Origin of the sequence: Mesorhizobium sp. WSM4989 (genome assembly GCF_029625795.1) — a bacterium.
GTDB lineage: Bacteria > Pseudomonadota > Alphaproteobacteria > Rhizobiales > Rhizobiaceae > Mesorhizobium.
The window spans coordinates 1,024,409-1,081,276 of the sequence record NZ_JARTVN010000002.1 but is presented as its reverse complement, the minus strand read 5'-3'; the positions used below and the strand labels follow the sequence as shown (position 1 = coordinate 1,081,276).

At 63.4% G+C, this 56,868-nt stretch carries 52 protein-coding genes and 1 pseudogene (2 of these 53 only partly in view); 20 read left to right on the top strand and 33 right to left on the bottom strand.

All coding sequences use genetic code 11. The features are described from left to right. From P9217_RS17895 to P9217_RS17885, 3 genes are all read left to right on the top strand, one after another. Positions 1–1,492 carry the 3' portion of a hydantoinase B/oxoprolinase family protein gene (locus P9217_RS17895; protein ID WP_278087860.1) on the top strand. It extends 2,132 nt beyond the left edge of the window, so only the last 1,492 of its 3,624 coding nucleotides appear in the window; its start codon lies off the left edge, out of view; its stop codon occupies positions 1,490–1,492. Between the two features lie 83 nt (positions 1,493–1,575). Then, positions 1,576–2,823: a DUF3419 family protein gene (locus P9217_RS17890; RefSeq protein ID WP_278087861.1), complete on the top strand. Its 1,248-nt coding sequence runs from the start codon at positions 1,576–1,578 to the stop codon at positions 2,821–2,823. Continuing rightward, entirely contained in the window at positions 2,820–3,485 is a 666-nt protein-coding gene (locus tag P9217_RS17885; protein ID WP_278087862.1) for a class I SAM-dependent methyltransferase, read from the top strand. The genes P9217_RS17890 and P9217_RS17885 overlap by 4 nt, the downstream gene beginning before the upstream one ends. A gap of 6 nt (positions 3,486–3,491) precedes the next feature. On the opposite strand, the gene P9217_RS17880 is transcribed toward P9217_RS17885, so the two are convergent. After that, positions 3,492–4,877, bottom strand: a complete 1,386-nt coding sequence (locus P9217_RS17880) for a serine hydrolase (protein ID WP_278087863.1) — start codon at positions 4,875–4,877, stop codon at positions 3,492–3,494. A 230-nt stretch (positions 4,878–5,107) separates the two neighbouring features. Here P9217_RS17880 and P9217_RS17875 point away from each other — a divergent pair, with 230 nt between their 5' ends. Next, complete coding sequence (locus P9217_RS17875; protein ID WP_067329008.1) at positions 5,108–5,899, top strand: GH25 family lysozyme; 792 nt, start codon at positions 5,108–5,110, stop codon at positions 5,897–5,899. A 171-nt stretch (positions 5,900–6,070) separates the two neighbouring features. Continuing rightward, a complete protein-coding gene (locus tag P9217_RS17870) occupies positions 6,071–7,249 on the top strand; it encodes a lytic murein transglycosylase (RefSeq protein WP_278087864.1) in 1,179 nt (392 codons plus the stop codon). Between the two features lie 35 nt (positions 7,250–7,284). On the opposite strand, the gene P9217_RS17865 is transcribed toward P9217_RS17870, so the two are convergent. Further along, entirely contained in the window at positions 7,285–8,505 is a 1,221-nt protein-coding gene (locus P9217_RS17865; protein ID WP_095802435.1) for an alanine racemase, read from the bottom strand. A 213-nt stretch (positions 8,506–8,718) separates the two neighbouring features. Here P9217_RS17865 and P9217_RS17860 point away from each other — a divergent pair, with 213 nt between their 5' ends. Next, positions 8,719–9,639 carry a DMT family transporter gene (locus tag P9217_RS17860; RefSeq protein ID WP_278087865.1) on the top strand — a complete coding sequence of 307 codons (921 nt, stop codon included), beginning with the start codon at positions 8,719–8,721 and terminating at the stop codon, positions 9,637–9,639. Between the two features lie 425 nt (positions 9,640–10,064). On the opposite strand, the gene metF is transcribed toward P9217_RS17860, so the two are convergent. Together metF and P9217_RS17850 are read right to left on the bottom strand one after the other, a co-directional pair. Then, entirely contained in the window at positions 10,065–10,982 is a 918-nt protein-coding gene (gene metF, locus P9217_RS17855) for a methylenetetrahydrofolate reductase [NAD(P)H] (protein ID WP_095828949.1), read from the bottom strand. After that, complete coding sequence (locus P9217_RS17850) at positions 10,982–11,989, bottom strand: metalloregulator ArsR/SmtB family transcription factor (protein ID WP_067328997.1); 1,008 nt, start codon at positions 11,987–11,989, stop codon at positions 10,982–10,984. The genes metF and P9217_RS17850 overlap by 1 nt, the downstream gene beginning before the upstream one ends. 141 nt (positions 11,990–12,130) lie before the next feature. Here P9217_RS17850 and tsaA point away from each other — a divergent pair, with 141 nt between their 5' ends. The 3 genes from tsaA (at position 12,131) to P9217_RS17835 (ending at position 14,005) form a co-directional block, all read left to right on the top strand. Further along, entirely contained in the window at positions 12,131–12,637 is a 507-nt protein-coding gene (tsaA, locus tag P9217_RS17845) for a tRNA (N6-threonylcarbamoyladenosine(37)-N6)-methyltransferase TrmO (protein ID WP_067328995.1), read from the top strand. After that, positions 12,634–12,948 carry a DUF2293 domain-containing protein gene (locus P9217_RS17840; protein WP_066990672.1) on the top strand — a complete coding sequence of 105 codons (315 nt, stop codon included), beginning with the start codon at positions 12,634–12,636 and terminating at the stop codon, positions 12,946–12,948. The genes tsaA and P9217_RS17840 overlap by 4 nt, the downstream gene beginning before the upstream one ends. Before the next feature lie 97 nt (positions 12,949–13,045). Further along, on the top strand, positions 13,046–14,005 hold the full coding sequence (locus P9217_RS17835; RefSeq protein WP_095824936.1) for a D-amino acid aminotransferase: 960 nt from the start codon (positions 13,046–13,048) through the stop codon (positions 14,003–14,005). A 69-nt stretch (positions 14,006–14,074) separates the two neighbouring features. Here the strand turns inward: P9217_RS17835 and P9217_RS17830 are convergent, their stop codons facing one another. Beyond that, positions 14,075–14,704: an MOSC domain-containing protein gene (locus P9217_RS17830; protein ID WP_095802403.1), complete on the bottom strand. Its 630-nt coding sequence runs from the start codon at positions 14,702–14,704 to the stop codon at positions 14,075–14,077. Positions 14,705–14,883: 179 nt separating this feature from the next. Here P9217_RS17830 and P9217_RS17825 point away from each other — a divergent pair, with 179 nt between their 5' ends. Further along, positions 14,884–15,450 carry an isoprenylcysteine carboxylmethyltransferase family protein gene (locus tag P9217_RS17825; RefSeq protein WP_067328990.1) on the top strand — a complete coding sequence of 189 codons (567 nt, stop codon included), beginning with the start codon at positions 14,884–14,886 and terminating at the stop codon, positions 15,448–15,450. A gap of 6 nt (positions 15,451–15,456) precedes the next feature. Here P9217_RS17825 and P9217_RS17820 read toward each other — a convergent pair whose 3' ends face one another. From P9217_RS17820 to P9217_RS17805, 4 genes are all read right to left on the bottom strand, one after another. Then, positions 15,457–16,578 (bottom strand): beta-ketoacyl-ACP synthase III, encoded by a 1,122-nt coding sequence (locus P9217_RS17820; RefSeq protein ID WP_278087390.1) that lies wholly within the window; start codon positions 16,576–16,578, stop codon positions 15,457–15,459. A gap of 118 nt (positions 16,579–16,696) precedes the next feature. Further along, positions 16,697–17,464, bottom strand: a complete 768-nt coding sequence (gene tam, locus P9217_RS17815; protein WP_095824939.1) for a trans-aconitate 2-methyltransferase — start codon at positions 17,462–17,464, stop codon at positions 16,697–16,699. Positions 17,465–17,502: 38 nt separating this feature from the next. Further along, positions 17,503–19,152: an energy-dependent translational throttle protein EttA gene (gene ettA / locus P9217_RS17810; RefSeq protein WP_067328984.1), complete on the bottom strand. Its 1,650-nt coding sequence runs from the start codon at positions 19,150–19,152 to the stop codon at positions 17,503–17,505. Positions 19,153–19,308: 156 nt separating this feature from the next. Then, positions 19,309–20,319, bottom strand: a complete 1,011-nt coding sequence (locus tag P9217_RS17805) for a ribonuclease (RefSeq protein WP_278087389.1) — start codon at positions 20,317–20,319, stop codon at positions 19,309–19,311. Positions 20,320–20,515: 196 nt separating this feature from the next. Here P9217_RS17805 and P9217_RS17800 point away from each other — a divergent pair, with 196 nt between their 5' ends. The 3 genes from P9217_RS17800 to P9217_RS17790 are packed head-to-tail and all read left to right on the top strand — an operon-like array spanning position 20,516 to position 24,350. Continuing rightward, positions 20,516–21,475: an alpha/beta hydrolase gene (locus P9217_RS17800; RefSeq protein ID WP_278087388.1), complete on the top strand. Its 960-nt coding sequence runs from the start codon at positions 20,516–20,518 to the stop codon at positions 21,473–21,475. 53 nt (positions 21,476–21,528) lie between these two features. Then, the gene (locus P9217_RS17795; protein ID WP_278087387.1) at positions 21,529–22,704 is read left to right on the top strand and encodes a CaiB/BaiF CoA-transferase family protein; all 1,176 of its coding nucleotides are present in this window, start codon (positions 21,529–21,531) and stop codon (positions 22,702–22,704) included. After that, positions 22,701–24,350, top strand: a complete 1,650-nt coding sequence (locus P9217_RS17790) for a thiamine pyrophosphate-binding protein (RefSeq protein ID WP_278087386.1) — start codon at positions 22,701–22,703, stop codon at positions 24,348–24,350. The genes P9217_RS17795 and P9217_RS17790 overlap by 4 nt, the downstream gene beginning before the upstream one ends. A gap of 49 nt (positions 24,351–24,399) precedes the next feature. On the opposite strand, the gene P9217_RS17785 is transcribed toward P9217_RS17790, so the two are convergent. The 5 genes from P9217_RS17785 to P9217_RS17765 form a co-directional block, all read right to left on the bottom strand. Beyond that, positions 24,400–24,846 carry a CHRD domain-containing protein gene (locus P9217_RS17785; RefSeq protein ID WP_127243160.1) on the bottom strand — a complete coding sequence of 149 codons (447 nt, stop codon included), beginning with the start codon at positions 24,844–24,846 and terminating at the stop codon, positions 24,400–24,402. Positions 24,847–25,020: 174 nt separating this feature from the next. Next, positions 25,021–25,992, bottom strand: coding sequence for an ABC transporter substrate-binding protein (locus P9217_RS17780; protein ID WP_128370511.1), 972 nt, complete (start codon positions 25,990–25,992; stop codon positions 25,021–25,023). 37 nt (positions 25,993–26,029) lie between these two features. Then, positions 26,030–27,184 (bottom strand): ABC transporter permease, encoded by a 1,155-nt coding sequence (locus tag P9217_RS17775; RefSeq protein WP_278087385.1) that lies wholly within the window; start codon positions 27,182–27,184, stop codon positions 26,030–26,032. After that, on the bottom strand, positions 27,181–28,059 hold the full coding sequence (locus P9217_RS17770; RefSeq protein WP_278087384.1) for an ABC transporter permease: 879 nt from the start codon (positions 28,057–28,059) through the stop codon (positions 27,181–27,183). Before P9217_RS17770 ends, P9217_RS17775 begins: the two co-directional genes overlap by 4 nt. 361 nt (positions 28,060–28,420) lie before the next feature. After that, positions 28,421–29,212 (bottom strand): ABC transporter ATP-binding protein, encoded by a 792-nt coding sequence (locus P9217_RS17765; protein ID WP_066990627.1) that lies wholly within the window; start codon positions 29,210–29,212, stop codon positions 28,421–28,423. A gap of 110 nt (positions 29,213–29,322) precedes the next feature. Here P9217_RS17765 and P9217_RS17760 point away from each other — a divergent pair, with 110 nt between their 5' ends. Then, positions 29,323–29,733 carry a cupin domain-containing protein gene (locus P9217_RS17760; RefSeq protein WP_170950346.1) on the top strand — a complete coding sequence of 137 codons (411 nt, stop codon included), beginning with the start codon at positions 29,323–29,325 and terminating at the stop codon, positions 29,731–29,733. A gap of 17 nt (positions 29,734–29,750) precedes the next feature. Here P9217_RS17760 and P9217_RS17755 read toward each other — a convergent pair whose 3' ends face one another. The 4 genes from P9217_RS17755 to P9217_RS17740 form a co-directional block, all read right to left on the bottom strand. Beyond that, positions 29,751–30,128: a hypothetical protein gene (locus P9217_RS17755; RefSeq protein WP_067328965.1), complete on the bottom strand. Its 378-nt coding sequence runs from the start codon at positions 30,126–30,128 to the stop codon at positions 29,751–29,753. A gap of 2 nt (positions 30,129–30,130) precedes the next feature. Next, positions 30,131–31,582, bottom strand: coding sequence for a dihydropyrimidinase (hydA, locus tag P9217_RS17750; RefSeq protein ID WP_067328963.1), 1,452 nt, complete (start codon positions 31,580–31,582; stop codon positions 30,131–30,133). Positions 31,583–31,646: 64 nt separating this feature from the next. After that, positions 31,647–32,897 (bottom strand): Zn-dependent hydrolase, encoded by a 1,251-nt coding sequence (locus tag P9217_RS17745; RefSeq protein ID WP_278087383.1) that lies wholly within the window; start codon positions 32,895–32,897, stop codon positions 31,647–31,649. A gap of 69 nt (positions 32,898–32,966) precedes the next feature. Continuing rightward, positions 32,967–34,295 (bottom strand): aspartate aminotransferase family protein, encoded by a 1,329-nt coding sequence (locus P9217_RS17740; RefSeq protein WP_278087382.1) that lies wholly within the window; start codon positions 34,293–34,295, stop codon positions 32,967–32,969. A gap of 254 nt (positions 34,296–34,549) precedes the next feature. Here P9217_RS17740 and P9217_RS17735 point away from each other — a divergent pair, with 254 nt between their 5' ends. Next, on the top strand, positions 34,550–35,179 hold the full coding sequence (locus P9217_RS17735; protein WP_095812645.1) for a TetR family transcriptional regulator C-terminal domain-containing protein: 630 nt from the start codon (positions 34,550–34,552) through the stop codon (positions 35,177–35,179). 12 nt (positions 35,180–35,191) lie between these two features. Here the strand turns inward: P9217_RS17735 and P9217_RS17730 are convergent, their stop codons facing one another. After that, positions 35,192–36,064, bottom strand: coding sequence for a helix-turn-helix transcriptional regulator (locus tag P9217_RS17730; RefSeq protein WP_278087381.1), 873 nt, complete (start codon positions 36,062–36,064; stop codon positions 35,192–35,194). Between the two features lie 102 nt (positions 36,065–36,166). Here P9217_RS17730 and P9217_RS17725 point away from each other — a divergent pair, with 102 nt between their 5' ends. Continuing rightward, the gene (locus P9217_RS17725; protein WP_127324034.1) at positions 36,167–37,012 is read left to right on the top strand and encodes an SDR family NAD(P)-dependent oxidoreductase; all 846 of its coding nucleotides are present in this window, start codon (positions 36,167–36,169) and stop codon (positions 37,010–37,012) included. Then, positions 37,009–37,725 carry an SDR family oxidoreductase gene (locus tag P9217_RS17720; RefSeq protein WP_067328956.1) on the top strand — a complete coding sequence of 239 codons (717 nt, stop codon included), beginning with the start codon at positions 37,009–37,011 and terminating at the stop codon, positions 37,723–37,725. Before P9217_RS17725 ends, P9217_RS17720 begins: the two co-directional genes overlap by 4 nt. Positions 37,726–37,730: 5 nt before the next feature. Here the strand turns inward: P9217_RS17720 and P9217_RS17715 are convergent, their stop codons facing one another. The 7 genes and pseudogenes from P9217_RS17715 to P9217_RS17685 form a co-directional block, all read right to left on the bottom strand. After that, a complete protein-coding gene (locus P9217_RS17715; protein WP_278087380.1) occupies positions 37,731–37,871 on the bottom strand; it encodes a hypothetical protein in 141 nt (46 codons plus the stop codon). Continuing rightward, entirely contained in the window at positions 37,868–38,332 is a 465-nt protein-coding gene (locus P9217_RS17710; RefSeq protein WP_278088299.1) for a hypothetical protein, read from the bottom strand. The genes P9217_RS17715 and P9217_RS17710 overlap by 4 nt, the downstream gene beginning before the upstream one ends. A gap of 426 nt (positions 38,333–38,758) precedes the next feature. After that, on the bottom strand, positions 38,759–39,217 hold the full coding sequence (locus tag P9217_RS17705) for a carboxymuconolactone decarboxylase family protein (protein ID WP_278057309.1): 459 nt from the start codon (positions 39,215–39,217) through the stop codon (positions 38,759–38,761). A gap of 11 nt (positions 39,218–39,228) precedes the next feature. Further along, positions 39,229–39,747, bottom strand: a complete 519-nt coding sequence (locus P9217_RS17700) for an Rrf2 family transcriptional regulator (RefSeq protein WP_127325849.1) — start codon at positions 39,745–39,747, stop codon at positions 39,229–39,231. A gap of 110 nt (positions 39,748–39,857) precedes the next feature. After that, the gene (preA, locus tag P9217_RS17695; protein ID WP_067329150.1) at positions 39,858–41,171 is read right to left on the bottom strand and encodes an NAD-dependent dihydropyrimidine dehydrogenase subunit PreA; all 1,314 of its coding nucleotides are present in this window, start codon (positions 41,169–41,171) and stop codon (positions 39,858–39,860) included. Positions 41,172–41,173: 2 nt separating this feature from the next. Beyond that, entirely contained in the window at positions 41,174–42,538 is a 1,365-nt protein-coding gene (locus P9217_RS17690) for an NAD(P)-dependent oxidoreductase (protein WP_278087378.1), read from the bottom strand. 111 nt (positions 42,539–42,649) lie between these two features. Next, positions 42,650–43,376, bottom strand: a pseudogene (locus P9217_RS17685) (gamma-glutamylcyclotransferase). Positions 43,377–43,655: 279 nt separating this feature from the next. Between P9217_RS17685 and P9217_RS17680 the strand changes: the two are divergent. Next, positions 43,656–44,432, top strand: coding sequence for a VOC family protein (locus tag P9217_RS17680; protein WP_278087377.1), 777 nt, complete (start codon positions 43,656–43,658; stop codon positions 44,430–44,432). 123 nt (positions 44,433–44,555) lie between these two features. On the opposite strand, the gene P9217_RS17675 is transcribed toward P9217_RS17680, so the two are convergent. Beyond that, complete coding sequence (locus tag P9217_RS17675; RefSeq protein ID WP_336618903.1) at positions 44,556–45,176, bottom strand: hypothetical protein; 621 nt, start codon at positions 45,174–45,176, stop codon at positions 44,556–44,558. Positions 45,177–45,243: 67 nt separating this feature from the next. Here P9217_RS17675 and P9217_RS17670 point away from each other — a divergent pair, with 67 nt between their 5' ends. Next, entirely contained in the window at positions 45,244–45,636 is a 393-nt protein-coding gene (locus tag P9217_RS17670; RefSeq protein ID WP_278087376.1) for a DoxX family protein, read from the top strand. A 27-nt stretch (positions 45,637–45,663) separates the two neighbouring features. Here P9217_RS17670 and P9217_RS17665 read toward each other — a convergent pair whose 3' ends face one another. Both P9217_RS17665 and P9217_RS17660 read right to left on the bottom strand, forming a co-directional pair. Further along, positions 45,664–48,090, bottom strand: a complete 2,427-nt coding sequence (locus P9217_RS17665; RefSeq protein ID WP_278087375.1) for an FAD-dependent oxidoreductase — start codon at positions 48,088–48,090, stop codon at positions 45,664–45,666. A 215-nt stretch (positions 48,091–48,305) separates the two neighbouring features. Then, positions 48,306–49,844, bottom strand: a complete 1,539-nt coding sequence (locus P9217_RS17660; RefSeq protein ID WP_278087374.1) for a trimethylamine methyltransferase family protein — start codon at positions 49,842–49,844, stop codon at positions 48,306–48,308. A gap of 211 nt (positions 49,845–50,055) precedes the next feature. Between P9217_RS17660 and P9217_RS17655 the strand changes: the two genes are divergently transcribed. Then, entirely contained in the window at positions 50,056–50,646 is a 591-nt protein-coding gene (locus P9217_RS17655; RefSeq protein WP_278087373.1) for a transglycosylase SLT domain-containing protein, read from the top strand. Between the two features lie 20 nt (positions 50,647–50,666). On the opposite strand, the gene P9217_RS17650 is transcribed toward P9217_RS17655, so the two are convergent. The 4 genes from P9217_RS17650 to P9217_RS17635 form a co-directional block, all read right to left on the bottom strand. Further along, complete coding sequence (locus P9217_RS17650) at positions 50,667–52,877, bottom strand: ABC transporter ATP-binding protein (RefSeq protein WP_066990565.1); 2,211 nt, start codon at positions 52,875–52,877, stop codon at positions 50,667–50,669. Positions 52,878–52,927: 50 nt separating this feature from the next. Continuing rightward, positions 52,928–54,085 (bottom strand): ABC transporter permease, encoded by a 1,158-nt coding sequence (locus tag P9217_RS17645; protein ID WP_278087372.1) that lies wholly within the window; start codon positions 54,083–54,085, stop codon positions 52,928–52,930. Between the two features lie 12 nt (positions 54,086–54,097). Beyond that, positions 54,098–55,132, bottom strand: coding sequence for an ABC transporter permease (locus P9217_RS17640; protein ID WP_067328931.1), 1,035 nt, complete (start codon positions 55,130–55,132; stop codon positions 54,098–54,100). 149 nt (positions 55,133–55,281) lie between these two features. Further along, positions 55,282–56,868: the 3' portion of an ABC transporter substrate-binding protein gene (locus P9217_RS17635; protein ID WP_278087371.1), read on the bottom strand. The gene runs 72 nt beyond the window's last position; the window shows 1,587 of its 1,659 coding nt (coding positions 73–1,659); its start codon lies beyond the right edge, outside the window; the stop codon is at positions 55,282–55,284.

Below are 56,868 nucleotides of genomic sequence, written 5' to 3'. Positions count from 1 at the left end.
GATGGGCGTCACGCTGCAGAACACCGCCTATTCCGTCAACATCAAGGAGCGGCTCGATTTTTCCTGCGCCGTGTTCGACCGCCATGGCGCGCTGGTCGCCAACGCGCCGCACATGCCGGTGCATCTCGGGTCCATGGACCGCTCGGTCGAAACCGTCATCCGCCTGAATTCGGGCGATATCCATCCCGGCGACGTTTTTGCTCTCAACGCGCCCTACAATGGCGGCACGCATCTGCCCGACATCACCGTGGTGACGCCGGTGTTCGACGACGCGCGCACGGAAATCCTGTTCTGGGCGGCCTCGCGCGGCCACCATGCCGATGTCGGCGGCACCGCGCCGGGCTCGATGACGCCTTTGGCCACAACCGTCGACGAGGAAGGCGTGCTGTTCGACAATTTCCGCATCGTCGATCGCGGCCGCTTCCGCGAGGAGGAGCTCGAGGCGCTCCTCACCGACCATCCCTATCCTGCCCGCAATCCCGCCCAGAACATCGCCGACCTCAAGGCGCAGATCGCCGCCAACGAAAAGGGCGTGGCGGAGTTGCGCAAGATGGTCGCGCATTTTGGCCTCGCTGTCGTCGAGGCCTATATGGGCCATGTTCAGGACAATGCCGCCGAGAGCGTGCGCCGCGTGCTGGAAAGGCTGCCCGACAGTTCCGACTACGAGTATGCCACCGACACCGGCCAGGTGATCAAAGTGAAGATCACCGTCGATCGGCAAAGGCGCGACGCGACGGTCGATTTCACCGGCACCTCGAAGGTCATGAAGAACAATTTCAATGCGCCGGAGCCGGTGGCGCGAGCCGCTGTGCTCTATGTCTTCCGCGTCATGGTCGAGGACATGATCCCGATGAACGCCGGATGTCTCAGGCCGATCAACATCGTCATCCCCGACGGTTGCATGCTCAAACCCTCCTACCCTGCCGCCGTCGTCGCCGGCAATGTCGAGACCTCGCAGCATGTCACCAACGCGCTGTTCGGCGCCATGGGCGCGATGGCCAACGCGCAAGGCACAATGAACAATCTCACCTTCGGCAACCGGCAATACCAATATTATGAGACGATCTGCTCCGGCTCGCCGGCCGGCCAAATGAATTCGGGCCGCGGCTTTGCCGGCACCTCCGGCGTCCACACGCATATGACCAATTCGCGACTTACCGATCCCGAAGTGCTGGAACTGCGCTTCCCGGTCGTGCTGGAAGACTTCCACATCCGCGACGGTTCCGGCGGCAAGGGCAAATGGAACGCCGGCAACGGCACCAAACGCACGATCCGCTTCCTCGAAAAAATGGAATGCGCCATCCTCTCCTCACACCGCAACCGCCCGCCGCAGGGTCTGAACGGCGGCGGCGACGGCGAGGCCGGCTCGACCAAGGTCAGACGCAACGACGGCTCGATCGAGGTGCTGAAGGCCTGCGACCAGACCACGCTCGACGCCGGCGAGGCCGTCATCGTCGTCACGCCGACGCCCGGCGGATTCGGCAATGCCTAAGACTCAGCGTCAGCAGCCTGTCACCCGCCTGTCACAACGCTGCGCTACCCGCTTGCGCAATGCAAACGGGAAATCAGCTTGCCATGTCGGATGTATCGGGAGAACTCGTTTTTCGACGCGGCAAGGAGGTTGGAAAAGCCGTCTACCAGAACCGCGCCCTGTCGAAGGACGGCATTTCCGAGCGGCTTTTCGCCTTCCTGTTTTCCGGCCTCGTCTATCCCCAGATCTGGGAAGACCCGGAGGTCGACATAGACGCCATGCAGCTTGGCGCCGGCCACCGCGTCGTCACAATCGCATCGGGCGGCTGCAACATTCTGGCTTACCTCACCCGTTCGCCGGCCCGGATCGACGCCGTCGACCTCAACGCCGCGCACATCGCGTTGAACCGCATGAAGCTGGAGGCGGTGCGCCATCTGCCCTCGCAGGGCGATCTGTTCCGTTTCTTCGGCGCAGCCGACACCAGCCACAACTCGGAAGCTTACGACCGCTTCATCGCGCCGCATCTCGACCCGGTCAGCCGTCACTACTGGGAGCGCAGGAACTGGCGCGGCCGCCGCCGCATCGCGGTTTTCGACCGCAACTTCTACCAGACCGGCCTGCTTGGCCTCTTCATCGCCATGGGCCATCGTGTGGCAAAACTGTTCGGTGTCGATCCGGCCGGCATCATGAAGGCCGAGAACATCGGCGAGCAGCGCCGTTTCTTTAACGAGGAGCTGGCGCCGGTCTTCGACAAAAAGCTGCTACGCTGGGCGACATCGCGCAAGGCCTCGCTTTTCGGTCTGGGTATCCCGCCGGCACAGTACGACTCGCTGATCACGTCCGGCGACGGTTCGATGGCGAGCGTCTTGAAGGCGCGGCTGGAGAAGCTCGCCTGCGATTTCCCGCTGAAGAACAACTATTTCGCCTGGCAGGCCTTTGCCCGCCGCTATCCGCAGCCCGGCGAGGCAGCCCTGCCCGCCTATTTGGAACAGCGCAACTACAGGACGATCCGCGCCAACACCGAACGCGTCGCCATCCATCATGCCAACTTGATCAAATTCCTCGCCGGCAAGGATGCGGGCTCGGTCGATCGCTTCGTCCTGCTCGATGCCCAGGACTGGATGACCGACGACCTGCTCAACGATCTGTGGACCGAGATCACCCGCACGGCCTCGGTTGGCGCGCGCGTGATCTTCCGCACCGCGGCCGAGCCCAGCCTGCTGCCGGGCCGCGTCTCCAGTTCCCTGCTCGACCAGTGGCGCTACGAAGCCGAGGCCTCGCGCGAATTCTCGGCCAGGGATCGCTCGGCGATCTATGGCGGCTTCCATCTCTATGTGAAGCGCGCCGCATGAGCACGACGGAGCTGCCGGTCCGCCATGCCGATCTGATGGATGGCGTCTATCGCTGGCAGCGCCATATCTACGACATTAGCCGCAAATACTACCTGCTCGGCCGCGACCGGCTGATAGCGGGGCTCGACGTGCCGCAAGGCGGCACCGTGCTCGAGCTCGGCTGCGGTACCGGCCGCAACATCGTTCTTGCCGCCCGGCGCTATCCAGACGCCCGCTTCTTCGGTTTGGATATCTCGGCCGAGATGCTGGAGACGGCAAACGCGGCTATCGCTCGCGAAGGTCTCTCCGACAGGGTCGAACTGGCGCGCGGCGACGCCACGGATTTCGATCCGGCGGCGCTCTTCGGCATCGAGCGCTTCGACCGTGTCTTCATATCCTATTCGTTGTCGATGATCCCCGGCTGGGAGAAGACCGTGTCGGCCGCGCTTGCCGCGCTCGCACCCGGCGGCTCGCTGCATGTCGTCGATTTCGGCCAGCAGGAAGGTCTGCCAAACTGGTTCCGGGCCTTGCTGCGCGGCTGGCTGCGGAAATTCCATGTCACGCCGCGCGCCTCGCTGCGCGACGTCCTTGACTCGGAGTCGAAACGGACCGGCGCAACCTTCCGTTTCAGAACGCTTTATCGCGGCTATGCCTGGCTCGGCGTCATCGGAGCTCGAATGTAGAGAGCCTTACTGGTGTAAAGCTTTCACCAGCGCGGCCACCATCGCCTGCGGCCGATAGCCGAGCTTGGCAGGTGTCAGCCCGAGCCGTACCACCACCAATTGCTCCGACGGAATGATGGCCACCGTCTGGCCGTCATGGCCTTCCATCCAGTAGGTGTCCTTGGGCAGGCCGGCGGCAGCGCCCGCGCCCGGATTCTCCTCATCGCCCGGACCCTCGATCCACACCTGGCCGTTGCCGTAGACCTTCGAGGCCGGCGCCGGCTGCCGCATCCAATCGACGAATCCGGCGGGCAGGATCTGCGCGCCGTTCCAGACACCGCCCTGCAGCAAAAACTGGCCGAAGCGAGCCCAGTCGTGCGCCGTGGCGTAGAGATAGGACGAGCCGACGAAAGTGCCTCGCTCGTCGGTTTCGAGCACCGCGCTGTGCATACCGAGCGGCTCAAACAGCGCCGTGCGCGGCCAGCTCAGCGCCTTCACCTTGTCGCCGATTGCCTCCTGCCACAGCCGAGACAGCATGACAGCCGTGCCGCTCGAATAGGAAAATGCCTTGCCCACCTCGCCGCCGAGCGGCTTGGCCTCGGCAAAGCCCGCCATGTCCGGCTCGAGATAGAGCATGCGCGTCACGTCGGCGACGTCGCCATAATCCTCGTTGAACTCCAGCCCGCTCGACATCGCCATCATGTCGGCAAGGCTGATCGCCGCCCGACCGTCGGCCTTCCACGGCGAGAACAGGCCCTTCTTGTCGAGCGCCATCTTGCCGTCCTTGACCAGCGTGCCGACAATCGCGGCATTCACCGTCTTGGTCATCGACCAGCCGAGCAGCGGCGTCTTGGCCGAAAAACCCTCGCCATAGCGTTCCGCGACGATGCGGCCGTTCTTCACCACCACGACCGCGCGCATGCCAGTCCCGACCATCGCGGCATCATCGACGATCTTCGTGACCGCGGGGTTTTGCAGGGCGTCCACCCTTTCGCCCTCCGGCCAGAGCGCATCCTGCGAGGCCACCGCCAAAGGCTCTATATGGACGGAGGTCTGCCGCGCCCTGCCGGTGTCGCCATCCGGAACCGACGCGCAGCCGACCCCGTCGCGCTCTACGGCGACGCTCTTGCCCAGCGTCCAAAGCAGGCCCGCCGAAACAAGGCCCCTTTCCTTGTCGACGGATACCTTCATCAGCTTGAGCAGCGGATGGCTCGGCGCCTGCACGTCGACGGCCAGCACTTCATTCGGGTCGCGGCCGGCGATGAACACGTTGGAGCAGACGATCTTGGCCGCATAGCCCGAGCCGACACGGATCAGTTCGGGCGGCGCAAAGTAGAGCCAGGCGAAGAGCGCGATCACCGCCAGCACAATGAGGCCGAACAGCCATTTGATGAACTTCACGACAGCCCGCATCTTTCCGCCCTTGGGTTTTCCGGTTCGCTTTATGTCATTGATTTGCCGCCATTGCTTCTCCAAAATCATGGTCGATGTCGAGCGCCGTCAATGGATTATCAACCATGTTCGGCGATGAACGGAGAGACTGGGCGGTCCTGTGGGGCGACCGTCCGGAGGGGGCCCGCGGAAGCGACCACCATCAGTGAAGGACCCATCAGCGGCCGGCTGATCCCGGCTCGGGGGATATCATGCGCCGTCTTGCGGCCATCCTGATGCTGACGCTGTTGAGCGCCTGCTCGACCGTGGACGATCTATCGCCGCTGGCGCCGTCATCCCAGACGGTCGCCCTGCGCGCGCCCCGTTTCGAAGATTCCAAACCGCATGAATGGGACAGCGGCGCGCCGTGGAATTATGCGATCCACGGCACCGACGTCTCAAAATACCAGACCTCTGTCGACTGGCCGACGGCCAAGGCCAGCGGCATCTCCTTCGCCTTCATCAAGGCGACCGAGGGCGGCGATCGCTTCGACGATTATTTCAACGAGCATTGGGCACGCACCAAGGCCGTCGGACTCCCGCGCGCGGCCTATCATTTCTTCTATTTCTGCACCCCGGCCGCCACCCAGGCGCGCTGGTTCATCGCCAATGTTCCGAAAGATCCGTCGGCGATGCCGCCGGTGCTCGACATGGAATGGAACCCGAAGTCCCCGACCTGCCGACTGCGCCCCGATCCCGCGACGGTGCGCAGCGAGATGACCACCTTTCTCGAGATCGTCGAGCGCCATTATGGCAAGAAGCCGATCATCTATACGTCGCTCGACTTCTTCGATGACAATAACCTAGCGACGTTCCGCGGCTATCCTTACTGGCTGCGCTCGGTCGCCGGCCATCCGCGCCAGAAGTATGGCAGCCATCCTTTCACCTTTTGGCAGTACACCGGAACCGGCATCGTGCCCGGCATGACCGGCAAGTCCGACATCAATGTTTTCAACGGCTCGGAAGCCGCCTGGAACAAGTGGCTGCGGCAGAACACCCGTTGACATCGGCCCCCTTGCCTGCTTTCGACATGGCGGGCGGTGATAGTTGCAACCGCTGGCGATGCGGAGCGGCGCACCCCACCGGGGTGCCGCACGGCGCTCCTGAATTTTGAAATCTACGCATGATGCGTCCGCATCCGGCCGTGATCATGCCCCGGTCTCGTAAGGGAAGCGATGCGATTGCGCGTTGAAATCCTGGCGGCGCTGCTGGTCGGCGCTTTCGCTTGGCCTGCGGCGGCGCAGGAATGCGGCGGCGATTTCGAAGCGTGGAAACAGGGCGTGGCCGCGGAAGCCAAGGCAGCCGGCGTCGGCGCCGTTGGCCTGAAGGCGCTGGAAAATGCCGCGATCGATGAAAAGGTGCTGGCGCGCGACCGCGCTCAAGGGGTGTTCGCCCAGACCTTCACCCAATTCTCGAACCGCATGATCTCGGCCTATCGCCTGAAGCAGGGCGCGGCCAACCTCAAGAAATATGCCGACGTCTTCGCGCGCGCCGACAAGGAATTCGGTGTGCAGCCGGCCGTCATCACAGCGTTCTGGGGACTGGAGACGGATTTCGGCGCCGTGCAGGGCGATTTCCACACGCTGGACGCGCTGGTCACCCTCGCGCATGACTGCCGCCGCCCTCAGTTGTTCCGGCCGCAATTGGTGCCGTTGCTGACCTTGATCGACCGCGGCGTGCTGCCGGCCGACGTCAAGGGCGCCTGGGCCGGCGAGATCGGCCAGACGCAGATTCTGCCGACCGACTATCTCGCCCGCGGCGTCGACGGCGACGGCGACGGCAAGGTCGATCTCCGGAACAGCGTGGCGGACGTGATCATGACCACGGCCGACAAAATCCTGTCGCGCGGCTGGAAGCGCGACCAGCCCTGGGTCGAGGAGGTGCGTGTTCCCGACGACATGCCTTGGGACCAGACCGGCCGCACCAACAAGCTGTCGCTGTCGCAATGGGCCCAATGGGGCGTGACCAATCCGGACGGCACGCCGCTCGTCGACAACGGCCTGAAGGCCGGGCTCGCCTTGCCCATGGGTCGCAAGGGTCCAGCCTTCCTGACCTACGACAATTTCGACGTTTATCTGGAATGGAACCAGTCCTTCACTTACGCGCTCACCGCTGCGGTGCTGGCGACCCGTCTGGCCGGGGCGCCGCAATTCGATCCGCGCACGCCCGAGCCCGGCCTCAACGGTGACCAGATGAAGGCCCTGCAGACCAAGCTTGAGGCCAAGGGCTACGATGTCGGCACGGTCGACGGTATCCTCGGCACGAATACCCGCGAAGCGATCCGCAAGGAGCAGATGCGGCTCGGCATGGCCGTGGACGGTTGGCCGACGCCGGAATTGCTGGCGAAATTGTAGCGCCCTGTCCTTCCCCCAAGGGGAGAAGGGGGAGCTCAATCCGCCATCGTCTCCAAGCTCGCGAAACCTTGCGGCGCGTCGCCCTCGTCGAACGGCGTCGTCACCTCCACGAACGTGTCGGGATAGAACCCGTTGAATCGCGTCCTCAGTGACAGCGAGTAGGCGCCGATATGGCCGATCTCGATCCAGTCGCCGGTGTCGACCGTTTCCGGCAGCCAGAATGGGCGCGACAGGATGTCGACGGAATCGCACGTTGCGCCGCAAACCTTGAACGGCACGACCGTCTTGTCGCTGCCATTGCGCGTGCGGATCGCCGGATCGGGAATGAAGCGCGCCGGCAGCGTGATCTTGCCGGTCCATGAATCCGAGAGCGACGCCCAGATGCCGTCATTGATGTAGAGCCTTTTGCCCTTGCGCAAGAGCACGCGCACGATCAGCGACAGGCAGCGCGCCACGATCACGCGGCCGGGTTCGGCGACCAGCGGCATCTCGTCGAACCGGTATTCCTTGAGGTCGCCGGCCAGCCGCGACATGAGCTGGCCGAGCGACGGCATCTCGATGTGTTTGCGGTTGGGATCGTGGCCGTACTCGGCCGGAAAGCCGCCGCCCACGTCGAGCCCGGCAATGTCGAAGGTCAGCCGGTTGCGCACCCAGTCGGCAGAGGCCAGCGCGCGCTCGTAGGTGTCGGGGTCCTCGATCTGGCTGCCGACATGGAAACACAGCCCGACCTTGTAGCCGGTACGGTTGAGCCGCTCGGCAAGCTCCACCGCATTGGCGGGACCGGCGCCGAATTTCTTGGACAGCTCATAGGCCGCGTGGCCCTTGGTCTGGATGCGCACGAAGACGGTGAGAGCGCCGGGATCGATGTCGAGCGCACGCACCACGCGCGTCAGCTTGGTGACCTCGTCCTCATGATCGAGCGAAATCACGCGGATGCCGTATTTCTCCAACGCCAGCTTGATGTCCGACTGCGCCTTGATCGGATGCATGTAGAGCATTTCGGCCTCGGGCGAGACCCCCCGCACAGCGGCGAACTCGCCGGGCGAGGCGACGTCGAAGGCGCTCACGCCGGCCTCGACCAGCGTCTTCAGCACGATCTGCTCGCCATTGGTCTTGACCGCATAGGCGGTCTTGCCCGGGAACATGCCCATGAACTGCAAAGCATCGGCCTTAAGCACCTGCGGGCGGAAGCAATAGACCGGATCGTCCGGACGAAGCGCCAGTGCCGCCTCGCGGGCATTTTCGAATCGCTGCATGGACGAATCCTTGATCTCGGCGCGCACAATTAATCCTAGCTAGCCGCCAAAGAAAACAGTTCTGTGTCTCGCCTTCGCCTGCGAGCGGCCGCACCCTTTTGCGCTACGCTAAACCATTGGGCAGGTTTCGGGTGGCCCTTGCCACCGAACCGTATATCGGTTGGAGCTGGTTCGGCGGATTGAGGGAGCGATCGGCATGGGAGGGGTGACGACATGACGATGGCGGCTGGCGCCGCGCCGACACGCGGACCGATGACGCTCAGAGATTGGGCGCAGCTCCTGCTGCTCGGCGCGATCTGGGGCGGCTCCTTCTTCTTTGCCCGCATTGCCGTGGCGGAGATCCATCCTTTGGCGCTGGTGCTGTTTCGCGTCGCCATCGCGGCGGCCGCGCTTCAGCTCTATCTGGCGATCCGCGGCCCGTCCTTCCGTCTCGCCCTTTCCCACGCCGGCCTGTTCTTCCTGCTGGCGTTGGCCAACAATGTCATTCCGTTTTCGCTGATCTTCGCCGGCCAGACCGAGCTCGGCGCCGGTATTGCCTCTGTGCTCAATGCCACGACGCCATTTTGGACGCTGCTCCTCGCCAATGCGCTCACCGCTGATGAAAAACTGTCCTGGAACAAGCTGGCCGGCATCTCGCTCGGCGTTGCAGGAACAGCTGTCATGATCGGTCCTGGTTTGGCTGCTGGCCTCGGCGAGCCGGCCTGGGCCAAGTTCGCGCTGATCGGCGCCTCGGTGTCCTACGCGATTGCCCTGATGATCGCGCGCCGCTTCAAGGGGGTGCCTTCGCCGGTCATCGCCACCGGGCAACTGACCGCATCGACCATCATCATGATCCCCGTCGTGCTGATTGCCTACGGCCCAGCCGGGCTGTTTTCGGTCTCGCCGCCGGTCTGGGCCGCGGTGCTCGGGCTGGCCCTGCTCTCCACAGCCTTTGCCTACATCCTCTATTTCAACCTCGTTGCCTCGGCCGGCGCCACCAACGCCTCGCTGGTCACTTTGATCGTACCGGTGAGTGCCGTGCTGCTCGGATTCCTGTTTCTGAGCGAGCGGCTGCAGCTCTTCGAAATGGGCGGCATGACGCTGATCGGAGTCGGTCTGATCACCATTGACGGGCGCCTGTTCGGCCGATGGTAGCGGTGCCATGCCACGGCTTCGCCATAATTTATTCACAAACTCTTGGATCGATTTTTGCCGAAGAGTTTCAATGGCTAACGGCAAATTCGAGGTCGCAAATTCCACAATCACGTCGCAATGCAGCACATTTTCCGCTTGCCTGTGACCCAAATGACTCTAGATTCCGGCCATAGCTCTTAAGAGGAGGCTATGGCATGGGACTGACGAGGCCAATCAACGCATTGATGATTTGTGCTGCGTTTGCATTCATCGGCGCCCTTATCATGGGCGTTCTTCCCTGACCCGCCGAAGCCGGGAAGACCAACACCGAGGATGAGTCCAACCGATTCGAAAAGGCCGGGTTCCGCCCGGCCTTTTCCGTTTCAATCATTGTTTTGGATGCATGTCGTTTCGCAAAACCGCTGCACACTTTTCGGCGAGTTTGATCAGGCCGCGGCCGAGCCGGCCGCTTCCGCCTCATGCGAGCGGATGCCGATCATGTGGCAGACGGCGAAGACCAGGTCGGCACGGTTCATCGTGTAGAAATGGAAATCGCCGACGCCGCGCTCGACCAGATCATGGACCTGCTCTGCCGCGACCGCTGAGGCCACCAGTGCATGCGTTTGCGGATCGTTCTCCAGCCCTTCGAAGCGCTCGGCCAGCCAGGCCGGCACCAGCGCGCCGCAGCGGGAGGAAAAATTGGCGACCTGGGTGAAGTTGTGCACCGGCAGGATACCCGGCACGATCGGGATGTAGATGCCGGCGCGGCGCGCGCGCTCGACATAGCGCTCGTAGAGGTCGTTATCGAAGAAGAACTGGGTGATCGCCCGCGTCGCGCCATTGTCGACCTTGCGCTTCAGCATATCGATGTCGGTGGCGAAGTCCGGGCTTTCCGGATGCTTTTCCGGATAGGCCGAGACCGAAATGTCGAAATCGCCGACGCTCTTCAGCGCCCCGACCAGTTCGGCGCCGTTCGCATAACCATCGGGATGCGGACGATAGGCGGTCCCCACGCCTGCTGCCGGATCGCCACGCAAGGCGACGAAACGGGTGACGCCAAAGTCGGCGAATTCCTGGATGACGGCGTCGACCTGATGCCGGGCCGCGTCGACGCAGGTCATATGCGCCGCCGGCGTCAGCGTCGTCTCGTTGAGGATGCGCTTCACGGTGCGCGCCGTGCGCTCCCGGGTCGAGCCGCCGGCACCGTAGGTCACCGAGACGAAGCGCGGCTTGAGCGGCTCGAGCCTTGTGACGGTGTCCCAGAGCCTTGCTTCCATCTCATCCGTTTTCGGCGGGAAGAACTCGAACGAAACCCGGACCTTGTCGCCAATGTCGGGGCGGCGGGAAAAGCGGAACTGGTTCATCAGGCTGTTTCCCTTGCTGGAAGTGTGTCGTTGGACGGATCGGCGATCAGCAGGCGGCGATCGCGACCCAACCAGAGCTTGACGGTGAGTCTCGCCTCGGCCTGGCCGCGCGGCTCGAACTCCTGGCTCTCTTCGAGGTCAAGCCCTGCCTCCTCGAACCAGTCGGCGATCTGCCGGTCGGAAAAGCCTAGCCGCATATGCGCGTGCTGGTCGCGCAGGAACTCCAGATTGTGAGGCGCGAAATCGACGATCACCAGCCTGCCGGACGGACGCAGCAGCCTCGCGGCCTCGCCGATGGCGCGGGCCGGATCGTCGAGATAGTGCAGCACCTGGTGGATGGTGACGAGATCGAAGGCGTTGCGCTCGACCGGCGGCGAAAAGATGTCACCCTGGCGCACCTGCGCATTGGCGACGCCGGCTTTGTCGAGATTGGCGCGCGCCACGGTCAGCATCTCGCGCGACATGTCGATGCCGACGCCGCGCCGGTAGAGCGGCGCGAAGATCTCCAGCAGCCTGCCCGTGCCGGTGCCGAGGTCGAGCATCGACTGGAACGGCCGTTTGCCGACAAGCTTGAGCAGTGCCGCTTCCACCGCGCGATCCGGCACATGCAGCGAGCGGATGCGATCCCAGCTGGCAGCGTTCTCCGAAAAATACTCCGCGGCCCGGTCCTGCCGCTTGCGCTTGACAGCGGCCAGCCGCTCCAGGTCGCGCACCACCTGCGGATCGGCCTCGCGCACGCCCGAGACCAGCCGCTGAACGAAATCGCGCGAGCTGTCTGTGTCCGATAGCCTGAAAAAGGCCCAGGACCCTTCCTGGTAGCGGCCGATCAGCCCGGCATCGAGCAGTAACTTCAGATGCCGTGAGACGCGCGGCTGCGACTGGCCAAGGATTTCGGTAAGGTCGGAGACGGTGAGATCGCCGCGCGACAGCAGCACCAGAATGCGCAGGCGGCTGGATTCGGCAGCCGCCTTCAATGTATCTACCATCGTGTCGAGCGTGACATGCATGAGCGGTTCTCGCTGAAAGATATAAAGATATGTTTATGTCGAATTTAAAACCCTGGCAAGCGTTATGTCGCTCTCGGACAAGAAAATGGCGCAGCCATGGTCCGCGCATTGCAGGCCATGCGTCCGCGGATTGATTGAACGATGTTCGAGAGACGCGAGGACGAGACGCTCCTGGAAAACGACCCGGCCAATCTGCCGCCGGACGGCCATGTCGTCTTCATCGGCCGGATCGCCTCGCCTTGGACGAGCCGCGAGGATTGTCCCAAGAACATGCGCGCCGCCCGCGAGACCGGTCGGACTGGGGCCATCCTGATCGACAAGCCCTACCGCCGGGGGCTGCAGAACCTCGATCGCGCCAGCCACATCGTCATCCTGTCCTGGCTCGATCATGCCCCACGGAATCTGATTGTGCAGAAGCCGCGCCATGCGGCTGAACCGAAAGGCGTTTTCTCGCTGCGCTCCCCTGCCCGGCCGAACCCTGTCGGCCTGCACATCGCCAAGCTCGTCGCGCTCGATATCGAGGAAGGCCGGATCGAGATCGACGCCATCGACGTGCTCGACGGCACGCCGGTCGTCGACATCAAGCCCTACTATGCGTCGACCGATGCCTTCCCTGAGGCGGCCATTGCCGGACGCGAGGAGAAATGAGCGCGCCGACCGGCCGCCGCCGCGCGATTGCCAAGGCGCTCACCGCGCTCTTGCCGCTCGCCCCCTATTCCGACATGGAAAAAATCCGCGCCGATGCCGGAGCCGTGCATATGAAGAGCTTGCCGCCGACGATCGCGGTGTGGCTGGCAACCATCGCGCATGTCCGCCACACCCATACCGACTATGACAAACTGCTGGCCGAAGGCTATGACCGCGACTCGGCACGCTTCTTTGTCATCGACGAGACCAATGAGGTGCTGACCCGCTGGCGCGCGACGCGGCTGCTGGAAGAGGATGACGAGGACGAGTAAAGCACAGGCTAGGCTAGACAGCGCCGTTGGCCTGGCTCTTACTTCATTCGAAGCTGGACGCTAACCTGCCTTTCCACAACGACGAAGATGGAGCGAAATGAGCCAAGCCGCCCCCGCGCCTGCCGCGCCACTACCCATTCTGTCAGAGCGTCATCTCGATCCGCATGCCTATCCCAACGGCGTCGCTTACCTCGATGGACAATATCTGCCGATGTCGCAGGCAAAGGTGTCGGTGCTGGACTGGGGCTTTCTGCATTCCGACGCCACTTACGACACGGTCCATGTCTGGGACGGCCGCTTTTTCCGTCTCGATCTGCATCTCGACCGTTTCTTCGGCGGGCTGGAAAAGCTTCGCATGACCATCCCGTTCGGCCGCGACGGCGTTGCCGAAATCCTGCACAATTGCGTCGCGCTGTCCGGCCATCGCGGTGCCTATGTCGAGATGCTGTGCACGCGCGGCGCCTCGCCGACCTTCAGCCGCGATCCGCGTCAGGCGATCAACCGGTTCATGGCTTTCGCCGTCCCCTTCGGCTCGGTCGCCAATGCCGAACAATTGCGAAGCGGCCTCCACGTCGCGATCAGCGACAAAGTCCGTATCCCACCTGCCTCGATCGATCCCTCGATCAAGAACTACCATTGGCTGGACCTGGTGCGCGGGCTCTACGACGCTTATGACCGCGGCGCCGACACCGCGCTGGTCCTCGACTTCAACGGCAACCTCGCCGAAGGTCCAGGCTTCAACGTGTTCTGTGTCAGGGCAGGCAAATTGACCACGCCCGCCGTCGGCGTGCTGCCCGGCATAACGCGCCGCACCGTGTTTGACCTGTGCGCCGAGGCGGGACTGCCCACGGTTGCCGCGGATGTCAGCGTGGCCGCGCTCAAGTCAGCCGACGAAGTCTTCATCACCTCGACGGCCGGCGGCATCATGCCCGTCACGATGATCGACGGTGCTCCGGTTGCCGATGGCAAGGTCGGGGCGATCACTGAGCGTCTGATGCGCCTCTACTGGCAAAAGCACGAGGATCCGGCCTGGTCGAGCGCAGTGCGCTACGGATGACAACCAAAGCCACTCCAACAGTTCACTCGAGCGAGACTTGAACCGGCGATATCCAAAGCCGAAGCCCGATCACGCGCGATAGATCCACTGCTCCGGCACCCGCACCGAAATCTCTTCGCCGGTCCTGATGATGCCGGGTTTTTCGACCCAGGCGACCAGACCGCGCAGCCTCTTCGCCGTCTTCGGAAACAGCAAGGCCGTCGCGTCGCGATCCGCCGCGTTGACATGTTCGGCGATCGATTGCCCGGCGACCCGGCAGGGCTTGTTCTGGCCGTCGATCTTGATCGTCACGCCGCCCTTGAAGAACAACAGCGACCCCGCCGGCAGCATCGAAAGATGCGGCAGGCCTTCGATCATCAGGTTGGCGCCGATCCATTCCGCCTTGATCTCCTCGAGGCCCATGCGGTGGGCGACGATGGCGAGCTCATCCGCGGCGACGAGCGACAATTGCCGCTCGTTGCGCATTTCGGTGCCGCGCGGGTACCAGGGCTCGCGCCCGCCGGAGCGCCGCGTCGCGCCGGCATGGAAGTCACCCTCGATCCCGTCGAAGCCAAGGCGCAATTCGTCCACGGGCCTTGTCTCGAAATGATCGGACTGCGCGGCATAGAGTGCCGCTGCCAATGCTGTCAGCTTGCGGCCGGCGACGATGTCGGCCGTCGGCTCCGCCGACGGAAAAAGCTCTAGGTTCGTTTCCTGCATAGCGTTGGTCTAGAGACGCTCGGCTACTCGGTCCAGTCGAAAGCGCTGATGATCCGATCACAGCGCTTCATGGCGATCACGACTTTCTTACCTGAAGATGCCGCACGCTTTCACATTCCGCCGCATTGCCGCCGCGCCGGCGGCGTAAATGGCGGCGCGAACTTGGGAGGGTTCAGATCATGCAGGTTCAACATGCGATCGCCGCGCTCTGGTTGGCCTGGGTGGTGTCTTGGGTGCTGGCCGCCGCGTGGGCCGATCCAGCGCAAAAGCGCGCGGACTTCAAGGCTGAGGCCCGTTACCGGGTTCTCTGGCTGGCCGGCACCTTTCTGCTGTTCGCGCCGGCGCACGGCTATGTCGGCCGATTGCGGCTGTGGACGCCGACGCTTGCCGAGGGCTGGATCTGCGTCGCCCTGATCGCGATCGGCATCGCTTTCGCCTGGTGGGCGCGCTTGCATCTCGGTCGGCTGTGGTCGGGCACCGTCACCGCCAAAGCCGATCACCGCGTGGTCGACAGCGGTCCCTATCGGCTGGTCCGCCACCCGATCTACACCGGCCTGCTGGTGTCGATCCTCGCCACCATGGCAGCCAAGGGCACTGTCTGGGGTGTTGCCGGCGCTGCCCTGCTGCTCGTCGGCATCGTCGTCAAGGCCAGGCTGGAAGAGAGCTTCCTGCGCGGCGAGCTCGGCCCCGCCTATGACGACTATGCCAGGCGCGTGCCGATGCTGGTGCCGTTCGTTCCCGCCTGAGCCGGTTTACAACATCCTCAGCAGCGCGCCGCCGATCGAATAGCCTGCGCCGAAGGCGCAGAGCAGGCCGAAATCGCCGGCCTTCATGTCCGCATGATTTTCGGACAGTGCCACGATGGCGCCGGCGCCCGCCGTGTTGCCGAGCCGCTCCAGCACCATCGGCGCGCGGTCATGGTCGACATCATGGCCGAAGGCGAGTTTCAGGATCATCGCATTCATGCGCGCATTGGCCTGATGCAGCCAGAAGCGGCGGATGCCTTGCGGCGCCAGACCATGCTCGGCCAGGAACTCGACGATGAATTTGTGGCCCGCGACCGTGACTTCCTTGAACACCTTGTTGCCGACCTGCTTGATCAGATTGCCCTCGAGGTTGATCTGGTAGGGATCGTCCTGGGCAGTGCGGGTGTGGTAGCCGAGATTGGTGCGGATGTTGTTCGACATTTGCGTCCAAGTGCGCGTGTCGAGCACCTCGAAGCGTCCCGGCCGCTTCTCGCCCTGGTCGAGCCCTTCGACGATCATGGCGACCGAGGCGTCGCCGAAGATGAAATGCGTCTGCCGGTCGCGGAAGTTGAGATGGCCGGTGATGATTTCGGGCGTCGACACCAGGATGCGCTTGTGCGCCCCTGCCCTGACCAGGTTGACCGCGATGTGCAGCGCCGCCGCGGCGGAAGAGCAGCCGAGCCCCATGTCGAAGCCGGCGCCATTGGTGCCCAGGGCCTGCTGCATCTCGATGGCGATCGCCGGATAAGGCCGCTGATGATGCGAGGCCGAGCAGATCACCAGATCGATATCCGAGCCTTCCACGCCGGCATGGGCGATGGCCTTTTTGGCCGAAGCGATGCCGAACTCCGCCTGCAGCGACAGCGCGTCGTCCGGCCGGGCCGGAATGCGCGGCGCCATGCGGGTTGGATCGAGGATGCCTTCGCGTTCGATCACATGGCGGGTCTGCACGCCCGACGCATGGACGATGAAGTCGCTGTCCGACTTCTGCAGCAGCGTCTCGCCTGTGACGGCGCGGCGCGCATTCTCGGTGTCGACCCAGCTGTTGAAGCTTTCGACCAGCTCTTCATTGGTGATGACTTGCTCGGGGATTTCGGCGCCGATGCCGCTGATGATGACGCGATGCATGTCCAATCCGTCCGAGGCACGGCCTTTGTGCCGGAGCGCGCTACCCTTGTCGCATTTGGCCGGTTTATGCCAGCCTAAATCGCAGTTCCGGCTATCGCGATGAGTTGACCGGAAACGGTCAGGCCCGCTTGGCAATGATGAAGATGCGCGGGAAGCGCAGCAGCACCTTGCCGGTCGCCGTCTTCGGATAGGCCTTTGCGATCTTTGCGGTGTAGCTTTCGAGGAATGTCTTTCTCTCGTCCGCGTCGAGCGGATCGAGGAACGGCTTCAGCCCCGTCGCCTTGACCCATTCGACGATCGCTTCGGCATTGGCCAACGGATGATTGTAGATCGTGTGCCAGATATCCACGCGATCGGCGAGCGGCGACAGAAGATCGTAGTAGAAGGAAACCGGGGGCAGCGGCGCGCGGGCGGCGCTCCTGAGCTTGGCCGAGAACGGCATCTCGGCCGCGGTGTCGCGCATCAACCGATGCGAGGGTTCGCCAAGATTATCGGGCATCTGGATGGCCAAGGCGCCGCCCGGCGCGAGCAGCCCGATCAGCTGCTGGAACACCGCCGGATGCTCCGGCAGCCATTGAAAGACCGCGTTTGCGAAGATCACGTCGACGGGCTGTGCCGGCTGCCATGCGGAAGCATCGGCTAGAGCGAAATTCACGTTGGGCAGCCGCGCCTTCGCCTTCTCGATCATGTCGGGTGAGGTGTCGAAGCCGCTGACCTCCGCATCCGGCCAGCGCTCGACCAGCAGCTCCGTCGAGTTGCCCGGACCGCAGCCGATATCGACGACGCGGCGCGGGAAATCGACCGGGACTTGTGCTGCCAGGTCCCGCGCGGGCCGCGTGCGCTCGTCCTCGAACTTCAGATATTGGGCGGCGGACCAGTCAGCCATTTCAGAGCCTCATATGTGTTCGCCGCCCACGGACTTTGTTACCGCGTCAGCCGCTTGTGCGTCATGCGGTGCGGGGTTGCCGCCTCCGCGCCCAGGCGGCGCAGCTTGTCCTTCTCATATTCCTCGAAGTTGCCTTCGAACCATTCGACATGCGCATCGCCCTCGAAGGCGAGCATGTGGGTCGCCATGCGGTCGAGGAACATGCGGTCGTGGCTGATGATCACCGCGCAACCGGCATAGGCTTCGAGCGCATCTTCCAGCGCGCCCAGCGTTTCGGTGTCGAGATCGTTGGTCGGTTCGTCGAGCAGCAGCACATTGCCGCCGCCCTTCAGCATCTTGGCCAGATGCACGCGGTTGCGCTGGCCGCCGGAAAGGTTGCCGACCTTCTGCTGCTGGTCGCCGCCGCGGAAGTTGAAGGACGAGCAGTAAGCGCGGCTGTTGACCTCGTGCTTGCCAAGCTTGATGACCTCGGCGCCGCCCGAGATCTCTTCCCAAACAGTCTTGTTCGGGTCGAGCGCGTCGCGGCTCTGGTCGACATAGCCGAGCTTCACGGTCTCGCCCTTGCGGATCGAGCCGGCATCCGGTGTTTCCTGGCCGGTGATCATCCTGAACAACGTCGTCTTGCCGGCACCGTTCGGGCCGATGACGCCGACGATACCGCCCGGCGGCAGTTTGAACGACAGATCCTCGATCAAAAGCTCGTCGGCAAAGCCCTTGTTGAGGCCCTCGACCTCGATGACGACATTGCCGAGGCGCTCGCTCGACGGGATGACGATCTGCGTGTCGGTCGGCTTGCGGTTCTGCGACTGCTCGACCAATTCCTCGTAGGCCTTGATGCGCGCCTTGGACTTGGTCTGGCGCGCCTTCGGCGAGGATTGGATCCATTCGCGCTCGCGCCAGATCGCCTTCTGGCGGGCGTCGTCCTCGCGCCCTTCCTGGATCAGGCGCTTGGCCTTGGCATCCAGATATTTGGTGTAGTTGCCCTCGTAGGGAATGCCGCGGCCGCGGTCGAGCTCGAGAATCCAGCCGGTGACGTTGTCGAGGAAGTAGCGGTCGTGTGTGATGATCAGCACCGAGCCCGGATAGTCGCGCAGGTGCTTTTCCAGCCATTGCGTGGTCTCGGCGTCGAGATGGTTGGTCGGCTCGTCGAGCAGCAAAAGGTCGGGCTGCTCGAGAAGCAGCCGGCAGAGCGCCACGCGGCGCCGCTCGCCGCCCGAGAGGTTGGTCACTTCGGAATCGGCCGGCGGGCACTGCAGGGCGTCCATCGCCATCTCGACCTGCTGCTCGAGATCCCACAGGTTCAGCCGGTCCATCTCGTCCTGCAGCTTGGCCGACTCGTCCGCCGTCTCGTCGGAATAGTTCATCATCAGCTCGTTATAGCGCTCGATGATGGCGGTCTTCCTGGCGACGCCGTCCATGACGTTTTCACGCACGGTCTTGCTGTTGTCGAGCTGCGGCTCCTGAGCGAGATAGCCCACGGTGGCGCCTTCGGCCAGCCACGCCTCGCCCTGAAACTCCTTGTCGAGCCCGGCCATGATGCGCAGGATGGTCGACTTGCCCGAACCGTTGGGGCCGAGGATGCCGATCTTGGCGTCCGGATAGAAGGACAGGTGGATGTTGTCGAGCACCTTCTTGGTGCCGTAGGCCTTCGACAGGCCTGACATGTGATAGATGAACTGGCGAGCCACGCGCGCTTTCCCTGAAACTGAACTGTCGAATTGGGTGGGGTTGCGCGCTATGTAGGCGATGAAGCGCCGAACGGCAATCGCTTTCGGCACGCCGCGATCTTCACCAGCCGGCGATCATGCTCGGTTCGGCGGCCAGATCCGGGCCTGGCACGCGCCCTATTGGAACCCTATCGCGTCGACCGTGCCCTTCGGGCAGCCCGCCTTGCTCGTCGGCGCCGAGGCGATCAGCAGGCTGGCGAGCTTGCTGTCGGGGCCGATCGGACCGGAGAGACCGAGCGTCAGCTCGCCGATCAACCGCCTTCCGCTCGACGGATCGACAAGGCAGGAGACGCGCACGCGGTCCCCGGCGCCCTTGCCGAAGGCCTGGTCGAAGGCATTGCGGATCTGCTCCGATGTCAGCTGCTTGCCGATGTTTTTGACAAAGAGATCGCGCACCGGCGAGGCGTTCACCGCGCGCATCAGATTGAGCGCGTCGGAGAAATACTCTTGCTGGCTCTTGCCGTAGCAGGTGCCGTGCTTGATCCATTCATGGCGCTCCAGCTTGGACGCCGTGCCCGGCATCATCTGGTCGAGCTCGGCGCGCGTGTTGGCGTCGAGTTCGACGGGTGGCAAATCTCCCCAATGCGCGGGATTGTCGTTGGCCTTGTCGCCCGCCGACACCTGGCAATAGAAATTGCCGTTCGGCTGCGGCCACAGCCCATGCAGCGTGAAGTGCGAAGCGTCGAATTCGTTGGGATTCTGCGCCTTGCATTCGGGTTTGTTGGCCTTGGTCTCACAGAATGCGGGCTGCCAGCTCAGCGCAAACACATATTCAGGCTTGCCGTAACCAGGTTGCGACGGCTTCATCGGATCGGCCGGCGAGGGCGTGGCGGACGCGCTGCCGCCGATGACATAGCCGCAGTTGATCTTCACCCAGCGTCGCTCCGGATCGGCGCCAGGAACCTGGATGAGATAATGGGTAGGCTCGTCCTTGTTGCCTGCCAGAAGCTGATAGGTCTGTCCCGCTTGGGTAGACACGTTGCCGGAGTTCTTGCCGCTCTTGATGGCTTGCGTTGCCGGACAGGCGCTGTCGGCCACGAAGGTGCCGCTCATCTTCACATCGGCCTGAGCCGCGCCGGCGCCAACCAGGGTCAGAACAACCGAACCCCATACTGCCCAAACCCGCATTCCCGCTCTCCCGGCGATCATCGAACCGTATTGGATTCGGCACATTAGAACAGGCGACGTGTCAGAATTGCGATCTTTGTCGTCGCGCGAAAATAATCCCCAGGAGAGCGATAAGCGCACTCCACATGGCTCGAAAGGATCGCGCTCTCTTGACGCCGCCGAAGCCCTCGCCCATCAGTCGCCAAGGGAGCGAGACATGCCATTCGACAAGCAGACCAGGCTGGCCTCACCGACCGGGGCCGACCTCAACCTCTATGTGAGACATGCGCAAACATCCCCGCGCGCCGTCATCCAGATCAATCACGGCTTGGCCGAGCATGCGGCGCGTTACGCCCGCTTTGCCGACTTCCTCGGCGCGCGCGGCTTCCATGTCTACGCCCATGACCATCGCGGCCATGGCGCGACAAAGGCGCCCGATGCGCCGCTCGGCCGGTTCGCCGATACCGACGGCATCGCCAAGGTGATTGCCGATGTCGGCGCGGTGCATGATCTGATCGCCGTTGATCATCCGGGATTGCCGGTCATCGCTTTTGGACATTCGCTCGGCGCCTCGATCGCGCTGAATTTCGTCCTCCGCCACTCCGGTCGTGTCCATGCCGCCGTGATCTGGAACGGCAATTTCTCGCAAGGCCTGCTCGGCCAGCTGGCCCTGGCCATCCTGGGCTGGGAAAGGATGCGGCTGGGCTCCGACATGCCATCTCGGCTGCTGCCCAAGCTGACCTTCCAGGCCTGGGGCAAGGCCGTGCCCAATCACCGGACCTTGTTCGACTGGCTGTCGCGCGATCCGGTCGAGGTCGACAAATACATCGCCGACCCGCTCTGCGGCTGGGATCCCTCGGTCTCCATGTGGCGCGATGTGGTCAACTTGGCGCTCTACGCCGGCAGGGAATCGAGCTTCGCCGGCGTGCGCCGCGACCTCTTCGTCAATCTGATCGGCGGCGAGAAGGATCCGGCATCGGACTACGGCAAAGCGGTTCACCACCTTGCCCGGCGTATGGACAAAATGGGCTTTTCGAATCTGGTTTCAAAGGTTTACGCCGACACCCGCCACGAGAGCCTGAACGAGGTCAACCGTGACATCATCATGAATGATTTCGCCGCCTGGGCGGATCATACGCTGAAACCTAGCGGCATTGGCCCATTGCATGGGTCGTGACAGGGGCGACCTCTGTTGGTAGACGCTGCGCTTTCAACCCTTCACGGTGATCCATGGCTGAACCCCCGCTGAAAGGCATCCGCGTCATCGAACTCGCTCGCATCCTGGCAGGCCCCTGGGCCGGGCAGTTGCTCGCCGATCTCGGCGCCGATGTCATCAAGGTGGAGAGCCCGCACGGCGGCGACGACACCCGCAAATGGGGCCCGCCCTTCGTCATGAGCCATGACGGCGAGAACCTTTCGGCGGCGTACTATCATTCCTGCAATCGCGGCAAGCGCTCGGTCGCCATCGATTTCTCCAAGCCCGAGGGCGCCGACACGCTCCGCCGTCTCGTCGCCACGGCCGACGTGCTGATCGAGAACTTCAAGCTCGGCGGTCTCAAGAAATACGGGCTCGACTATGAAAGCCTGAAGAGGATCAACCCGCGCCTCGTCTATTGCTCGATCACCGGCTTTGGCCAGGACGGGCCCTACGCGCCCCGCGCGGGTTACGATTTCATCATCCAGGCGATGGCCGGCATGATGTCGATCACCGGCGAGGTCGGCCGCGAGCCGCAGAAGGCGGGCGTCGCCATCTCCGACCTGTTCACTGGGCTTTATTCGGTGATCGCCATCCAGGCGGCGCTCCGCCACGCAGAAAGGACCGGTGAAGGCCAGCATATCGACATGGCGCTCTTCGACAGCCAGATCTCGGCGCTCGGCAACCAGAACCTCAACTATCTGGTCTCGGGCAAGTCGCCCGTGCAGATGGGCAACGCGCATATGAACATCGCGCCTTACGAGGTGCTGCCGGTCAAGGACGGCCATATCATCCTGGCGGTCGGCAATGACGGACAATTCACCAAGTTCTGCGCAGCGGTCGGCCTCACCGATCTGTCAGCCAATCCGGATTTCGCCACCAATCCGGCGCGCGTCGCCAATCGCGCAAAGCTGCGCGAACAGATCATCGAGACGCTGAGCACGTGGGATCGCGATCCGCTGCTGGCGAAGCTAGAGGCGGCCGGCGTGCCGGCAAGCCCGATCAACACGATCGGCCAGATGTTCGCCGACCCGCAGACGATCGCGCGCGGCATGCGGCTCGACCTGGACGACGGTCATGGCAATTTGCTGCCTACGGTACGTGCGCCGATGGTGATGTCCGGCACGCCGCTCGTCTATGAGCGCCCCTCGCCGCGTCTCGGCGAGCACACTGAGGAAATCCTTGCCGAACTGGAGAGATCAGCAAAATGAAGACCGGCGGACAATTGATCGTCGAGGCGCTCGAAGCGAACGGCACCGACCGCATCTTCTGCGTTCCAGGCGAATCCTATCTGGCGGTGCTCGACGCGCTGCATGACTCGCCGATCCGTACCATCGTCTGCCGTCAGGAAGGCGGAGCGGCGATGATGGCCGACTGCCAGGGGCGCCTGACCGGCAAGCCCGGCATATGCTTTGTCACGCGCGGCCCCGGCGCCACCAACGCTTCGGCCGGCATTCATATCGCCATGCAGGATTCGGTGCCGCTGATCCTGTTCATCGGCCAGGTCGCCAGTCACGCCAAGGAGCGCGAGGCTTTTCAGGAGGTCGACTACAAGCGCTTCTTCGGCGACATCGCCAAATGGGTGGTCGAGATCGAGGATGCCTCACGCATCCCGGAATTCGTCACCCGCGCCTTCGCGGTGGCGACGTCAGGCCGCCCTGGCCCAGTTGTCATCTCGCTGCCCGAGGACATGCTGACCAGCGAGGTCGAGGCCCCAACGGCGCTGGCTCATACGCTGGTCGAAACAAGCCCTGGTGAAGCCGAACTCGACCGGCTTGAGGCCCTGCTCAATGCCGCCAAACGGCCGATTGCCATCCTGGGCGGCACGCGCTGGGATATTCAAGCGGTTCAGGACATCACCCGTATCGCAGAGGCCTGGTCACTGCCGGTCGGCTGCTCCTTCCGCCGCCAGATGCTGTTCGACCACTTGCATCCGAACTATGCCGGCGATGTCGGCATCGGCATCAATCCGAAGCTGGCGGCAACGGTCAAGCAGGCAGACCTGGTGCTGCTCATCGGCGGCCGCATGGGCGAGATGCCGTCCTCGGACTATACGCTGTTGAAAAGCCCTTACCCGGACCAGATGCTGGTGCATGTCCACGCCGACGCCGGCGAGCTTGGCCGCGTCTATCGGCCGACCCTGGCGATCAACGCCTCCCCCGCCGCCTTCGTGCGAGCCTTCGCCAGACGCAAAGGTCCGGCCGCGCCCGGTTGGGCGGCGGAGACGGCAAAGCTGCATGCCGCCTATCTCGAATGGTCGACGCCGCCTCAGACCGGCCCCGGCGCTGTGCAGATGGGGCCGATCATGACCTATCTGGAAAAGGCGCTGCCGGAAGACGCCATCCTCACCAACGGCGCCGGCAACTACGCCACCTGGGTACATCGCTTCCACCGCTTCCGCCGCTTCGCCACGCAGGCGGCGCCGACTTCCGGCTCGATGGGCTACGGCACGCCGGCCGCGGTCGCGGCCAAGGCCCTATACCCGGATCGCGAGGTCATCGCTTTTGCCGGCGACGGCTGTTTTCTGATGAACGGGCAGGAGTTCGCGACCGCCGTGCAATACGACCTCCCGATCATCGTGGTGGTCGTCAACAACGGCATTTACGGCACGATCCGCATGCATCAGGAGCGGGAATATCCGAGCCGCGTCGTGGCGACCGACCTCAAGAACCCGGATTTCGCCGCCCTCGCCCGCGCCTATGGCGGCCATGGCGAGACCGTCGAAAGGACCGAAGACTTCGCTCCGGCCTTCGAGCGCGCACGCGCCAGCGGCAAGCCGGCGATCGTCGAGATCAGGCTCGATCCTGAAGCCATCACGCCGACCCGCACGCTGACACAGATACGCGACAAGTCCTGATCCGGCAGAACGAGGCGGTCGCCCCCCTCGTTGCTGCCAGGAAACTCCGCTACATCGATCCGCCTGCCTTCTCGATCTGGCCGCGGATCTCGCCGTCCGGATTCGCCTTGGTGTGGACGTTGACGTAGTACTTGCCGGCCTCGAGGTCGGCTGCCTGCGCGTCGGTCAGCGTCGCCGATCCCTTGATCGGGCTCTTGAGCTTCTTGAATGGGATCACCGGAGGTGCGTTTTCACCCGACGCGGCCGGGCCGTGAATGTGAGCAGCCGTCGCAGGTCCGCTGAGGCCGGAATATTTGACGTTCCAGCTGAGCTTCTTCTTGGCGGTGTCGAAGGTGAATGTGGCGGTTCCCTTGCCTTTGGTGGTGACGGGCGGGCTCTGCTGGCTACCGTCGAGCGTCGCATTGTACTTCACAGTTTCGGCCAAGGCCGAAGATGCGAGCAGCAAAGCAGTCGAGACAGCAAAGGCCGAAAGCATCGGCCATGATTGGATGCGCATTGGAGAACCTCCTTGGCTGGCGCGCATCCGCCCCGCCGCGGCTCCCCCGGCGCGCGGATGCCCCACTGCAACGGTTGGCAGGCCGCTTGTATCCCTGCACACGGATATTTTACCACAGCAAAGAAAAAGGGGCGGTCACCCGCCCCCGTTAAGTCTCGACTGGCGAGGTCGACCTTACTTGATCGCCTTGTCGGTTATCGCGGTCGTATAGGCGCCCGACGGCTCCTTCGCGATGATCTTCTGGTCGAGCAGCGCCTTGGCGGTGCGCTCATAGGTGGCCGGATCGAGCTTGCCGTCGGCATTGTCGATCAGCTTGGCGACTTCGCCCATCATGCGCTTCTGATGGTTCTCGTCCTGGCCGCCATTATCCATGACGATCTCGGCCGCCTCATCCGAATTGTCGACGGCGTATTTCCAGCCCTTCATCGAGGCGCGCACGAAGCGCACCATCTTGTCCTCGAAGGCCGGATCCTTCAGCTTGTTCTCCAGCGCGTAGAGGCCGTCCTCGAGCAGGTCGTTGCCCATGGCTGAATAGTTGAAGACGGTGAGCTGCTCCGGCTTGTAGCCGGCGTCGATCAGCTGCCAGTACTCGTTATAGGTCATGACCGAGATGCAGTCCGCCTGCTTCTGGATCAGCGGCTGCACGTCAAAGCTTTGCTTCAGCACGGTGACGCCGTCCTTGCCGCCGTCGGTCTTGAGGCCGAGCTTGTTCATCCATGCATAGAACGGGTACTCGTTGCCGAAGAACCAGACGCCGAGGGTGTGGCCCTTGAAGTCGGCTTCGGTCTTGATCGGGCCGTCCTTCGGGCAGACCAGCTCCATGCCGGCTTTCTTGAACGGCTGGGCAATGTTGACCAGCGGCACGCCTTTTTCACGGGCGGCCAACGCGCCGCCCATCCAGTCGACGATCACATCGGCGCCGCCGCCGGCGATCACCTGCTCGGGCGCGATATCCGGCCCGCCCGGCTTGATGTCGACGTCGAGCCCTTCGGCCTCGTAGAAGCCCTTGGCCTTGGCGACGTAGTAGCCGGCGAACTGGGCCTGCGTGACCCATTTCAGCTGCAGCGTCACCTTGTCGGCCGCCATCGCTTGGAAAGCGGCCAGCGACATCGCCCCGGCCAGAGCAGAAATTATCAGTCTTTTCATGTTTTTACCCTCTGAAGTTAGCCCAAACCCACCGCCCCTATCCACCACGGACAGAGGGATGCCAAAACGTGACGGCTCTCTCGACAAGAGCGACCACGCCATAAAAGACCGAACCCGCCAGTGCTGCAACTGCGATTTCGGCCCAGACCATGTCGATGTTCATCCGCCCGACTTCCGTCGAAATGCGGAATCCCATGCCGACCACGGGCGTGCCGAAGAACTCCGCGACGATGGCGCCGATCAGCGCCAGCGTCGAGTTGATCTTCAGCGCATTGAAGATGAACGGCATTGCCGCCGGCAGCCGCAGCTTCAGCAAGGTCGGCCAGTAGCCCGACGCATAGGTGCGCATTAAATCGCGCTCGATGTGGCCGGAGGCGGCAAGCCCCGCGACGGTGTTCACCAGCATCGGGAAGAAGGTCATGATGATCACGACCGCCGCCTTGGACGGCCAGTCGAAGCCGAACCACATCACCATGATCGGCGCGACGCCGATGATCGGCAGCGCCGACACCATGTTCCCGATCGGCAGCAGCCCGCGCCTGAGGAACGGCACACGGTCGGCAAGGATGGCGACGACGAAGCCGGCGAGATTGCCGACGATGTAGCCGATCAGCACCGCCTTGAAGATCGTCTGCCGCACGTCCGATCCCAGGATCGGCAGCGAGTTGGCAATGCGCGCGCCGATGGCGCTCGGCGGCGGCAAAAGGATGAAGGGAATGCCGGCGCCGCGCGTCACCGCTTCCCAGATGATCAGGATCCAGGCGCCGAAGATCGCCGGAATCATCAGCCGCAGCGCCGTTTTGGCCCCACTGGCTGCAGGCCGTAGCGAGGACAACAGCGCGACGCAACGCCAGGCAAGCAACCAGGCGGCTGCGAGAACCAGAAAGTACGGCGCCAGTGCCGTGCCCTCGAAGCCTCCAATGCCCTTGACCAGAAGCCACGCTGCGACATGGGCGCCGACGAACAAGACAACGGCTTCGACAAGTGGCGCGAGTCTCACCGTCGAAACCAGCGCCGCGATCAGCAGCAATCCGAGGATGAGACCTTTGGTGCCCATATATGGGTAGGCAACCGTCGCGGCAGGCTCGGCCAGCGCAGCCGCTTCCGGTGTCGACATCGCGCCGAGCGCGAAGGCGACGACGCAAAGAAGGATCGCCAGCACCGCTTGCCAGGATGGTTTGAGCCAGGTCATGCCGGCCTGCCGCCCATGGCGCGGTCGACGAGGCGGCCGGCGATGCCGACCACCATGACCAGAAGCGCGGCAACCACCGAGCCCGCGACCAGCGCCGACCAGATGTCGATCGTCTGGCTGTAGTAGGCGCCGGAAAGCAGCTTCGCGCCGAGGCCGGCGACAGCACCCGTCGGCAATTCGCCGACGATGGCGCCGACCAGGCTCGCCGCCACCGCCACCTTCATAGACGTGAACAGGAACGGCACCGAGGCCGGCACGCGCAGTTTCCAGAAGGTCTGCGAGGCGCTGGCATTATAGGTGTGCATCAGGTCGAGATGCATGAGCTCGGGCGAGCGCAATCCCTTCACCATGCCGACCGCAACCGGGAAGAACGACAGATAGGTCGAGATCAGCGCCTTCGGGATCAGCCCGGTGATGCCGATGGCCGCCAGCACCACGATGATCATCGGCGCCACCGCCAGGATCGGAATGGTCTGCGAGGCGATGATCCACGGCATAAGGCTGCGGTCGAGCGTCGTCACATGCACGATGCCGACGGCGATCACGATGCCGAGCGCCGTGCCGAAAGCAAAGCCGAGCAGCGTCGAGGACAGCGTCACCCAGGCATTGTAGACAAGGCTGCGGTTCGAGGTGATGCCGCGCAGAAAGGTGTTCTCGAAGAAGTTCACCGCCACCTGGTGCGGCGCCGGCAGCGTCGGCTTCGGCTGCGACCATGTCTTGCCGATGAATTCGACCGTGCCGGGGGTTTCGTTGGCTCTGGCGTCGAGATCGCGCTGGAACGGCGCATTGAGGATGACGGCGAAGACATACCAGAGCACCACCACGCCGGCGAGGATTGACGTGACCGGGATGATCTTGGAACGGAAGGAGTCCATTTAGCGGGCCTCCCCCCGGCGCAACGGCAGCACGCGGCGCTGCGCGTTTTTCGTCATCATAGGGCGGAGCAAGGAGCGAAGCGGCCCGCCGCGGACCCTAGGATCCATGCCGTTACTTCGACGCTCCGCTGTGGCGCAGAATGTGGCTCCCTGCGCCGCGCTCAGCTCGTCGGGTATTCTGAGCCGCTTACGGCCTTCGGTCGACGTCACGGCATGGATCCTAGGGTCTGCGCTCCGCTTCGCGTCGCTCCACCCTAGGATAACGAAATCACGGCGGTCGGCTCCCGCCACGCGCGCGGCTTCGCGCTTGCTCCGCCCCAGGATGTCGAAGCAGCGGGTGTCCGTCCGCTGGCAAGCACCCTCAATCATCATAGCTGTGCCCCGCCCTCAACCCGTCGCGCACGCGCGCGGCGATCGCCAGGAATTCCGGCGTCTCGCGGATGTCGAGCGGCCGCTTCCTGGGCAAGGTGGATTCGATCACGTCGGTGACGCGGCCCGGCCGCGGCGACATCACCACGATGCGGGTCGACAGATAGACCGCCTCGGGGATCGAGTGAGTGACAAAGCAGATCGTCTTGTTGGTCGAATCCCAGAGTTCGAGAAGCTGTTCGTTCAGATGATCGCGCACGATCTCGTCGAGCGCGCCGAACGGCTCGTCCATCAAAAGCAAATCGGCGTCGAAGGCGAGCGCGCGCGCGATCGAGGCGCGCTGCTGCATGCCGCCGGACAGCTGCCAGGGATACTTCTTCTCGAAGCCGGAGAGGTTGACGAGTTCGAGGGTTCGCTTGATGCGTTCCGCCTGCTCGGCCTGGCTGAGGCCAATGATTTCCAGCGGCAGCGCCACATTCCGCTCGATTGTGCGCCAAGGAAACAGCGCCGCCGCCTGGAAGACATAGCCGTAAGCCCGCTTCTCGCGCGCCTGCTCCGGCGAAATCCCATTGACGGAGATCGTTCCCGAGGTCGGCTTCTCCAGATCGGCGATGACGCGCAGCAAGGTTGTCTTGCCGCAGCCGGAGGGGCCGATGAAGGAGACGAACTCACCCTTGCCGATGGTGAGATCGACATTGGACAGCGCCTGCACCGGACCGTCATTGGTCTGGAAGGTGAGGCCGAGCTTGCTTGCCGAAACGACGGCTGGCGACTGTCCGCTCATCGGCAGAAACCTGTCTTTCGCAGCCGCTGCCGCGCCGGCCGGAATCCGGTTGATTTTACGATTGCCTTGCTTTCCACTCGTCCAGTCCCACTTGATCGACGCCCGGAGCCTTGCCGATGTCGCCTAAACCCACATGCCACCTTATTCGCCCTGAAAGCACTTATGAAGGCAAGCAAGGCTTGAGCTATTTCGCCGGTATAGCCGCCGAAACCGTCGGCTCCTCCGGCATTTGTATGCATCTTCTCACCATGCCGCCCGGCGCCCGCGCCAAGGCGCATATGCATGAGAACCACGAGACCGCGATCTATGTGCTCTCCGGCGAGGTCCACACCTGGTATGGCGACCGGCTCGAGCATCACGAAGTCGTCAAGGCCGGCGACCTGTTCTACATTCCGGCGGGCGTGCCGCATCTGCCCGCCAATCTGAGCGGAGCGCCCTCTTCGGCGGTCATCGCCCGCACCGATCCCAACGAGCAGGAAAGCGTGGTCCTGATGCCGGAACTGGATGCGTTGGTTGCCTGAGGTCGACGGGACCGCCGTCATTTGCACCGGGAGACTTCTCCCATCGCGTTGCCGTCCTTGTCGGCGATCACCAGTCTCTTGGCGTTCTTGGCGCTGCGCTTGATGATGAACTGGGCCGGCGTCTGCCCCTCCTCGCCTTCCGCCTCGCACTGCGCCGTCACCACAAGGGAGCCATTCGCCTGGGGTCTCTTGTCGGTAAAGGTGCAGGCGCTGGCGACCGTGACGAACGCCTCGCTGGTCAACAGCAGCATGTCCTCGGCATAGACCTCCTGGCCGTTCTTGTTGATGCAGCCGGATTTGTTGCCCCAGGGCTTGGAGAGATCGATGCCGGCGGCGAAAGCTTGGCCGGCGGCCAGCAGCACGGCTGCCCCGGTCAGAAGGTGAGTTGCGCGCACGCTCAAACTCCGGTCGCCGGAATGCCCGTGCGCTCCACCTTGCGCGGTGCGCTGATCTCCTTCCAGGTCGAAAGCGCGCGGTTGACAGCGGCGTTCGGTTCGCGCGCCACGAACTCCCCGTGCCCGACCTTGGCCTTGACGTCCGCTTCTTCGATCGACAGTTCGCCGCGCGAAAAGACGAAGCGCGGCAGCCCTGTCACCTCGAAACCCTCAAAGACGTTGTAGTCGATCACCGACTGCTGGTTCTTGGCCGTGATCGTCTTCTTGCGCTTCGGGTCCCAGACCACGATGTCGGCATCCGCGCCTTCGACGATCGCGCCCTTCTTCGGATACATGTTGAGGATCTTGGCGATGTTGGTCGAGGTCACCGCGACGAACTCGTTCATCGTCAGCCGACCGGTGTTGACGCCGGTCGTCCAAAGCACGGGCAAACGATCCTCGAGGCCGCCGGTGCCGTTCGGGATCTTGGTGAAGTCGCCGACGCCGTTGCGCTTCTGCTTGGTGGTGAAGGAGCAGTGGTCTGTCGCCACCACCTGCAGCGATCCGGCCTGCAGGCCCGCCCACAGCGAATCCTGGTGCCACTTGCTGCGGAAAGGCGGGCTCATCACGCGCCGCGCCGCATGGTCCCAGTCCTTGTTGAAATATTCGCTCTCGTCGAGCGTCAGGTGCTGGATCAGCGGCTCGCCATAGACGCGCATGCCCTTCTGGCGTGCCCGGCGGATGGCTTCATGGCTCTGCTCGCAGGAGACGTGCACGACATAGAGCGGCACGCCCGCCATGTCGGCTATCATGATGGCGCGGTTTGTCGCCTCGCCTTCCACTTCGGGCGGACGCGAATAGGCATGCCCCTCGGGGCCGTTATTGCCGGCGGCAAGCAGCTTCTGCGAGAGTGCCGCGACCACGTCGCCATTTTCGGCATGGACCAGCGGCAGCGCGCCGAGATCGGCGCAGCGCTGGAACGAGGAATACATCTCGTCGTCGTCGACCATCAGCGCGCCCTTGTAGGCCATGAAGTGCTTGAACGAGGTGATGCCCCTGTCGACGACGGTCGCCATCTCGTCGAAGACCTGCTTGCCCCACCAGGTGATCGCCATGTGGAAGGAATAGTCGCAGGCAGCTTTCGAGGTCTTGTTGTCCCACATCTGCAGCGCCTCCAGCAGCGACTGCTGCGGCGCCGGCAGGCAGAAATCGACGACCATGGTCGTGCCGCCCGAAAGCGCCGCGCGCGTGCCGGATTCGAAATCGTCGGCCGAATAGGTGCCCATGAAGGGCATTTCGAGATGGGTGTGCGGATCGATGCCGCCCGGCATGACATAGCAGCCGGTGGCGTCGAACTCGTGATCGCCATGCAGGTTCGAGCCGATGGCGATGATCTTGCCGTGCTGCATCAGCACGTCGGCTTTCCACGTGCGGTCGGCGGTGACGATGGTGCCGTTCTTGATGACTTTGGTCATAGCTGTTCCCCTGATCTTTTCACGCTTCTTTGCGAGCGGCTTTTTCGAGGTGATTTCTATTCGGTCATTCGACGATTCCCGCCGTCTCGACCACCGCGTGGAACAGCACATCGGCGCCTGCCGCCGCCCATTCCTTGGAGATGTCCTCGGCCTCGTTGTGGCTGAGCCCGCCGACACAGGGACACATGACCATGGTCGCCGGCGCGACCTTGGCCGCCCAGCAGGCGTCGTGGCCGGCGCCGGAGATGATGTTCATATGGCTGTAGCCCAGCTTCTCGGCGGCGGTGCGGACACGGCCGACCAGCGTCGGATCGAAGGTCACCGGATCGAAATGGCCGACCGCCTCGACGGCGCATTTCACGCCGAGCGGCTCGCAGATCTTCGGCGCCTCCTTCTCGATGCGCGCGCGCATGCCGTCGAGCTTCGCCTTATCGGGCGAGCGGATATCGACAGTGAAGATCACCGTGCCCGGCAGCACGTTGCGGGAGTTGGGCGAGAACTTCACCTGGCCTACACCGCCGACGGCGCCAGGCTGGTTCTCCATCGCGACCGTCTGCACCATCTCCAGGATGCGGCCCATGGCCAACCCCGCATTGACGCGCATGTTCATCGGGGTCGAGCCGGTATGCGCCTCCCTGCCGGTCAGCGTGAATTCCAGCCACCACAGGCCCTGGCAGTGGGTCACCACGCCGATCTGCTTGTTCTCGGCCTCGAGGATGGGCCCCTGCTCGATATGGTACTCGAAATAGGCGTGCATCTTACGCGCGCCGACCGTCTCGTCGCCGACCCAACCGATCCGCTTCAGCTCGTCGCCGAAGCTCAGGCCGTCGAGATCCTTGCGGGCATAGGCATAGTCCTGCGTGTGAACGCCTGCGAACACGCCGGAGGCGAGCATGGCCGGCGCGAAACGGGCTCCCTCCTCGTTCGTCCAGTTGGTGACGACGATCGGATGTTTGGTCTTGATGCCGAGATCGTTGAGCGAGCGCACGACCTCGAGGCCAGAGAGCACGCCGAGCACGCCGTCATATTTGCCGCCGGTGGGCTGGGTGTCGAGATGGGAACCGACATAGATCGGCAGCGCGTCCGGATCGGTGCCGGGCCGCGTCATGAACATGGTGCCCATCTGGTCCACGCCCATCGTGAGCCCGGCCTCGTCGCACCAAGACTTGAACAGTTCGCGGCCTTGCTTGTCGGAATCGGTCAGCGTCTGGCGATTGTTGCCCCCGGCGATGCCGGGGCCGATCTTCGCCATCTCCATGATGGAATCCCACAAACGGTCTGAATTGATTCGCAGATTCTCGCCGGGGGCGGCCATTCAAAGTCCTCTCATTTCAGGTCTCCGGTCGGGCGGCGGTTCCCGTCGCCGCCCGAGCGGTTTGAGCAGTTAGTCTACCGAGCGCAGAACATCGCGAACATGGTCGATCAGTTCGTTGATCTGGCCCTTGGTGATGATCAGCGGCGGCGACAGCGCGATGATGTCGCCGGTTGTGCGGATCAGCGCGCCGCGTTCGAACGCTTTGACGAAGGCCGAGAAGGCCCGCTTGGTCGGGCTACCGGCGATCGGCGCCAGCTCAATCGCGCCGATCAGGCCGATATTTCGGATGTCGATGACATGCGGCTCGCCCTTCAGCGAATGCAGCGCGTCTTCCCAGTAAGGCGCCAGCTCCTCGCCGCGGGTTAGCAGGCCTTCTTCCTTGTAAGTGTCCAAAGTGCCGAGAGCCGCGGCGCAGGCGATCGGATTGCCCGAATAGGTGTAGCCGTGGAAGAACTCGATCATGTGCTCCGGGCCGTTCATGAAGGCGTCGTGGATTTCCTTCTTCACGAAAACCGCGCCCATCGGGATGACGCCGTTGGAGACGCCCTTGGCCGTCGTCATGATATCCGGCGTGACGCCGAAATAATCGGCGGCGAATGGCGCGCCAAGACGGCCGAAGCCGGTGATCACTTCATCGAAGATCAACAATATGCCGTGCTTGGTGCAGATTTCTCGAAGCTTCTGCAGGTAGCCTTTCGGCGGCAGGATGACGCCGGTCGAGCCTGCGACCGGCTCGACGATGACCGCCGCGATGGTCGAGGCGTCATGCAGGGTGACGAGACGCTCCAGCTCGTTCGCCAATTCGGCGCCGTGCTCAGGCACGCCCTTCGAGAAGGCATTCTTCTCCGGCAGATGGGTGTGCGGCAGATGGTCGACGCCGCCGAGCAGCGTGCCGAACATCTTGCGGTTGGCGACGATGCCGCCGACCGAAATGCCGCCGAAATTGACGCCGTGATAGCCGCGCTCGCGGCCGATCAGCCGGGTGCGCGAGCCCTCGCCTCGGACACGGTGATAGGCGATCGCCATCTTCAACGCGGTCTCGACCGACTCCGAACCGGAATTGGTGAAGAACACATGGTCCATGCCCTTCGGCGCGATATCGACCAGGCGGTTCGCCAGTTCGAAGACGATCGGGTGGCCCATTTGGAAGGCCGGCGCATAGTCGAGTTCGGCGGCCTGCTGCTGAATGGCCTCGGTGATCTTCGGCCGGCAGTGGCCGGCGTTGACGCACCAGAGGCCTGCAGTGCCGTCGAGCACCTTGCGGCCATCGCTCGTCGTGTAGTGCATGTCCTTGGCGGACACGAACATGCGCGGCGCCTGCTTGAACTGCCGGTTTGCCGTGAACGGCATCCAGAATGCGCTGAGATCGTTCGGCGTGACTTTCAGCCGGTTGGACATGACCAAGATTTCCCCTTGTAACCTGTTTCTGTGCGCTAACGCTTGGTCTTCCCAAGGCTTGGTCTTCGTTGCGTTTTCGTGCTACGCAAAATTTTGACCGGTTGGACAAACGTTAGCACCGCCCTGTCGGCGGTCAAGGGACTACTAACGGAAATGCGGCATCGAAAGCGCGCTCCACGGCTCGGAGAAAAACTGGTCCAGAGAATTGGTCCAGAGTGCCCACACGGCAGCAGCCGGCAAGGATGACGGACAGGATGGAAGGCTCAGCTCCACGCCGCACCCGCATCCAGCAGGAAAAGCGCGAGCTCATCCTGGAAGCCGCACTGGAAGTCTTCTCCGCCAACGGTTTTCGCGGCTCGACCATCGACCAGATTGCCGAAGCCGCCGGCATGTCGAAGCCGAACCTTCTCTATTACTTCCGCCGCAAGGAGGACATTCACGAGACATTGATGCAGCGGCTGCTGGACACCTGGCTGGCGCCGCTCCGCGAGCTTGACGATATCGGCGATCCGATGACCGAGCTCAGAAGCTACATCCGCCGCAAGCTCGAAATGGCGCGCGATTTTCCACGCGAAAGCCGGCTCTTCGCCAACGAGATCCTGCAGGGCGCGCCGCGCATCATGCCGATGCTGGAGGGCGAGCTGAAAACGCTGGTCGAGGAGAAGGCCGCCGTCATCAAGGGCTGGATGCGCGCCGGCAAGATCGCCCGCACCGACCCCTGGCATCTGATCTTCTCGATCTGGGCTACGACGCAGCATTACGCCGATTTCGACGTCCAGGTGCGCGCCGTGCTCGGCCCCGACCGCGGCGGCGACGGCCGCTTCGAAGATGCTGCCCGGTTCCTGGAGCAACTGTTCCTCGATGGGCTGAAGCCGAAAGCTTAGGTCGGGCGAAGATCAGGCGCTGCGCCGCTCGGGGGGCTTCTCTTCCAGCAGCTTCTTGAGCTTGGCGATCGTATTCTGCTCGGGCAACGGCGTGTAGACGATCAGCCGCATGTCTGAGCCGTCGTCGATCGACAGGCTCATATGCTCGAAAGCCATCGGGCCGGCTGTGGGATGGCGGACATGTTTCACGCCCGTCAGCCTTCTCGCCACGTCCCGCCGCGGCCACCAATCACGGAACTCCGGGCTTGAGCGCATCATCAGCGCGATCAGCCGCTCGAAATCCGGATCGCCGACATATTTGGCGCTCTCCGCGCGAAACGAAGCGAGCACCATGCGGGCAAGCGCGTCCCAGTCGACCAGCAGCCGGCGGTGATGCGGGCTTGTGAACACCAGATGGACGATGTTGCGGGCATCGCCCTCCAGCAGGCCATAGTCGCCGAACAAGGCGACCGCCGCCGGATTCCAGGCGAGCACATCCCAACGCCGGCCAACCACATAAGCCGGCTGTAGGACGAGGCTCCCCAGCATGTGCAGCAGTGTGGCGTCGACCTTTTCAGACGTCGCCGTGCGCTGCTCCGGCTGCTGGCGGCCGGCAAGGATGAACAGATGCCGCTTCTCGACGGCGTCCAGGCGCAGCGCCTCGCAGAGCGCGGTCAGCACCTCGACCGAGGGCCGCACGTCCCGCCCCTGCTCCAGCCAGGTGTACCAGGTGGTGCCGACGCCGGCGATCATCGCCACTTCCTCGCGCCTCAGCCCGGGCGTACGCCGCCTGGCGCCGCTCGCAATCCCAATGTCGGCAGGCGAGAGCCGCTCCCGGCGCGAGCGCAGGAAAGCGCCGAGCTCGCGGCGGCGGCTGTCGTCAGGGGAATGGGGCACGGCATCCATGCAGCTATTATAGCAGTATCGATACCAGGATAAAAATTGAACTGTTTGGCCTGCGCGCCGCGCCCCATCTTGCGTTCAGAGCAGCATAAGGAGGCTCTGAACATGGAACTTAAGAATAAGACCGTTCTCGTCACCGGCTCGACCGACGGGGTTGGCCGCGTGGTCGCTGAAAGGCTCGGCGCTGCCGGCGCCCGCGTGCTGGTACATGGCCGCGACCAAACTCGCGCCAAGGCGACAGTCGCTGCCATCGAAGCCGAGGGCGGCAACGCCGAATTTCTGCTTGCGGATCTTTCGTCGCTCGCCGAAGTGCGCCGCCTTGCCGGCGCCGTGCGGGCAGGAACCGACCGGCTCGACATATTGATCAGCAATGCCGGCGTCGGCACGGGCGGCGAAGGCGCAAAAAGGCAAGTGAGCGCCGACGGCTACGAAATGCGCTTCGCCGTAAACTATCTCGCAGGCTTCCTGCTGTCGTCGGAGCTTTTGCCCTTGCTGAAGGCAAGCGCGCCGGCGCGCATCGTCAATGTCGCCTCCGCCGGCCAGCAGGCGATCGATTTCGACGATATCAATCTGGCCCGCGGCTATAGCGGCGTGCGCGCCTATTGCCAGAGCAAGCTGGCGCAGATCTTGTTCACCATCGATCTGGCCGAGCAGCTCGAAGGCAGCGGCGTCACCGTCAATGCACTCCATCCGGCAAGCTACATGGATACCACCATGGTCCGGCAGGCCGGCATCACACCGTGGAGCTCGGTCGAGACCGGCGCCGACGCGATCCTCAACTTGGCAATATCTCCGGCGCTCGAAGGGCGCAGCGGCCTCTATTTCGATGGCCAGCGGGAAGCGCGCGCCGATGCCCAGGCCTATGACGAAAAAGCCCGCAGCCGGTTGCGGGCGCTCAGCCTCGAACTGACCGGACAATCTTCCGCGACATCCAAGGAACAGCATTCATGAGCATCGAACATTGCGTCATCATCGGCGGCTCGTCTGGCATTGGCCTTGCCACAGCCAAACGGCTGCTCAGCCCCGCGATGAAGGTGACGATCACCGGCCGCAGCGAGGACAAGCTGAACAACGCCTGGAAGAGCCTCGGCGGCACCGTCGGCAAGGCCGCTTTCGACGCGACCAAGCCGGACGCGGTCCGGCACTTCTTCGATGGTCTCGGCCCATTCGATCATCTCGTTCTCGCCGCAAGCGGCGGCAAGGGCCTTGGGCCGTTCGCGACCCTCGACCTTGCCGACATCGGCGGCGGCGTCGACGAGAAGATCAAGCCGCAGCTAGGCTGCTTGCAAGCGGCCCTGCCGACCTTGAACAAAGCCGGATCGGTCACTTTCATTTCGGCCGTCTCGGCGCAGATCGCAGCACCCGGCATTGCCGGCATCGGCGCCATCAACGGCATGCTTTTGACCGTAGTCCCGATCCTGGCCGTTGAACTGAAGCCGCTGCGCGTCAACGTCGTGGCCCCCGGCGTCATCGATACGCCCTGGTGGGATTTTCTATCGGGCGAAGAGCGGCAGGCGGTCTTTGCCGAGTACGCCGGAAAGACGGCGGTCGGCCGTATCGGCCGCGCCGAGGACGTCGCCGACGCGATCGCCTTCCTGGTGTCCAACGGTTTCATGACCGGCCAGGTGCTGACCTGCGACGGCGGCCTGCGCTTCGCCGCCTGAATAGATCAATTGGAAATGAGGCCGGGCAGGAAGGCCAGCACCATCAGCCCGGCGACGACCGCATACCAGACAACCAGGTGGACTGCCTTCATCAGCGGGCGGCCCACTTCCCGCGCCCGCTTCGGGTGGAGAGGGTCATAAATCACTTCGACCGCTGCGCCGACGTTCCCGGTCGTTCTGTTGACCGGCAGGTGCGAGTAGAAACGCCAGGTCTTGCCCAGTCGGTCGGCGAATTCGATGATCGGCGTGTCCGGCCGTCGCTCGACTTGTCGATGCCGATCACCTTGCCGGTGGCAAAGGCGCCGCGTCGCCTGAGCATGATGTCGCCATAGGTCTGTATGGCGACGACCGCCAGGAAGAAGACGCCGCACAGAAAGCACCATATCTGAATGTCGCTCGGATGCTGGCCGAAGGCTCCCGCGACTGCACGGAACGGAGCCAGCGCCTGGTGAAAGGCATCCGAAACGCGTGCCCAGAATGCAGTCCAGCTCTGCTCCATGAACGCTCCGACGGGCGAACCTGTTTTTTGCCAATACAGGACAATCGCGACAAACCGATTAACGCGGCGCCATCGATTGCGCGGAATCCGAGTGCGGTTGTCAGGCATAGTGCGCGACCCGCGCCAGGAACCCGCGGCCAGGGCGACATTGCCGACGAAGCCGTTGATGCGTGAGGCGCGATCCGGACCCTGATGTCCAGAAATGGTGAAACATCGGCCGTCGCGACGATCAGGAACAGGATCAGGCTTGCCGCCGCCAGCGCGGTGAACAAGACGCCGATCACCTGCCGTCCGGCGCGACCTGCAGGACATGCCCAGCCACAATGCCGGCCCTGCCTGGCACGCCGCGTGCCGCCATCATCGGGATGAATAGGTCTTGTGCTGGACGTTGCGCAGGCCGGCAATGACGAAGGCGTCGCCGAGCAGCAGGCGTGCGGCAAACAGAATCTCGTTCTGAAAATTCTCAAACATGTCATTGATCTCACAAATGAAAGCCGCGCGGCACCGTCTTCGGATCCGCGCGGCTTTGGATGGTCAGGCAGCCTTGGCGGCTGGCATCGGATGGATGGCTTGGAACGAAACGCAGAGCCGGTTCCACGTGTTGATCATGCCGATCACTACTGTCAGCTTGACCAGCTCTTCCTCGGAGAACTGCTCCAGCGTCCTGGCGTAGAGATCGTCCGGAACGCCGTTGTCGGAGATGTTCGTCACCTTCTCGGTCCAGGCGAGCGCGGCGCGCTCGCGCTCGGAAAACAGCGGCGACTCCTTCCAGGCGGCGACCAAATAAAGCCGCTGCTCCGTTTCGCCATCTCGCCTTGCCTCGCGGCTGTGCATCTCGACACAATAGGAACAGCCATTGATCTGCGAAGCCCTGAGCTTGACCAGGTGCATCAGGCTTTCTTCCAGCCCGCACTCCTCGACGGCCTTGTTGAGCGCCATCACCGCCTTCATGATTTCAGGCGCCTTGGCGAAGAACTGCAGCCTCTGTTTCATTCTCTTACCTTTCACGCTTTGCTTGGTTGTTTAACTTTCTGCGCCCGCTGATGGCGTTCGACGAAGGCGCAGCTTGCGGCGACGGTGCGGGGATCGGCGTCGTTCATGAAATCGGCGACGATGTCGGAGAGCTTTGCATCGGCAAGCGCGGCGCGATAAGCGCGCTCGGCCCTCAGCATCGCGGCATTGATGCCGCACGGTTTGACATAGGCCGACGCGTCGAGCTTGACCGGGCCGCGCTGGCGGATCTCGCCGCAGCGGAAGGCAGGCTCCCTGCCCTCGACCGCAAGCACGATGTCGAGCAGCGTGATCCGCTCGGCCGGCCGCGCCAGCCTGTAGCCGCCTGCCGGCCCCGGCACGGATTCCAGGATGCGCGCCGTTGTCAGCTGATTGAGATGCTTCAAGAGATAGCTCGGCGACAGGCCGAACGCCTCGGCCATGGCCGCGCCCGACATGGTGCTGTTGCCGTCGACGCCGGCAAGCATGGCGGCGCAGTGGATCGCCGCTTCGACGCCCTCTCCCAGCTTCACGATCTTTGGCTCCAATTCATGGATAGTACCTATCATGGATAATTCTTATCTGCAATATAGGTAACGAAAAACGGCACCCGAAGGCGCCGCATTTCTTTCAAAAGTGTTCCCTACTCCGCGGCCACCTTGGCCATCGGATTGTTCGGATGCGTCGTCCAGTTGGCGTAGACCGGCGACACCGGTATGCCCGTGCGCTGATCCAGCACGCCGGCGGCCAGCGGTTCCATGGTGATGCAGCCCTCGACCGGGCAGACATTGACGCAAAGATTGCACCCGACGCATTCGGCCTCGATCACCTCGAAATGCCTGACGCCGTCGACCATGCTGGTGATCGCCTGATGCGAGGTGTCCTCGCAGGCGATGTGGCAGCGCCCGCATTTGATGCACGCGTCCTGGTCGATATGCGCCTTAGCGACATAGTTGAGGTTGAGATACTGCCAGTCCGTGACATTGGGTGTGGCGCGGCCGATGATGTCGGACAGCGAGGCGTGGCCCTTCTCGTCCATCCAGTTCTCCAGCCCCGCGATCATCTCCTGCACGATTTTGAAGCCGTATGTCATTGCCGCGGTGCAGACCTGCACGTTGCCGGCGCCGAGTGCCATGAATTCGGCAGCATCCCGCCAGGTTGTGATGCCGCCGATGCCCGAAATTGGCAGGCCGTGCGTTTCCGGATCGCGCGCGATCTCGGCCACCATGTTCATCGCGATCGGCTTCACCGCCGGGCCGCAATAGCCGCCATGCGAGCCCTTGCCATCGATGGTCGGCTGCGGCGCGAAACTGTCGAGGTCAACCCCGGTGATCGAGTTGATGGTGTTGATCAGCGACACCGCGTCGGTGCCGCCGGCTTTGGCGGCGCGCGCCGGCTTGCGGATGTCGGTGATGTTCGGCGTCAGCTTGGTGATGACCGGCATGCGCGTGTACTGCTTGCACCAGCGCACCACCATCTCGATATATTCCGGCACCTGGCCCACCGCCGAGCCCATGCCGCGTTCGCTCATGCCGTGCGGGCAGCCGAAATTGAGCTCGATGCCGTCGGCGCCGGTCTCCTCGACCAGCGGCAGGATCGCCTTCCAGCTTTCCTCCTCGCAAGGCACCATGATCGAGGCGACCAGCGCCCGATCCGGCCAGTTCATCTTCACCTGCTTCATCTCGCGCAGATTGGTCTGCAGGTCGCGGTCGGTGATCAGCTCGATATTGTTCAGGCCGAGCAGCCGGCGGTCGGCGCCCCAGATCGCGCCGTAGCGCGGGCCGTTGACGTTGACGACCGGCGGGCCCTCTTCGCCAAGCGTCTTCCAGACCACGCCGCCCCAGCCGGCTTTGAAGGCGCGTTCGACATTATAGGCCTTGTCGGTCGGCGGCGCCGAAGCCAGCCAGAACGGATTTGGCGACTTGATGCCGACGAAGGTGTTGCGGATGTCTGCCATGCTCATGCCCTCCCGTTAGAGGTCAGTGCCCGGTGGATGGATTCGGCGGCGTCGCGGCCTTGCGCCACGGCCGAGACCGTCAGGTCGTCGCCGCCGAAGATGCAGTCGCCGCCCGCCCAGACTTTCGCCAGCGAGGTGCGGCCCTCGGCATCGACCCTGATGCGGCCGCCATCGAGCTCGATGGAGGCAACGCTGCCGTTGAGATGAGCCGGCACAAAGCTCTGGCCAATCGCCTTGAACACCTGGTCGGCGTTGAGCCTCAGCATTTCGCCGGTACCGGCGAGCTTGTCGCCATTCATGGCTGTGTATTCGAGCTCGATCGCCGACACTTTGCCGTTCTCGGCGATGACGCGCTTCGGCTGCAGCCAGTGGCGGATCGTGACGCCGTTCGCGGCGGCCAGATCCTGCTCGAAGCCGGAGGCATTCATATGCTCCTGGCCGCGCCGGTAGCAGATCGTCACCTCCTCGGCGCCGAGCAGCTTCGACTGCACCGCGGCGTCGATCGCCGTCATGCCGCCGCCGATGACGACGACGCGGCGGCCGACCGGCAGGCTGGAAAGGTCGCTTGCCTGCCTGAGTTCGGCGATGAACTCGACTGCGTTGGCGACGCCATCCGTATCCTCGCCTTCGGCGCGCAGCGCATTGACGCCGCCGAGCCCGAGGCCAAGGAACACCGCATCGTAGTTGCGGATCAGGTCGGAAAGCTGGAAGTCCCGTCCGAGCGCTTTGCCGTTCTGGATGTCGATGCCGCCGATCGCGGTGACGTAGTCGACCTCGGCCTGAGCGAAATCGTCGACGCTCTTGTAAGCCGCGATGCCGTATTCATTGAGGCCGCCAGCCTTCGGCCGCGCTTCGAGGATCGTCACATCGTGGCCGTGGCGGGCCAAGCGATGCGCCGCCGCCAGGCCCGCTGGCCCGGCGCCGACCACGGCGACCGTTTTTCCGGTCGGTTCGGCGCGCTTGTAGAACTGCTTGCCCTCATCCATCGCGACATCGGTCGCATAGCGCTGCAGCCGGCCGATCTGCACCGGCTTGCCCTCCGCGACCTCGCGCACGCAGACCTCTTCGCACAGGGTCTCCGTCGGGCAGACTCGGGCGCACATGCCGCCAAGAATGTTCTGGTCGAAAATGGTCTTGGCCGAGCCCAGCGGATTGCCGGTCGCGATCTGCCGGATGAACAACGGGATATCGATCGAGGTCGGGCATGCATTCATGCACGGCGCATCGTAGCAGAAATAGCAGCGATCGGACTCGACCAGCGCCTCGTGGTGATCGAGCGGCGGGTGCAGGTCGGAAAAATTATCGGCGTATTGCTCCGCAGACAGCCGGCCGCCGGCTATGCCTTCGATGAAATGACCAGTCGCCATTCCAGTTCCCCTTGTTTGTTTTGAGGAAGGCTAGCACGTTTTATTTTTTTATCAATTGGTCAATTTTCGGCCAAGCTGCTGTATTGCTTGGACAAAACATGATAGTCGTACTCATATTATCGCCACGCCGATGTCTGTCGGTTCAGCGCTTTCAATCCTGGAGGGATGGATCGACCTGATCTCGTCTGCCACGAGTTCCTGCAGGCGCCACAGATTGCGGTCATGGATGCCGAATGTTTCGAGGTGGCTGACGGTGTAGTAAAGATATTCGGCGCCGGAACCTACATGGCTGCATGCGTGTGCCAGTGTCTTCGCCACCCTTTCGAGCGGCTGCCTGAGCGACGTGCCCCTACCCGTCACCCCGATCCAGAAGCCCAGCGCTTCGCAGCGATCCTTGCGCCGTGCGTACCGGAACCCACCGGACCGAGCTGACGCTTTCATGATCGTCGATTTCTCGCCGCAGCAATCTCTCGATCTGGGCGGGCTTCTCGCCGTCCGGCAGACGATAGATGACGCCGTCACAACGGCCGCCGCGCTCGAGCATCATCAACCCCGGCTGCGCGGCGCTGCCTCGCCAGCGCACCATGTCGAGGCAGAAGGAGCGATGCCAGCCATAGGCGGAGGCGCGGCGTTGCTCGATGGATTCCAACGCCGGCTTCCAGATCAGCGAGCCATAAGCGAACACCCAGAGCGGCCCCTCGTCGGCCTGGTCTGACAGGCGCGAGGCGAGCGCGCGGAAATCGTCGTCGTTAAGCTGGGTCCAGTCCCCGCTCGGACCAGGGTCGAGCTCCTCGCGATGGCACAAAGCCACTCTCGGGCGTAAGCGACATTCACGCATGGAAGACAGCCCCTCGTTGCCCGCAGCAAAGGCTAAAACCCCGGGCCATGCAAGATCACGGTTCCTATGGCGCTTCGCGCAGAACGGATAGGCCGACGCGCTTCAAGCTCCGATTTTGATGCGTGTCGGCCGCCCAAAACCGCTGCGCATTTTTGAGTGACATGCATGAATGCCTTGCCGTTCTCGATTTCTGGTCCAGATGTCGGATTTCTGTCGCCGAGATCGTCCTACGATGGATCGGAACCGCGATCGCTGCCTGAACCGGTGAGGAGACCGACCATGCCGAATGCCGCAAAACCCTTCTTCTGGTACGAACTGATGACCACCGACCTCGACGCCGCCGAGGCTTTCTATACTGCTGTCGTCGGCTGGCGGGCCGAGCCCTTCGACAAGGCGTCGGGCATGCCGCGCTATATCGTGGTGAATTCCAGCCTGCGCGGCGTCGGCGGATTGATGACGATGCCGGAGGATGCCGCCAAGATGGGCATGCCGCCGGCCTGGCTCGGTTACATCTACACCAAGGACGTCGATGCCTCGACGAAGGCGCTCAAGGACGCTGGCGGTGCCGTTCATCGCGCGCCGGATGATATTCCCGGCGTCGGTCGCTTCGCCGTCGTCGCCGACCCGCAGGGCGCGACCTTCATGTTCCTGCAGCCCAACCAGCCCGAGCAGCCGCCGGTACCCGCTACCACGCCCGGCCATGTTGGCTGGCACGAGCTCTACACCTCGGACTGGAAAGCCGCTTTCGACTTCTATTCCAGCCAGTTCGGCTGGGAGAGCGCCGGTCAGTTCGACATGGGCGAGATGGGCATCTACCAGACCTTCGGCGCCGGCCCCGAATCCGGCGGCGGCATGATGAACAAGCCGCCGCAGATCCCGGTCCCAGTCTGGCAGTTCTATTTCAACGTCGACGCGATCGACGCCGCCGCCAAGCGTGTCACCGACAATGGCGGCAAGGTATTGATGGGGCCGATGGAGGTGCCGAGCACGCAGTGGATCGTCCAATGCCAGGACCCGCAGGGCGCGCATTTCGCGCTGCTGGCGCCTGGGCGGTAGAAACTGCCGCCCCCTTGTGGGGCAGATGTCCGGTCCATCCTCCGCAGCCGCGGCGCAGCTGCGCGGAGGTCGGGCCGGGCAGAGGGGAGCGCTGGCCCGGCGCCGGCGTCGCCCTCTTGGGCATCACTCCGGCGTCAGCACCGCCACTTTGAGATCGGCCTTCTTGGCGCCGCTGAGCTGCACGGTGGCCGGACCGGCGGACAGCTTGAAGCGCACGCTCTTGCGAATGCCCGGGCAGGTCTTTGCGCGGCTGAAGCCCGCCGACTTCACGGCGCGGCCGTCTTGGACGACATCGATCCAGACCTCATCGGACAGGCTGAACTGGAGCTCGCCTTCAGCCGGTACGGTCACGCTTGCCATCGCGCCGAACGTGCCGGCTGCCGGTGCACGTCCAGGCGGAACTTCGAAGCCGATCGTGTCGACCGCTGCAAGTGAGAAATCCGCCGCTTGCCCGACTGTCAGGGCCGCGCCGGACTGGGCGGCGGACGCTGACGGAAACAGGGCCTGCTCGCGTGTCACCGGCCATCTGAAGGCATCACAACCAGCATCGGCAGCTATGGCGAAGCTCGTGCCTGCAAGGAATGCGAAGAGGCTGATGGCGAATTTTTTCATGGCGATGGATTCCCGGATGATTTGGTGTATCCGCGCATTAATACAACTTATGAGAGACAATTGCAACCACGGCGAGAATAAGCCGGAAGAGGTGAACTCATGCCCACTCACCGATTGTTGATGGCAGGGCATGGGAAGTGAATGGTCCGCTTCCGGGCGATAATTTATGGCGGGTCCGGAAGGGCAAGATGGAGTTTAGATGAAGCTTTTTGAAGGTCTCTCCCGCTATCAGCCGCAGGCGCTGGGCGTGCTTCGCATCATGACGGCGCTGCAGTTCACCGAGCACGGCACCCAGAAGCTGTTCAATTTCCCCGCCGGCGCCCATGCCGGGGCGCTGACGGGGCTCGCGCTGACGTCCGCAATCCTTGAATTCGCCGGCGGCATCCTGCTGGCGCTGGGGCTGTTGACCCGACCCGTGGCGTTCCTGCTCTGCGGCGAAATGGCCATCGCCTATTTCATGGCGCATTTCCCGCGCGACTTCTTCCCCGTTAACAATGGCGGCGACGCTGCGATCTCGTTCTGCTTCATTTTCCTCTATCTGGTCTTTGCCGGTCCCGGCGCTTTCACGCTCGACAACCGCCGCGGCGCCTGATGCCCTGTGCGGACGCGCGCCTGTTTTTCAGGCGCGCATCCGCTCGAAATTGGCATCGAACAGCGGCGTTGCCTGAATGCGCGCGGCGTGGCGCTTGCCGAGGATCTCGATCTCGAAGCCGTCGGGCCTGTCGGCGATCTCCTTCGGCACGTAGCCCATGGCGATGGACTTTTTTGCATTGTGCGCATAGCCGCCGGACGTCACCCAGCCGCGCACGACGCCGTCGTGCCAGATCGCCTCGTCGCCGATGACATCGGCATCAGTGGCCTCAACGATGAAGGCGCGCAGCCGGAGCTTGCCGCCTTGCTTGCGCTCGGCAATGGCGGCTTCCTTGCCAATGAAGTCGGCCTCCTTGCCGTAGGCGACGAAACGGTCGAGCCCGGCCTCGACCGGTCCGTAGATCGGCCGGTATTCGCGCGCCCATGAGCCGTAGTTCTTTTCGAGCCTGAGCGCATTGAGCGCGCGCGACCCGAACATGCCGATGCCGAATTCCTCGCCGGCCGTGATCAGCGCCTGGTAGGCGGCGCGCTGATACTCCGGCGGCATCCAGATCTCGTAGCCGAGATCGCCGGTGTAGCTGACGCGGCCGACAAGACACCGCGCCATGCCGATATCGATCGTGGCGACGGCCATGAATGGGAACGCCGGGTTTGAGACGTCGGCGCGGGTGACTTTGGCCAGCACCGCCCTCGCCTTCGGCCCGGCGATGGCTAAGCCGGTGAGCTTCTGCCCCAGCGATTTTATCTGCACCGAGTCGTCCTTCGGCAGATGCGCCTCGAACCAGCGCATATGGTACTGCTCGGCGACGCCGGAGCCGGCGACGAACCAGTCGCCCTCGCCGACATTGGCGAGCGTGAAATCGCCGATCAGCTTGCCGTCTTCCTTCAGCATCGGCGCCAGCGTCATGCGGCCGGGCTTGGGCATCCTGCAGGCAAGCAGACGGTCGAGCCAGGCTGCCGCCCCCTCGCCCGTCACCTTGTACTTGGCAAAGCTCGAGATCTCCGAGAGGCCGACGCCGTTGCGGACGGCGGCCACTTCGCTGCCGACATGGTCGAAATCGGTCGACCGCCGCCACGAGAACTCGTCCTTGACGCCTTCGGGCGCATACCAGAGCGGCACTTCCAGCCCAAAGGCGACGCCCCATTGCGCGCCCTTGGCCGACAATGTGTCGTAAAGGGGCGTTGTCTTCAGCGGCCGTCCGGCCGGCAGTTCCTCGTTCGGGAAGCGGATCGAGAAGCGGCGCGAGTAATTCTCGCGCACCTTGGCGTTGGTGTAGGTCATCGTCGCCCAGTCGCCGTAGCGCGCCACGTCCATCGCCCAGATATCGGCGCCGGGATCACCCTCGATCATCCAGTTTGAGAGCGCCAGGCCAACACCGCCGCCTTGAGAAAAACCCGCCATGACGCCGCAGGCGACCCAGAAGCCCGGCAGACCGCGCACCGGACCGACCAGCGGATTGCCATCCGGCGCAAAGGTGAAGGGGCCATTGATGATCTGCTTGATCCCGGTTTTCTGAAAGGCCGGGAAGTGACGGAAGCCGACTTCGAGCGAGGGCGCGATACGGTCGATATCTGGCTCCAACAGCTCGTGGCCGAAATTCCAGGGTGTGGAGAATTCGGACCAGACCTTGTTGGCTTTCTCGTAGGTGCCCATGAGCATGCCGCCGCGCTCCTGGCGCAGATAGATCTCGCCGTCGAAGTCGACCGCATGGATGATTTCCGCGCCGGTCTTCTTGTTCCAGTCGGCGACCTCCGGCATGTCCTCGGTGATCAGATACATGTGCTCCATGGCGAGCACCGGCAGTTCGAGCCCGACCATGCGGCCGACCTCGCGCGCCCAAAGCCCGCCGGCGTTGACGACCTGCTCGGTGATCACATCGCCCCTGTTGGTGATGACGCGCCACAGCCCGTCGGGCCGGCGCACGATGTCCTCGACCTTGGTGAAGCGCTCCACTTCCGCGCCCAGCTTCCGCGCCGCCTTGGCGTAAGCGTGGGTGACGCCGGAGGGATCGAGATGGCCGTCCTCCTTGTTGCGCACGGCGCCGACGAATTGCTTCGGATCGATGAGCGGCATCAACTCGGCCGCTTCCTTCGCCGAGATCACCTCGAGGTCGATGCCGAGATAGCGGCCCTTGGAGACGACGCCGCGCAGCCAGTCGAGCCGCGCCTCGGTTGCTGCCAAAAGCACGCCGCCGGTCAGATGCACCCCCGTCGCCTGGCCGGAAAGCTCCTCGATCTCCTTGTAGAGGGAGATCGTGTATTTCTGCAGCTTGGCGACGTTGGGATCGCCGTTGATGGTGTGCATGCCGCCGGCCGCATGCCAGGTCGAGCCCGAGGTCAGCTCGTCGCGCTCCAGAAGCACCACGTCCGTCCAGCCGTGGCGGGCAAGATGGAACAGCACGGAACATCCTACGACACCTCCGCCGATGACCACGCCCTTTGCATGCGACTTCATGGGTTCTTCTCGTTACTTCGGGGAATTGGATGATTGAGTGGATTCAGGATGAGAGGCATGTCTCTCCTCAAACGTCGGCGCTGTCCCTCACCCTTAACCTCTCCCCGTGAAAAACGGGGAGAGGGCCAGCGCTGTAGCGCTTCCCTTCTCCCCGTCCTTCACGGGGAGAAGGTGCCGGAAGGCGGATGAGGGGCGGCGCCAGCGTTCCAAAACCGTCACGGCTCGCCCTGCCCGATCGCTTCCTTGCGGCGCGCCATATAGGCTTCAAGCGCCTCGCGCACGGCTGGGTCCATTGTCGGCTGAACGTACTCTCCCAGCGCCTTCTTCCAGAGCCGGGTCGCGCGCGCCGTCGTGTCAAGCGCGCCGGCCTCCTGCCAGGCCTCGTAGTTCTGCCAGTTGGAAAGCATCGGCTGATAGAAGGCGGTGGCATAGCGTTCAAGCGTATGCGGCTCGCCGAAGAAGTGGCCGCCGGTGGGCACGGCGCCCAATGCGTCGACCGCCAATTCGCCTTCGTCCACCACGATCGGTCGCAGGAATTCCATCATGTGCTGCATCATCTCGACATCGATGATGAGTTTTTCGAATGAGGCCGTCAGTCCGCCCTCCTGCCAGCCGGCGGCATGATAGACGAGATTGCCGTGGCCAAGCACGGCACCCCACAGCGCCATCAGCGTCTCATAGGCGCCTTGCGCATCGGCGGCATTGGACGCCGAGCCCGGCGTCGTGCGGTACGGCAGATTGTAGCGCCGCGCCAATTGCCCGGAGGCGATGTTGGCCTTGGTGTTCTCCGGCGTGCCGAAGGCCGGCGCGCCGGACTTCATGTCGACATTGGAAGTGAAGGCGCCATACATCACCGGCGCGCCGGGCCGCACCAACTGGGTCAGCACGATGCCGAACAGTGCCTCGGCATTTTGCTGCGCCAGCGCGCCGGCAAGCGTCACCGGGCTCATCGCGCCCATCAGCGTGAACGGCGTCACCGCCACCGACTGGCCGAACTCGGCCATGGTCATCAGCCCTTCGGCCATCATCTCGTCGAAGCGGCGCGGCGAGTTGACGGAAATGATGGTGGTGACGCCGGGATCCCGGCCGATCTGGTCGAGAGTCAAGCCACGCGCGATCGCCATCATCTCGATGCCGTCCAGCGCCCTGCCCCGGCCGATCGCCGAGACATGGAAGCATTTGTCGGTCAGCGTCAGATTGGCGAAGTAGGTGTCGAGGTGCCGCGAATTCGCCGGCAGCTCGATCGGCGCGCAGACCTGGTTCCCCAGCATATGGATGCAGTTGAAATGCTGCGCCAGCCGGACGAGATCGCAATAGTCGGCGAGATTGCCGGCGCGGCGGCCGCGCTCCATGTCGTGCACATTGGGCGGCCCGGCCACCAGCGTGAAGTTGATCGTGTTGCCGCCGAGATAAACGGCGTGAGCCGGGTTGCGTGGCGTAAGTGTGTAGCTGGCCTGTGTCGTCTTTAGCGCTTCGTCGACCATGCCCCGATCGAGGCGCACATTCATCGAGCTGTGATCGACCTTGGCGCCGGCGCGTTCAAACAGCGCGAGCGCTCGCGGGCTCATCACCTCGATGCCGAAACTTTCGAGAATATGCATCGAGGCCTGGTGAATGGACTCGATCTGGTCGGCCGAAAGCACCGCCATCGGCGGGTAAGGGTTGACCACACGCCGTGGCGGCAGCTGCGGAATGGGGGCGGGCCCGCGGTTGCTGGTCCGTTCGGCGCCGCGTTTTCGTCTTGGTTCGGTCATGCGTCTATCAGAGCGCCGACGTCAGGCGCGAGCTGTCAGGAATTCGCCATTTGCCGGCGTGATTTTAGCCAATGCGGCATTTTTTCACTCTGATGAAGACAAATGCGACGAGTGAAGTCGAAATATCGATAGAGCCCAGATCGAGGAGCCTCGGTCGGCGTTAAGGAAGCTCGAAAGATTCCTTTTATGATTTCGCCCTATTCGTCTTCCGATGCCTAGCTCGAGTTTTCGTAAAATTGTCGTTGTCTCTGTGCTGCTGGCGCTTTCGGCCTGCGCGACGGCGCCCAGCCACATCAACAATGTCTGCGCCGTCTTCGACCAGAATGACGGTTGGTTCGACAACTGGCAGTCCGCCGCCGAGCGCACCGAACAAAAATACGGCATTCCCGTTCCGGTGCTGATGGCGACGGTGCGCAAGGAATCCGGCTTCAAGAGCAACGCCCGGCCGCCGCGCACCAAGCTGCTCGGCTTCATTCCCTGGAAACATGTCTCCACCGCCGCGGGCTATTCGCAGGCGCTGGACGGCACCTGGTCGCAATATCAGATGGAGACCGGCAACTGGGCAGCGCGCCGCAGCCGTTTCGCCGATGCCATCGACTTCGTCGGCTGGTATCATTCCAAGACCGTCGACACTTTCGGCGTCGCCCGCAACGATACCTACAGTCTCTATCTCGCCTACTATCTCGGCTGGTCGGCCTACGGCCGCGGCAATCGCGGCGATGCCGGCGTGCAGAACTACGCGCACGCCACCGATCAGATGGCCCGCGACTACGCCGCCCAGTTGCGGCAATGTAGGAGCTGACCCCGGGACCGGGCGAAGTCTTAGTTCGGCTTCGGCCTCTTGCCCCTCGGGCGCTTGGGCGGGGTGCCGGCAAAGCCCGGCCCCGTGCCGTGCGGCGCGTCGTCCGGCACGCCTTCATGTGCCGCATGCTCCTTGTCGAACTTGATGACCGGCTCCATCTTCGCCAAGACATCGTCCGACAGCCAGCACAGGCTCATATGGCCGTTGCCGAGATTCTTCACCGGCGGCACCGTCGTCTCGCACAGATTGTCCGGCACCAGCTTCTTGTAGCCGCAGCGCGTCTGGAAGGGGCAGCCGGTCGGCGGGTTCATCGCCGATGGGATATCGCCTTCGAGCACGATGTGCTTCTTGACCACGCTGGTGTCGGCGATCGGGATCGCCGAGAGCAGCGCCTCGGTGTAGGGATGGTAGGGCGGCGAGAAGATCTGGTCCGTCGTGCCCTGCTCGACGATATAGCCGAGATACATGACGACGACACGGTCGGCGATGTAGCGCACCACGGACAGGTCGTGGCTGATGAACAGCATCGTCGTCTTGTTCTTGCGCTGGATGTCCATCAAGAGCTCGGTCACCGCCGCCTGCACCGAGACGTCGAGCGCCGAGACCGGCTCGTCGGCCACCACCACCTTGGCGTCGCCAGCGAAGGCGCGGGCCACGCCGATGCGCTGCTTCTGGCCGCCTGAGAGCTGGCGCGGCTTGCGGGTCTCGAAGGCCCGCGGCAGCTTCACCAGGTCGAGCAGCTCCAGCATGCGCTTGCGCCGCTCGGCGACGGTCTTGCCGACATTGAACTTCTCCAGCGTGCGGATGATCTGCGAGCCGACCGTGTGGCTGGGGTTCAGCGTGTCGAACGGGTTCTGGAAAACCATCTGGATCGACGACACCGTTTCGACATTGCGGCTCTCGATGCCGGTCGACTGGATCTCCTTGTTGCCCAGCGTCACGGTGCCCGAGCTTGCGGTCTCAAGCCCCAGAAGCACCTTGGCGAGCGTCGATTTCCCGCAGCCGGACTCGCCGACGATCGCGACCGTTTCGGACTCGCGCGCGGTGAACGAAATCGTCTCGTTGGCCTTGACGACGCGGCCTTCGCTGGAGCCGAACACCTCGCTGCCGCCGACCTTGTAGTACTTCTTGAGATTGTCGATCTTGAGCACCGGCGCGCCGGGCTCGACCTTTTCGTTGACCTTCTTGGCGCCGGGGGGCAGCGCTTCCCAGTCGATCTCGTTGAAACGCACGCAGCGCGAGAAATGGCCCTCATGCCCCTCGACGGCAACCATCGGAATTTCGGCGGCGTTGCAGACGCCCTCGACGAAATGGTGACAGCGGGGTCCGAAATTGCATCCCTTCGGCCGCTCATGCGGCAGCGGCAATTGGCCGGGAATGGAGATCAGCGGCCGCGAATTCTTGTCGGCGCCGGGCAGCGGAATCGAGCGGAACAGCCCTTGCGTATAGGGGTGGCGCATCCGGTCGAACACGTCCTCGATCTTGCCGGTCTCGACGGCCTCGCCGGAATACATCACCGTGATCTTGTCGCAGGTCTCGAGAATGAGGCCGAGATTGTGCGACACGAAGATCATCGAGGTGCCGAACTTCTGGCCCAGTCCCTTGACCAGTTCGACGATGCCGGCCTCGACGGTGACGTCGAGCGCCGTCGTCGGCTCGTCGAGGAGCAGCAGCGCCGGTTTCGACAGCAGCGCCATGGCGATGACGATGCGCTGCTGCTGGCCGCCCGAAAGCTGGTGGGGATAGGAGCGCATCATGCGCTCCGGATCGGGCAGCTTGACCGCGCGCACCATCTCCAGTGCACGGTTATGGGCCTCTTCCTTCGAGACCTTGTCGTGGATCAGCGGCACTTCCATCAATTGCTGGCCGACCTTCATCGCCGGATTGAGGCTCGCCATCGGCTCCTGATAGATCATGGCGATCTTGTTGCCACGGATGGCCCGAAGCTCCTCGTCGGACATCTCGCCCATGTCCCTGCCCTGGAACTTGATGCGGCCGCCGACGATCTTTCCGATGTTTGAGAGGTCGCGCATGATGCCGAGCGACACGGTCGACTTGCCGCAGCCGGATTCGCCGACGATGCCCATCGCCTCGCCGGGCATGACCGTGCAGGAAAAGTCCATCACCGCCGGGATCTCGCCCTTGCGGGTGAAGAAGGAGATCGAGAGGTTCTCGATCTCGATGATCGGCCCATTGGTCGTCTTGGCTGGATCTCGAACTGCCTCGTTCATGGGTCGCTCCAATCCTTGCTTCCTGGAAGATGGGGCCCGAAGCCCCGCCATCAATCCTTCATCGACTGTTCGCGCAGCGAATCCGCCAAAAGGTTCAGGCCCAGCACGAACGACATCAGCGCGATCGTCGGCGGCAGCGCCGGGTGGATGAAGGAGCGCAAGAGCCGGCTGGCATCCTTGATCGCCGTGCCCCAGTCGGGACTCTCGGGCGCCAGCCCCAGGCCGAAATAACCGAGCGTGCCGAGCAGGATCGTCGTATAGCCGATGCGCAGGCAGGCATCGACGATCAGCGGTCCGCGTGCATTGGGCAGGATTTCCCACAGCATGATGTACCAGGGCGATTCACCGCGCGTCTGCGCCGCCGCCACGTAGTCGCGCGTCTTGATATCCATGGTCAGCCCGCGCACGATGCGGAACACGCCGGGGCTGGAGGCGAACACCACCGCCACGAAGATGTTGAGCTGGTTGGGATCGATGTGGACGATCCTCAGCGGATCCTTGTCGAAGACGAGGCCCGCATAGATCCAGCCCCCGATGACGAGCGTCAGGCCGAGCAGGAGATAGAGCCGGTCCGGCCGGTTCTTGTAGCGGGTCCAGAACAGCACGCAGAAGAAGATGATCGGGAACAGGAAGAACAGCCCCGCCAGGGCGTACGGGATAGGCGTATCCATGATGCCTGGCGTCACCAGCAGGTAGAACAAAAGGATCACCGGGAAGGCCAGCACCAGATTGGCGAGGAAGGACAGCACCGTGTCGATCTTGCCGCCGTAGTAACCGGCCGGCAGGCCGAGCGTGATGCCGACCATCAGCGCAAAACCGGTCGCCGCCGGCGCGATGATCAGCACGATCTGGCTGCCATAGACCATGCGCGAGAACACGTCACGGGCGAGCTTGTCGCCGCCGAAATAGTAGACGAGCTTCGATGTCGGCTCGATCGCGCCGGGCAGCGTATCCTTCATGATCGACACCTGGGCCAGCGGATCGAAAGGCGAGATGGTCGAGGCGAAGATCGCCGTGAACAGCCAGAACAGGCAGATGCCGACGCCGGCAATGCCGACGCCGCTGTCAAAGAGCTGGCCGTAGAGCCCGAGCTTCTTCTTGTAGGTAAAGCTAACGCCCATCACCAGGACAAGCGCGACCCATACCGGCCAGAAGCGCCAAAGCACGCCGAGCACGACATCGAAGGCACCGATATATTCGATCTGCATCCGCCCTGCCCCCTATTGAACTCTGATGCGCGGATTGAGAAACGCGTAGCCGACATCCGAGATGAGTTGGGTGATCAGCACGATGAATACCGAGACCAGCGAGCAGCCGAGCAGAAGGTCGATGTCGTTGTTGCCGGCGGCCTCGACCAGCGTGTAGCCGAAACCCTGGTAGCGGAACATCACCTCGACGATGACGACGCCGGTGAGCAGCCACGGGAATTGCAGCATGATGACGGTGAAAGGCGCGATCAGCGCGTTGCGCAGCGCGTGCTTGATCACCACACTGCCGAAGGAGAGGCCCTTGAGGCGGGCCGTGCGGATATACTGCTGCGTCATCACCTCGACCATCGAGGCCCGTGTCATGCGCGCGATATAGCCGGTGCCGTAGATCGCCAGAGTGATCACCGGCAGGGTGAAATTGTAGAAGGTGATGCCCTGGCTGGCGGATGCCGCCGAGCCGTTCAGCCAGCCCAACCACGAGGCGAAGATGACGGTGAAGATGACGCCCGACACATATTCGGGCGTCGCCGTCGAGGCGATCGAGGCCACCGACAGGGTCCGGTCCGTTCGCGAGCCTTCGCGCATGCCGGCAAGGATGCCGATGAGCAGCGAGATCGGCACCATCACCGCCAGCACCCAGAACATCAATATGCCGGTGGCGCCGAGTGCCGGAAACAGCTTGGCCGCGACCGTCGTCTTGAACTTGGTCGAACAGCCGAAATCGCCCTGCAGCACGCCGGAGAATTTCGGCTCGACCGGATCGTTGCAGAAGGAGAAGCGCTGCGTCACCTTGCCGGTGGCAGGATCGGTGATCGGCTGCTTGGGCAGGACGCCCAGCCATTGGCCGTAGCGCGCAAAGAAGTTCTGCCGGTAGCCGTGATTGACCAGCCAGCTTTCGAGCTGTTCGGCCGACGTGTGCATCTCGGTCTGGCTGATCGCCAGCTTCTTCAAGTTGGGCTCGAGATTGACGAGAAAGAAGACGACCAGCGTCAGGCATAGCATCGTGAGCAGAATCGTGCCGATGCGTCTGGCAATGAATGAGAACATGCGCGCTCCCCTGCCGGCCGGGTTGGGGTCAGATAGGTTCAACCCTGTGTCGGATACCTTGTGAGGCTCCGCCACCGTTGCACAATACGCAACGGCGACGAAGCTGCAAATAAGAGGGGCTGACGCCCCTCATATTTATCGCAAAAGGATCACGCCTGTTCGAGCCAGACCTTGCCGAAGTCGTGCTCATAGGTCGGGTGCATCGAGTGGTTCTTCACCTCGGGCTTGATGTTGATGTAGAGCTTGCGCCAGTAGGGCTGGATGATGATTCCGGAATCCTGCAGGGTCTGCTCGATGTCCTTCATCACAACCTTGCGCTTCTCCGCATCGGCGATGCCGAGCGCCTCGTTGACCTTCTTGTCGAAGTCGGGATTGGCGTAGGCCGTCTCGTTCCACGCTTCGCCGGAGCGATAGGCGATGGAGATGACCTGGATGCCCAGCGGGCGCATGTTCCAGTTGGTTTGCGAGAACGGATACTTCGTCCAGTCGTTCCAGAAGGTCGAGCTCGGCAGCACGGTGCGCTTCACCTTGATGCCCGCTTCGCGCAGCTGGGCCGCGATCGCGTCCGTGGTGTTCTTGTGATAGTCTTCGTCGTTGCTGATCAGTTCGTGCTCGAAATCGATCACGCCGGCTTCCGTCAGCATCTGCTTGGCCTTGGCGATGTCGCGCTTGACCTCGGGCAGCTTGACATATTCCGGATGGATCGGCGCGACATGGTGGTTTTCAGCCGGGGTGCCGGCATTGCCGTAGCCGAGCTGCAGCACCGTGGCGTTGTCGACCGCAAGCAACATCGCCTGACGAACCTTCTGGTTGTCATACGGCTTGTGGGTGATGTTGAAGCGCGACACCACGGTGGCGGCCGTGACGACCTCCGAAACCGGCGCGCCGACATCAGCGATGATCTTGATGTAGTCGGCGGTCGTTTCGTGGTTGGTCTGGACTTCGCCGGATTCGAAAGCCGAAACCGTCGCCGCCGGATCGGTGCCGTAATCGATGAACTCGACACCATCGAGGAAAGCTTCGCCCTGCCACCACTTGCCGGTCTCGCGGCGCTTGTAGACCACCTTCTGGCCGACATCGTAGGAGACAAGCTCGAACGGGCCGGTGCCGATCGGGCAATTCTTGAAGTTGGCGCCCTTCTCATCGAAGGTCTTGTGCACGACCAGTGCCGGGTAATCGCACATGTTCGGGATGATCGCGATGTCGGGCTTGCTCAGCTTGAGCTTGACCGTCATGTCGTCGACCTTGACCACGGAGCCTTCGCGCAGCTTCTTGGTGCCGTCGTCGACCAGGCTGCCGAGACGGCCAGGCATCGAGTTGCCTTCCGCTGCCTTGTCGGCCCAGCGGGTGAAATTGTAGATCACGTCGTCGGCGGTGAACTTGTCGCCGTTATTCCATTCGACGCCTGGCCGCACATGCAGCGTGTATTCGGTGGCGTCGTCGTTGATATCCCAGCTTGCCAGCAGGTAAGGCGCGAAGGTGTACTCCTTCGTGTACTTCACCAGCGGCTCGAGCGCCTGGCGCTCGGCGTTCGCAATTTCCGACCAGTCGGCGGTGCGTGGATCCTTGGGATCCTTGATCGACATGGCGACCTTCAGCACGCCGCCCTTCTTGCCCTGCACGTCCTCGGCCTTGGCCGGCGTCGGCGCGGCGAGACCGAGCATGCCGTAAGCCATTGCCGTCGATGCACCGAAAACGCTGGCCAAAGCCAGGAATTCACGGCGGTCCACCGTGCC

Bases quoted from the DNA above. Each gene is read 5' to 3' on its own strand.
- P9217_RS17780 (WP_128370511.1), bottom strand. From the start codon at position 25,992: ATGAAAAGACTGATAATTTCTGCTCTGGCCGGGGCGATGTCGCTGGCC.
- P9217_RS17765 (WP_066990627.1), bottom strand. From the start codon at position 29,212: ATGAGCGGACAGTCGCCAGCCGTCGTTTCGGCAAGCAAGCTCGGCCTC.
- P9217_RS17675 (WP_336618903.1), bottom strand. From the start codon at position 45,176: ATGCCCTGCCATCAACAATCGGTGAGTGGGCATGAGTTCACCTCTTCC.
- P9217_RS17795 (WP_278087387.1), top strand. From the start codon at position 21,529: ATGGCTGAACCCCCGCTGAAAGGCATCCGCGTCATCGAACTCGCTCGC.
- P9217_RS17645 (WP_278087372.1), bottom strand. From the start codon at position 54,085: ATGCAGATCGAATATATCGGTGCCTTCGATGTCGTGCTCGGCGTGCTT.
- P9217_RS17805 (WP_278087389.1), bottom strand. From the start codon at position 20,319: ATGCGGGTTTGGGCAGTATGGGGTTCGGTTGTTCTGACCCTGGTTGGC.
- P9217_RS17790 (WP_278087386.1), top strand. From the start codon at position 22,701: ATGAAGACCGGCGGACAATTGATCGTCGAGGCGCTCGAAGCGAACGGC.
- P9217_RS17745 (WP_278087383.1), bottom strand. From the start codon at position 32,897: ATGGCCGCCCCCGGCGAGAATCTGCGAATCAATTCAGACCGTTTGTGG.
- P9217_RS17890 (WP_278087861.1), top strand. From the start codon at position 1,576: ATGTCGGATGTATCGGGAGAACTCGTTTTTCGACGCGGCAAGGAGGTT.
- P9217_RS17865 (WP_095802435.1), bottom strand. From the start codon at position 8,505: ATGCAGCGATTCGAAAATGCCCGCGAGGCGGCACTGGCGCTTCGTCCG.
- P9217_RS17730 (WP_278087381.1), bottom strand. From the start codon at position 36,064: ATGGATGCCGTGCCCCATTCCCCTGACGACAGCCGCCGCCGCGAGCTC.
- P9217_RS17840 (WP_066990672.1), top strand. From the start codon at position 12,634: ATGAGCGCGCCGACCGGCCGCCGCCGCGCGATTGCCAAGGCGCTCACC.
- P9217_RS17870 (WP_278087864.1), top strand. From the start codon at position 6,071: ATGCGATTGCGCGTTGAAATCCTGGCGGCGCTGCTGGTCGGCGCTTTC.
- P9217_RS17740 (WP_278087382.1), bottom strand. From the start codon at position 34,295: ATGTCCAACCGGCTGAAAGTCACGCCGAACGATCTCAGCGCATTCTGG.
- P9217_RS17820 (WP_278087390.1), bottom strand. From the start codon at position 16,578: ATGCATCGCGTCATCATCAGCGGCATCGGCGCCGAAATCCCCGAGCAA.
- P9217_RS17885 (WP_278087862.1), top strand. From the start codon at position 2,820: ATGAGCACGACGGAGCTGCCGGTCCGCCATGCCGATCTGATGGATGGC.
- P9217_RS17680 (WP_278087377.1), top strand. From the start codon at position 43,656: ATGCCGAATGCCGCAAAACCCTTCTTCTGGTACGAACTGATGACCACC.
- P9217_RS17690 (WP_278087378.1), bottom strand. From the start codon at position 42,538: ATGGCGACTGGTCATTTCATCGAAGGCATAGCCGGCGGCCGGCTGTCT.
- P9217_RS17775 (WP_278087385.1), bottom strand. From the start codon at position 27,184: ATGACCTGGCTCAAACCATCCTGGCAAGCGGTGCTGGCGATCCTTCTT.
- P9217_RS17785 (WP_127243160.1), bottom strand. From the start codon at position 24,846: ATGCGCATCCAATCATGGCCGATGCTTTCGGCCTTTGCTGTCTCGACT.
- P9217_RS17880 (WP_278087863.1), bottom strand. From the start codon at position 4,877: ATGCGGGCTGTCGTGAAGTTCATCAAATGGCTGTTCGGCCTCATTGTG.
- P9217_RS17720 (WP_067328956.1), top strand. From the start codon at position 37,009: ATGAGCATCGAACATTGCGTCATCATCGGCGGCTCGTCTGGCATTGGC.
- P9217_RS17650 (WP_066990565.1), bottom strand. From the start codon at position 52,877: ATGAACGAGGCAGTTCGAGATCCAGCCAAGACGACCAATGGGCCGATC.
- P9217_RS17770 (WP_278087384.1), bottom strand. From the start codon at position 28,059: ATGGACTCCTTCCGTTCCAAGATCATCCCGGTCACGTCAATCCTCGCC.
- P9217_RS17655 (WP_278087373.1), top strand. From the start codon at position 50,056: ATGCCTAGCTCGAGTTTTCGTAAAATTGTCGTTGTCTCTGTGCTGCTG.
- P9217_RS17875 (WP_067329008.1), top strand. From the start codon at position 5,108: ATGCGCCGTCTTGCGGCCATCCTGATGCTGACGCTGTTGAGCGCCTGC.
- hydA (WP_067328963.1), bottom strand. From the start codon at position 31,582: ATGACCAAAGTCATCAAGAACGGCACCATCGTCACCGCCGACCGCACG.
- P9217_RS17725 (WP_127324034.1), top strand. From the start codon at position 36,167: ATGGAACTTAAGAATAAGACCGTTCTCGTCACCGGCTCGACCGACGGG.
- P9217_RS17830 (WP_095802403.1), bottom strand. From the start codon at position 14,704: ATGCAGGAAACGAACCTAGAGCTTTTTCCGTCGGCGGAGCCGACGGCC.
- P9217_RS17860 (WP_278087865.1), top strand. From the start codon at position 8,719: ATGACGATGGCGGCTGGCGCCGCGCCGACACGCGGACCGATGACGCTC.
- tam (WP_095824939.1), bottom strand. From the start codon at position 17,464: ATGGCTGACTGGTCCGCCGCCCAATATCTGAAGTTCGAGGACGAGCGC.
- metF (WP_095828949.1), bottom strand. From the start codon at position 10,982: ATGAACCAGTTCCGCTTTTCCCGCCGCCCCGACATTGGCGACAAGGTC.
- P9217_RS17640 (WP_067328931.1), bottom strand. From the start codon at position 55,132: ATGTTCTCATTCATTGCCAGACGCATCGGCACGATTCTGCTCACGATG.
- P9217_RS17705 (WP_278057309.1), bottom strand. From the start codon at position 39,217: ATGAAACAGAGGCTGCAGTTCTTCGCCAAGGCGCCTGAAATCATGAAG.
- preA (WP_067329150.1), bottom strand. From the start codon at position 41,171: ATGGCAGACATCCGCAACACCTTCGTCGGCATCAAGTCGCCAAATCCG.
- tsaA (WP_067328995.1), top strand. From the start codon at position 12,131: ATGTTCGAGAGACGCGAGGACGAGACGCTCCTGGAAAACGACCCGGCC.
- P9217_RS17670 (WP_278087376.1), top strand. From the start codon at position 45,244: ATGAAGCTTTTTGAAGGTCTCTCCCGCTATCAGCCGCAGGCGCTGGGC.
- P9217_RS17850 (WP_067328997.1), bottom strand. From the start codon at position 11,989: ATGCATGTCACGCTCGACACGATGGTAGATACATTGAAGGCGGCTGCC.
- P9217_RS17710 (WP_278088299.1), bottom strand. From the start codon at position 38,332: ATGCCTGACAACCGCACTCGGATTCCGCGCAATCGATGGCGCCGCGTT.
- P9217_RS17835 (WP_095824936.1), top strand. From the start codon at position 13,046: ATGAGCCAAGCCGCCCCCGCGCCTGCCGCGCCACTACCCATTCTGTCA.
- P9217_RS17800 (WP_278087388.1), top strand. From the start codon at position 20,516: ATGCCATTCGACAAGCAGACCAGGCTGGCCTCACCGACCGGGGCCGAC.
- P9217_RS17660 (WP_278087374.1), bottom strand. From the start codon at position 49,844: ATGACCGAACCAAGACGAAAACGCGGCGCCGAACGGACCAGCAACCGC.
- P9217_RS17825 (WP_067328990.1), top strand. From the start codon at position 14,884: ATGCAGGTTCAACATGCGATCGCCGCGCTCTGGTTGGCCTGGGTGGTG.
- P9217_RS17735 (WP_095812645.1), top strand. From the start codon at position 34,550: ATGGAAGGCTCAGCTCCACGCCGCACCCGCATCCAGCAGGAAAAGCGC.
- P9217_RS17665 (WP_278087375.1), bottom strand. From the start codon at position 48,090: ATGAAGTCGCATGCAAAGGGCGTGGTCATCGGCGGAGGTGTCGTAGGA.